Source organism: Pseudomonadales bacterium, assembly GCA_041395945.1.
Lineage (GTDB): Bacteria > Pseudomonadota > Gammaproteobacteria > Pseudomonadales > Azotimanducaceae > SZUA-309.
Genome location: JAWKZN010000001.1, coordinates 2,764,435 through 2,822,105, shown reverse-complemented (window position 1 = coordinate 2,822,105; position 57,671 = coordinate 2,764,435). Strand labels below are relative to the sequence as shown.

The window sequence follows — 57,671 nt, the reverse complement described above, 5'->3', positions numbered from 1 at the left end:
CTTCGAGCTCTTTGACGATCCGCACACTGGACGGAATGCTCGCCTGCATGAGAGATACGGCTTCGGTGATGACCTGACTGATATCGATTGGGGTGCGGACCGGGATTGCCTGCTGCTGGCGGGAGAAGGTCAGAATCTGCTGAACCACATCACGTGCCCGGCTTGCGGCATTTTCCATCGCCCGCAGCTTGTCGTGCACATCCGCCGGCAGGGACGTTTCCATGAGCATGGAGGTGTAACCGAGGATCGGGGTCAGCAGATTGTTGAAGTCGTGAGCGATTCCGCCAGCAAGCGTGCCAATGACTTCCAGCCGCTGCGAGAACTGCAGCTGCATCTGCAGACGGTATTCCTCGGTGACATCCACAGCAATGACCAGCTTGCTGTCGGCTTCCTCATAGGGCACCTGGCTGACCAGAAAGCGGCGCACGTCGCCGCGGCTGTCTGTAAACCAGGTTTCTTCCGCGTGGGTAGTGCGCTGATTGTCCGGAAACAGCAGGCCGTCCGGCTTCAGACCGGCATAGTCAGCGAAAAAGGTGTTGTCGAGCAGATGCTCGAGTGTGGTGCCATAAAGATTGGCAACTGCCTGGTTTGCGAAAACCAGCGTGCCATCTTCACGGCGGGCAAAGATCACATAAGGCACCAGATCCACGATGTTGCGCAGCAGATCCCGGGCGCTGCGCTCGGCGTTCTGGGCGGCGTTGCGCTGGATGATTTCCGATTGCAGAGTTTTCTGTGCTTCGAGCAGTGTGTCTATGACCCGGTTGAAGGCCTCGGTCAGTTTCGAGACCTCCTGCGGAGTGTCACTGAGTACCTGCAGCGCGGGGGCCTGGGGATTGAAATTGACTGCGCTGTCGGTCAGGCGGGTGATGGGCAGCAGAGCGGATCGGGCCAGCAGCCGGGCGAGCACCATCACGGCGACCAGTACCAGGATCAGGAAAATGACCGTCGGCAGAGCGAGCTGCAGCATGACGCCGATCAGTGAGCGCCGGTTGACTACGAGCTCCACCCGCAGCCTGTGATCGTCCCCGTACACTTCTGCACTGGGTCGCAGGTAGGCGAGTGTGCCGGCTGCGTTCGAAGTATCACAGTCGCGCAGACTGGTATCCGGTCGTGCCCAGCTGGCAAGCAGCGTCTGGTGTGCGTCGAAGAGGCAGGCGTTCTCGATGAGCGGGTCGAGGCCTGCCACCGACAGTACTCGGACGAGATCGGACTGGTCGGCCCGGATCACGTCAGGGAAGTTTGCCGCGAAGGTGCGGGTCAGTATGGCGGCAAAGTTCTGGAGGTCCTGATGCCGGTGCTGAAATTCGCTGAGCAGATAGAACGCCACACCGATGAGCGCCGTACCTACTCCCAGGGCGCTGGCAAGGATGAACCAGCGCTGCTGCAGCGTCGCTCTGCGGGGCATTGAGATGGACTCTGGATACTGCTGGTGTGTGCGGAAGCATCCCTCTCAGCCTTGCGACTGTCAATTCATCATTGGTCAAGCACGGTGACACGGCGGATGTTCCGATTTGTTGAGGGCCTTTACCCCATGGGCTATAGTGCGCAGGCCTCGCGCTGCTCAGCCGGCGCGTGGAAATCGGTCGCGAAGTCACGGTCAACTTCAGTTGTCCGGGTGCAGACTCTGTATACAACCCGCGATTGCCGGGATTGGTAATCGACAGCCGGAACATTCACTCCGGTACGCAGGAGAGCAGCCCGGGCCATGGGCGGTTACAGCACGCGAGAAGTCTCGGATCTCATTGGTATGAAGCCGGGCCAGGTACGCCACTTTGTGCGCTGTGCGCTGATTGATCCGGCACGCGGTCTGCGTGGCGAGTTCCAGTTCGGCTTTCAGGACGTGGTGCTGTTGCGGACAGCGAAACAGCTGATCGATGCTGACGTGTCAGCGCGTCGTGCCCATCGGGTTCTGAAGAAGCTCCAGTCTGAACTCACCGGCGGGCAGTCGCGTACGTCCCTGTCGTCTGTGCGGGTCTTCGCCGATGGGCGGGAAATTCTGGTACGCGAAGATGACATGGTTTGGAATGTGGAGTCCGGCCAGGCACGGTTGAATTTTTCCGGCCGGCCGAGAGCAGGGAACCTCGCCAGTCTCGTGTCCCGACAACCGGACTTCGCGAAGGCCGCCGACAAGCTCAGCAGTGACGAGTGGTACAACCTGGGGCTGGACCTGGAGCAGGTGGAACCGGCGAAAGCACCGGACGCTTACCGCAAATCCATCGAAGCCAATCCGAAGAATGCAGACGCCCATGTGAACCTCGGACGGCTGTTTCAGTTGAGTGGCGATCTCAGGAATGCGAAACGCCACTACGAGCTGGCGCTGGAGGCTGTGGGCACCCACCAGCTCGCGAACTACAATCTCGGTACGCTGTTTGATGAACTCGAAGAAGTCGAGCGGGCGGTCGCCTTCTACCGCCGGGCGCCTGCGGTCCCGGACTCCCACTACAATCTGGCGCGAATCTCCGAACTCAGAGGCGACGAAGTTTCAGCGCGTCGGCATATGCGCGCTTACCGCCAGCTGCTCGAAAATCAGGGCTGACAGCCGGTCGGGCGGAGAGGTCGCGCATGGCAGCTTCAGAGGCTGCGCCACCAGATCAGATACCCGCTGATCGACAGCAGAATCATCAGCAGTGTCCCGCCGTTGACCACCCATACTCCCGGAGCACCAAACGCCCGCCCGCTGTGCAGATCCTGCAGCAGCCGTTCGGTACTGAGCAGCCCGCGTCGATAATTGGTTCTGGCCTGGTCGAGGGCGGCGCCCTGCAGCGGTTCCAGCGTCGCCCAGCGGATCTCGTCGGCCGTAGCGGTGCTTTCTTCGAGATTCAGCATCGCATCGTCGAACTGCAGCAGACCTGAGCCGGTTTCGACCACCACCCCTCCCCGATAGAGTCCGATGGCCGTTCCCTGCCGGCCTATGGCCATCTGCTCCACCTCGCCCGCCGCCAGTGTTCCGATCAGCCACAGGGATGATCCGTTCAGGGCGACTTCAAACTGGGGCGTGGAAACCGCCCCGGCGAATTCCCGGCTGTCGCCGAGGAGGCGGGAGCCCAGGTAGAGGCGCTCTCCAAGATGGACCAGAGCACCGCTGCGCAAAGCAGTCTCGGGCGCTTTCAGTCCGTACCAGTCGAGTATCCAGGAGTTCGTGACAGGGCGGGTAGCCAGGTGCAGGGCTTCGGTGAACTGCAGTGGCAGTCCGGTCAGCACGAGGTGCAGAAGCACGACGCCGGCAGCCACACCCGCAGGCCGGTGCAGACGATGTCGCAGCGGCGGCTGCCTACGGATGCTGCGCGAGGGTCGTACGCTGGCTTTGTTCATGGAGCTTGAGAGCGACCCTGGCCATGCGTTCCATTGCCCGGACAGACAGAGTGGCGCCGGTGATGCCGTCGATGCGGCGATCCAGGTCACCGCGCGGGGTGAGTGCCGCGCGGCTGAACTGGCTGGTGAAGAAACTGTGCCGGATCTCCCAGCCTCTGCTCTCACGGAATACCAGGACTTCGGCCTGCTCAATGGCACCGTTCACAATGAGGAAACCTGCCGTGATCGGTTTGTCTTTGCCGACCTCATCGAGAATCCAGGCGGTGCGCTGCTCCTGGCGCCAGAATCTTACCCGCAGTCCGGGCTGCCAGCCGTAGCGATCCACCAGTTCGGCCCGCAGGGCGGGTTCGATCCAGAGTGCCTGGGCTGCCGGAACGCTACCGCCGAAGGCGGCGGCAAGAAACGCATCCGGTGCCTGATAGACCTGCTCGTCAGCACGGGCGGCGGCCGGCTGGCCGACCGTCCAGATGAGAACACAAGCGATAATAATTCTTATTATCATGTGGCTATTCTGCCCGGCCGCGCTGAAAAAGCAATTGATCTGGACCGGTGGCCCGCAAATAACTGTTCTCTAGAACTGATAACCGACGCCCAGGTCGATGCCTTTGAAATCCCGGTCCTGTGCGCTGAGGAGATCGTGGCTGCGGTCGCGATAGTCGAATTTCAGGACCACGTTGCCGGTGGGCCAGTAGTTCACCCCGACCTCCCACTGGTCGAACTGATCCTGGGCCCGGGCACCCTCGAGGTCCTGATAGCGGGAATAGACGCCCCAGTCATGGGCCGGACGGCCGAGGCGCAGGCTCGGCTCGACGTACCAGCCCGTCTGCCGGTCCGCGTCGGCGAGTTCAATGGCATCACCGTTGAAGTTCCACTGGGACCACAGGGCGCGCAGATTGAAAGGTCCACGGCTCCAGATGCCGTGCACGCTGACCAGGGTGCCGTCTTCGAGACCGTCGCCGCCGATCTGGCTGGCGTCATCCTGGTAGTTCACCGAAGCGGCGAGTTCGAGTCCGGGTACACCCGTGTACTTCAATCTGGCGGTGAGCGCCAGATTGTCGGCGCTCGCATTGGAGACCTTCTGCCGGCCGCTGCGAATACGGTAAGCGCTGCTGCCTGAGGTGGGGGTTTCCAGGCCGGAGTGCACGGCGAAATCCCAGGACAGGCCGTTGCTGTAGTGACCGCTGAGTGCCGCACCGCCTTCCCACCAGGTCGAGGGGATGATGATGCTCTCAACTTCGTTGCGCTCCACACCATAGAAGGTGTTGGGTTCATGGGTTTCATTGAGGATGCCGATCGGCAGCAGGAACAGGCCGCCTCTGGCAGTCAGGGATTCGTTCAGATCGAATTCCAGGTAGGCCTGTTCGACTTCCACTTCGCCACCGCTGGAACCGTCCGCGGTGTCCTGCACCAGTGAGTGTTCGAGCTCCACTTCGGAGAAGAAACGGATACGGTCCGTGAATTCATGGCCAACGAAGGCAACGAAGCGATGGAAGTCCACCTCCTTCAGATCCCGTGAGCTGTCCTCGGCATCGAGGTTGTTGTAGTGCATTTCGCCATATCCGCCCAGGGTGGTGCGGCTCGCCCGGCCGGAGCCACGACCCTGATCGACTTTCTCGAGGTAACCGGCAGTCAGATCCAGCTGCTCTTCCGTGATCCGCGCCCTCTGCTCGGTGTTCGCGATCTGTGCACGTGCGCCATCCAGTGCCTGGGTGAGTGTTTCGATCTGGGCCTGCTGCTGCTGGACGATCTGCCACAGAGCCTCCAGTGAGGGAGGCTCCGCTGCGCGGGCATCACCCGGGACCGAAACCCAGACGAGACAGGACAGGGAGAGAGCACAAAGATAACGCAGACCGTTCATAACGCATCCTTAAGGTGGAGTAGGGACGAAATTTTCAGATTGAGAGCGGAGGAAGAGTGTAACCAACGAGAATCTAAATGCAAATGATTCCTATTAAGATTCTATTCTGATGTGAGGGACACTGCGTAGAGGTTCCGGGTACGAATGATCCAAAGGATCATTCGTAAACAAACTAATCCAGCCGCAGCACTGGAATCAGCGGCGGGGCTTTATGCCGGCCGACCCGAACCAGCACGCTGAAGAAGCCGATGGCCAGCACGATCATGAGCAGCGACCAGCCGATCGCTCCGGTGGCGCCTCCGGGCAGCGAGCTGGCACTGCCGCTCACCAGGTGGCCGATCTGATAACAGATCACCGCGCTCGAATAGGCGAGCATCAGGGACCAGCTGGTGCTGAAGACCGCCCAGAACCCGCCGATCTCTTTGAAAATCACGCCAATGGTGGCGACACAGGGCATGTACAGAAGGATGAACAGGAGATAGGAAAATGCCCCGAGCTGGCCGTCGAAATAGCGTTGCAGAGCGCTGATTGTGGAGACCGAGACCGCCTGATCCGTCGCCGCCTCACTGAGGTCCTGATAGTCCTCGACCTGGATGCCGAGCGGGTCGAGCAGGGTGTCGCCGAGTGCGGCCAGGTTTGCCGGCACGCTGGCTGCTGCGTCGCGCAGCAGATCGGTCAGGGACTCGGTACTGGCTGTGGGAGTTGGGGAATACAGCGCATCCAGGGTGCCGACCACGACTTCCTTGGCGAAAATCCCGGTGAAGATTCCGACTGTGGCCGCCCAGTTCTCATCGGTCAGACCCATGGGGTGGAAGGCCGGTGTGATCGTGCGGCCAATTTCCGAGAGCATCGATCGATCCGAGTCCTGATTGCCGAAGGATCCATCGGTGCCGACTGAACTCACCAGGTTGAGTATGACCACTACCGCGACGATGGCCTTGCCGGCCCGCACCACAAAGCCCTTCAGGCGCTGCCACGTCTGCAGCATCAGGCCTTTGAGGGTGGGCAAATGGTAGGCGGGCAGCTCGAGCACGAACTGGCTCTGGGGGGTACGGACCAGATAGCGGCGCACGGCCATGGCACTGAGTCCTGCAGCGACGATGCCGAACAGGTACAGGGCAAAGACCACATTCTGACCGTTGCTCGGGAAGAAAGCGGAAGCAAACAGGGCATACACCGTGAGCCTGGCGCCGCAGGACATGTAGGGGGCCATGAGGGTGGTGAGAATGCGGTCCGGGGTGTTATCGAGGGTGCGTGTGGCCATCACGGCGGGCACGTTGCAGCCGAAGCCGACGATGAGGGGCACAAAGGCTTTTCCCGGAAGGCCGACCCGGCGCAACAGCCGGTCGACTATGAAGGCGACCCGACCCATGTAACCCGTGTCTTCGAGGAAGGTGAGCGCCAGGAACAGGCAGCCGATCACCGGGATGAAGGTCCCTACCAGTTGCAGGCCTCCCCCGAGTCCGTCCGCGAGCAGCACCACCAGCCATTCGGGCAGACCCAGCGCATCGAGACCGCGGCGCGGCCCCTCGACGAACAGCACATGGCCCACGCCGTCGAAAAAGTCGATGAAGGCCGAGCCGATGTTGATCGCGAACATGAAGGTCAGATACATCACCAGCAGGAATACCGGAAACGCCAGAAACCGGTTGAGTACCAGTGCGTCAATCCGGTCCGTGAGGGTGCGGCGAATGGGTGTGGTCTGCATGGCCTCAGCCAGTACCGCATCGATGAAGTGGTAGCGGGCGGTGGTGTCTTCGAGGGCGGGCAACAGGGCACTGGCTGCGGATGCGTTGAAAATGGCATCTTTCAGCGCCGCCACACCATCCCCACGACTGGCGATGATGGGCAGGACAGGACAGCCGAGTTGCCGGGCCAGGGAAAAGGTATCGATGTGCTGGCCGTGGCGGTCCGCCACATCGATCATGTTCAAGGCGACCACCATCGGTCTGCCGAGCTCCAGGAGTTCGGTGGTGAGAAATAACCCCCGGGCCAGACTTGAGGCATCCACCACATTCACGATCACATCGAGCGTCCCGGCCTCCTGCACATAGTCCCGGGCGATACGTTCGTCTATGGCGTCCCCCGCCGGCCGGAGGCTGTAGGTGCCCGGCAGGTCGACCACATGCACCGTTTCATCGCCGTGACGGAATTCGCCCGTCTTGCGTTCCACGGTGACTCCGGGCCAGTTACCGACCCGCTGGCGGGTGCCGGTGAGGGCATTGAACAGGGTCGTTTTCCCGCAGTTGGGGTTGCCGACCAGGGCGATGGTGGTCACTCGGACTCCAGCAGCAGGCTGCCTGCCTCGGCTGGCCGCAGTACCAGGGAATAGCCGCGGAAGCGAATTTCGACCGGATCGCCCAGGGGGGCTCGTCGTTGCAGAGTCAGGCGCGTGCCCGGAATCAGGCCGAGCCGCAGCAGCCTGTCGGTGTACGGGCTGCAATCGGTGTACTCGCGGACTCTGGCGGACTCACCTACAGCCAGATCGGCGATGTGCCGGGGCGGATCAATGGACATCTGCTGCTGACTGCCGGGCCTGACGGCTGAAGTCTGTCGAGGCGATATTTAAATAGAAATAATTCTCATTTGCAATAGGGGTCGAAGGCGGAAGACGGTAACTGAGGAGTGGTGTGGCGGGTGCAGCAGGGTCCTTTGTCGGCCCTGAATGCCGGTCAGGCGTCTTTCTTGGATTTTTCAGAACGTTTGCGCACGTAGAGCACCAGTTCGTGGTCCACCAGTTCATAGCCGTGTTCCGTGGCGATTTCGTGCTGGAGAGCTTCGATGCGTTCGTTGACGAACTCGATGACCTGGCCGCTGTTCACATCGACCATATGATCGTGATGGTCGTCGCTGGCCAGTTCGAACACGGAATGGCCGTCATCGAAATTGTGTCGGGCCACGATACCCGCGGACTCAAACTGGGTCAGTACCCGGTACACGGTAGCAAGGCCCACGGAATCCGCAGAATCCATGAGGCTTTTGTAGACATCCTCGGCACTCAGGTGCAGCGATGAGTCGGCTTTCTCGAGAACTTCGAGCACCTTGAGTCGCGGTAAGGTCACCTTCAGTCCGGCGCGTTTGATGTCGGATGCAGGCATCGTCTCTCCTTGCGGGCAAACGGCAAGTTAGCCGATGGCGCGCGTGCGGTCCAGCGGCAGCGGGAGGCAGTGAACCCGGAGATGGCCCAGTTGACCACAGTTGGACTGGCTGCAGGTCAGGATCAGCTGAATCAGTCATTTTGCCCCTTGCGCCAATTCATTCATTGCCTCGATTGCCTGATCGCGCAGAGTGGACTGCCAGATTGGGCACTCACAATCCAGCGTGCCCTGGAAGGCCAGCTTCAGGTGAGTGGTCGCAATCGACTCCTCACGATTGCTGGCCCTGCGGATCCCTTCATACAGATTGCCAGCCAGTGAATCCGGAACCAGTGTGAGTACTTCACTCAGCAGTTTCGCAGCGCGCTTGTCGTTTCCAAAGGAGATCGGCCAGGGTGGAACGGTCGCGTAGAGGCGTGCGAGAAAGGCTTTTGCGTAACCTCCCCGCCAGGAAGGTTCTCGCGAAATCGACCTCTCCAATTCATCGCGCGCGCGCTTGAGTTCAGCCAGTCCTCCAATTCCGAGTGTCTTGGCATACGCCGCTCTGATCACGCCTGAAGTCAGCAGGGAGTCCGCTGAATCGTCAGAAAAGGTGCCTTGGATAGTCGCGCGATCCAGAAAGCCGGCGATCGTTTCTTTATCGGTTTTACCCGTTGACTCCACGCTACGGTAGTACTCTTCCAGAAGTGGCTCTGCATGGGCGATGGGACAAGTCAGGAGAAATAGGAGCAGGATCGTGCGTCTCATCTACTTCTGCCCGCACAATAATGAGCAGTTTCCAAGAATGTGCTTGCCCAGCAGTAAGGGTGCTGCTTGCAGAAGCGCTCGGGTATCAACTAAGGACACCCGGGTGATGCCCCATGATCTCAACAGGTGCTCCAGCTCCCCGACGTTTCCATAGAGGCGTTCATCCAAAAACATATCGTGAAAAGAAAAGTACCCTCCTGGTTTCAGGACACGCAGCGCCTCCTTGATAACCATACGCTTGTCTCTGGCGACTGAAACTTCGTGAAATACAAAGTGGCTCACGACATTGTCGAATTGACCATCGGTAAACTCCAAGGCATCCGCAGATCCATGCTCGAAAACAACCCGCTCGCAAACGCAGCCAGCTCGGGCATTGCCAATACAATCTAGCTTTGAATACTCCCAATCGGAATTCCACAGATCGACACCCGTCACCTTCAGTTGCTCGTTTTCCATCGCCAGTATGATCGCGAGGGCGCCGTTGCCAGTTCCGATATCTAGTGCGCTACCACGGCGATCGCCCTGAAGATGATCGATTGTCATTCGCCAGAGTTGTCTCTGAATACCTCCACCATGGTCATCGAACTGGTAGTACAGATAGGTCAACAGTAAAACCGTACCGATAGCAGCCACTCCGAGAGAAGCCGGAAGGAGATGCCACCAGGTCGGCAACATTGCGCTGGCTGCGAGTAGAACTGCGCCACAGATCGCTAATCCAGCGATTCGCCGAAGACGGATCCAGTTGCCGAAATCAGGCTGCCTTGGCATCGGATCGCCCCCAGAAGACAACCGCAACGCCCATCAGCAGCATGAATGGCATGTAGACAAGGACGGGTCCAAGAAACGTTGGCTCTTCAAAAAAATTAAGCGCCATGACCAGTGCCAGATTGACATTCTGTATGCCGATCTCCAGAACAAGCGTGCGCTCTTCGCGGCGCGAAATTCGAAGTTGCCGCGATATGAACACCGTGACCAGTAGGCTCCCCCCCAGGAGCAGCAGGACGGCCAGTGAGGATCGGGCGAAAATCCCCGTCAGATCCGGTTGTACTTGCGATAAGTTCACGAACAGAAAGACGATCAGAAGAACGAGAATGGCTGAGGAGAAGGCCAGCAACTTCCCTCGAACCCAAGCAGACCTCCCCGGAAACAGCCAATACAGCACCATACCCGTGCACATGGGTAGAGCCGTAGTGGCCACGAGCGTGATGACCATCTCCGGCACTGACACCCTCAGAACGTTTTCGCTGGCGGCGAACAGCGAAAGACCAACGCCCACAATCAGTGGCACGGTGAGCGGCGCAGCAACGCCCGAAGCGGCGGTCAGGGAGACGGATAGTGCGACATCACCCTGTGCGTAGCGCGAGAACATATTGGACGTGGCGCCGCCGGGGCAGGCCGCAAGCAGAATGAGACCAATCGCGACGGATGTACCCAGTGGAATGGTCGTCGCAATCAATACTGCCACCGATGGCATTAGGACAAGCTGACCTGCGATACCCATACAGATCGCGCGTGGCGCACTAAACAGCCGAAGAAAGTGCTCGAACTTCAGTTCCATGCCCAGAGCCAGCATCATCAACGCCAGAGTCAATGTGGGCACGAGAGAAAAATTGGAACTCACTGAAGCAGCGACGTGAAAGGAAGTACCGAGCGGTTCTCAGCCACCTTGTAGCTTCCCGCGAATCAGTCCGGCACTCAGTAGCCCCCAGGCAAGGACAAACTCCACCATGAGTTTGGAGCTTTGTGTCACCAGCAGGTTGTGCGGGATGGGTGCTGCGGCTTCGTCCGGGTGCAGCATTCTGCCCGTTGAGCCCAGACCACAGACTTCCCAGGTCGCGAAAGCGAAAAATATCAGTGCCGCCAGAAACAGTGTTCGAGTGACTCGATCGTTGTAGGCGGCGACCTTAGCGGCGAAAACGACACCGATGCTGATCAGCAGAATACTGCCAAAGACGATGTAAAAGATCGGGCCAGGGGCGGGTAGAGAGGGCCATGACCAGAGACCAAGCCAGATAAAGCAACCGAGTGCCAGAGCGCGTGTCAGGAGATGATTTTTGCGTGCATGGTGGAGTGCGAGACAGAGCACCCCGAGCTGGAATGAGTACATCCACAGGATTGTTTTAGTTGCGCCGATCAGCACCGCGAAATCGAACTCATTACCCGCCGACGATGTGCCGCCTCGCTCCAGAAACCGCAGGTACCCTGGTAGTGCGACATAATTTCCCAGCAATGCGTAGCCCAGAAATGCGCCACCGAGAATCAGCAGCAATCTCTGGCTACCGTCCGCCCACTCCATGCCTTCACTCTGATCTCTGCTCACCCGTCATTCTCCTTTACAGAATTTGCCTGATAGCCCGCGTGGTGACTGATGGAAGATGTATGTTAATCTACACAATGTGTAAAAGTATACTCAGTGTACAAAAATTGTCATGCCCAGTTTGAGAGCCCGGAAGAAGGAACAGACGCATCAGAAGATTCTGCGGTGCTGCGAACGTCTGTTTCGCACACAGGGCTACGATGAGACGACGATTGAGCAGATTGTTGAATCTGCGCAGGTGAGCCGGAAGACCTTCTTCAACTATTTTTCGACAAAAGATGCAGCGCTGGCCGAGCTGGGCATCGAGTGGCTGACACAGCAGGGAGCCAGGGCCCGGGAGGGTGTGCAGGAGCATCCGCCCACCTCTCTGATCGACGGTCTCAAGCGATTCCAGCGGAATCAGTTTGAAGCAATCGAGCAGGACCGGGAGTTCATGAAACTCGTGTTCACCCGATCGGCCGTGTTCTTTCCCCACGGTGATTTCGTGGGAACCGATTCAGACCAGACGCGTCTTGCTGGCACGAAGGCTTTTTTCGGCAACCTCGCGTTGTTGTTCCGAACCGCGCAGTTGGCGGGTCAAGTGCGTTCGGATGTGACCGCTGAACAGATTGCGGAGATATACGTGGGTGCAATGCTGGTCACGGTTCGTCTATGGCTGACCGACTACTGGACAGATGACGCCAGTCTGGTAGATCGTGGTATGCAGGCTATAGAGCTGCTCGAAAAGGGATTCTCCAGTCGCTGAAGCGGGGGCCCCGTTGATGCGGTGATCCGCGGAAGGAAATCGGTAACAGGTCGTCCGCGAAAGGTAGAAAAATGATCGAAGAAGAGATTGACATCCACACCACCGACGGCGCGATGAACACATTCATCACGCATCCCGAAGAAGGAGGACCGTTTCCTCCCATCCTCTTTTTTATGGATGCGCCCGGCAAGCGGGAAGAACTGCACGATATGGCAAGACGGCTCGGCACCGCAGGCTACTACGTGATGCTGCCGAATCTCTATTACCGGCGTGTCCGGGAGTTTGTCATGACGGCGGACGCCCGCGCGCAGATGTTCGAACACATGAATTCGTTGTCGAATGCGCTGGTCTGTGCGGACACCCAGGCTCTGCTCGATCACCTTGACGAGGACGCCGCAGCCCGGGGTGGACCGGTCGGTGTGGTGGGCTACTGCATGAGCGGTCCCTTTGCGTTTGCCGCGGCTGCCGCCTTCCCCGATCGAGTCGCCGCCGCCGCATCCCTGCACGGTGTCAGACTCTGTACCGAGGCGGAGGATTCGCCGCATCTCGATGCCGCGAAGGTGAAAGGGGAGCTCTATTTCGGCTGTGCCCAGACCGATGAGTGGGCGCCGCCGGAAATGATTGCCGCGCTGGAAACGCACCTCGCACAGGTGGGTGTACGCCACCGGGTGGAGTGGTACCCGGACACCAGCCATGGATTCGTCTTCCCCCAGCGCCCGGCTGTGTATCACAAGGCGGCCGCAGAGCGGCACTGGGAGCGACTCTTTGCGCTGTTCGGACGAAACCTCAAGCCGCTGGGATAAGGGCCTGGATTTTGCTGTCGCTGAGTCCGGCGGCCTGGGCGGCCTGCAACAGGGATGACCAGGAGTTGTCGTCGATGGGCACCCCTTCGGCGATGCGCGCAGCCAGAGCTTCCTGTTCCGGTTCGCCGGGGATACGCACGCGATCATTGCCTCTGGCGGGCTGGGAACTGTGCAGGTAGTCGACCATGGCCTTCACTTCGGAGCGAAAATTTTCCAGACCACCGAAGGCGGCAGGGTCGAGCACGAACATGAGCATGTGATTGACGATCGTATTGTCCCGGGGGTTGCCCGGCTGAGCCGTCCACTCGCCAGCGAGGGCGCCGCCGAGCAGTTCACACATGACTGCGAGGCCGTAGCCTTTGTGTGCACCAAAGGGTCCGAGGGCACCGAAAGGTTCCTGGTACATCACCGCAGGATCCGTAGTTGCGAGGCCTTCGTGATCGACCAGGGCGCCATCGGGCACCCGCTCTCCCTTCATGTGGGCCACGCGCACTTTGCCCATGGCGACTGCGCTTGTTGCCATGTCCAGTACGATGGGTTTGTCATCGGCGCGTGGAATCACACAACAGAAAGGGTTGGTCGTCATGCGCCGTTCGCGGCCACCGAATGCGGTCACCAGCGGTGCGTGACCCACCACGTTGACGAAGTGCACGGAGATCATGCCGGCCTCACCGCACTGCTCGCCGTAGCTGCCGATGCGTCCTAAGTGGTGACAATTGCGCACACCGGCGCAGACGATGCCCGTTTCCCGTGCCCGGGCGATGGCCTGGGTCGTGGCCTCGGCGCCAACCACCTGGCCAAATCCGAAACCACCATCGAACAGCATCACAGCGCCCTGGTCCCGGGTCAGCGTCGCCCGGGCGGCCGGTTGCAGGTGCCCGGCACGCAGATTGCCGATGTAGGCCGGGACCATGCCGACTCCGTGTGAATCGTGACCTTTGAGATTGGCCTCGACCAGGTGCGCGGCCACCTGATCCGCGGCTGCACTCTCCGCTCCGGCTGTGGTGAATATTGCACTCACGAAACGCTCGAGTGTTTTTGATTCGATCAGCATGGAAACTGCTCCCCCGGCCTGTTCGTGTTGAAACCGCAGCATCGCGCCCGACCCACCACTGCTGCGCAGGGGTAGTGTTGCCTCTTTCCGAAGCCTGTGACAAGGTCTGAACCCCGACGGGGGCAGCAGTATCAGGGGGGCAGGTGCAGGAATTGACACGCGGATACGGGCTCATTGAAGGCCCGGTGTGGGATCCACAACGGGGTCTCATCTTCAGCGATGTGCTCGGGGGCGGCGTCTACTGCATCGAGAGTGACGGTCGGGTCAGCACGCTGTTCGAACACCGCCGTGGCATCGGCGGCATGGCACTTCATGCGGCGGGCGGTCTGGTGGTCAGCGGTCGCAACGTCGCCTTCAAACCTTTTGATGGGGGCGCCACGGTCACCCTGCTCGATCGGGATGAAGCGGCCGGCAACGTAGGCTACAACGATCTCACTACGGATGCCGCCGGACGCATCTACGTCGGCTCACTCGGCTCCAGTCCGGTATTCGACGATGGCCGGTCACCGGCTGCCGGTGATCTCTATCTCATCGATCTGGATGGCAGCAGCCGGGTTGTTGGCGAGGATGTCCGCCTGACCAACGGCCTGGGCTTCTCACCAGACGGCAGAATCCTCTATCACTCGGATTCCCGTCGCGGCACGGTGTTCTGTTACAGCGTCGAAGCGTCCGGTGGACTGGGGGAAAAGCGGCCTTTCGTGACATTGCAGAAAGGTGTGCCCGACGGACTGGTGGTTTCCGAAGACGGTGCGGTCTGGGTAGCCCTGGCTGGGGGTGGTTCCGGAGTAGCAGTGTTCGAATCCGACGGCCGCCTGCGCGAACACATCGCCATACCCGACCCGATGTGCACCAGTGTCTGTTTCGGCGGTGAGGACCGACGCGATTTGTATATTGTTTCCGGCTCGGAAGGCAATCCCGAACCCAACAGTGGTGCCATCTACCTGCACCGTTGCGCAGTCCCTGGGGTGGCCGTTGCTGTTGCCGGAACCGCACTGCCGGGAGGCTGAATGCCTGTCACCCGGGCCATCGGGAACTGGGACTGAATTTCTTTGATTGAAAGGGGGGCGACATGGCTAAAACACAACTGGATACCGGTACTCAGGATCTGCTGGCTCACGAGGAAGACGGGGTGGCGGTCATCACACTGAATCGACCACAGGCGCGTAACGCGATGTCGGGTGAGATGAACGCCGCACTGGCGCAGATGCTCGACTACGCTGAACAGACGGCGTCTGTGCGCTGCGTGGTGATCACCGGTGCGGGCGGCGCCTTCTGTGCCGGTGGCGATGTGAAAAGCATGGCAGCCGGCGGTGCGGGTGGTGGTCCCAGCCTCGATGAGCGAATTCACGCCCAGCGTCTCAATCAGCGCAATACGGCTGGCCGCATGTATCTGATGCCGAAGCCGGTGATCGCAAGTATTCCAGGGCCGGCAGCAGGTGCCGGGTTGTCCCTGGCGCTGTCAGCCGATCTGCGGGTAATGGCGGATACCGCCTTCATCACCTCGGCCTTTGCCAGGGTGGGGTTCTCGGGTGATTACGGCGGCAGTTTCTTTCTCTCCCATCTGGTGGGCAGCGGTAAAGCCAAAGAACTCTACTTCCTCTCGGATCGGATCAGTGCCGAAGAGTGCCTGCGCCTGGGCATCGCTAATCAGGTGGTGCCGGCGGCGGAGCTTGAAACGGCCACCATGGCGCTGGCGCGGCGACTCGCCACCGGCCCTTCCGCCGCCTATCGATACATGAAGGAAAACTTCAACCGGGCCGCCATGGGTGCGGATGTGATCGAATGCCTCGACCTGGAGGCTACCCACCATGTACACACCGGGCTGACCGAAGACCACCGCAATGCGGCGAAGGCGTTTGTGGAAAAGCGTCAGCCGGAATTCAAAGGGCGCTGAACCGCGGGTATCCGCAGGCCTTTCTCTTCGAGGAAGGCCGGGTTAAAGAGTCGTGACTGGTACTTGTGTCCCGTGTCACAGAGCACGGTCACGATGGTGTGACCGGGCCCCATCCGGCGGGCGGTTTCCACCGCCCCGCACAGGTTGATGCCCGTGCTCGAACCGAAGAACCAGCCCTGGGTCCGCATCTCCTCATACACCATATCCACCATGTCCTGATCGGTAACCTGAACAGCATCGTCCACCTGGGTGTCTTCGAGATTCACGGTGACCCGGCTGTTGCCGATGCCTTCGGTGATTGAAGGCCCCTTGCTCATCTGCGGATCGCCACTCTTTACCCAGCTGTACAGCGCGCTGCCCATGGGATCTGCCAGCACGATGCGGGTGTCGCGGTGGACTTCCTTGAGGTAGCGGCTGACACCGGCCAGGGTGCCACCGGTGCCTGTCGCAGCGACGAAGGCATCCACATGACCTTCGGTCTGGGCCCAGATCTCCGGGCCGGTGGAGTCATAGTGAGCCTGCCGGTTGGCGGTATTGTCGAACTGGTTTGCCCAGACAGCACCTGGCAGACTTTCCGCAAAGCGTCCGGCCTGCTTCTGGTAGTTCATCGGATCCCTGTAGGGGACTGCGGGGACTTCCCGCACATCGGCGCCCAGGGTGCGCAGCAGTTCGACTTTCTCTGGCGATTGGGTGTCCGGCATGTAGATGATGCAGCGGTAGCCGCGTGCGTTGCAGATATGGGTGAGGCCGATGCCGGTGTTACCGGCGGTACCTTCCACCACGATTCCGCCGGGCTGGAGTGCGCCGGATTTCTCGTGTTCCCGGATGATCCACAGGGCGGCACGATCCTTCACCGAACCGCCCGGATTCAGAAACTCCGCTTTGCCGAGGATCTCGCAACCTGTCTGTTCGGACAGCCTTGACAGGCGGACCAACGGAGTGTTGCCGATGGCGTCTTCGAAGCGGCTGGGTATGTTCATGGCACTTATCCGTCTGTGGAGGGTCGATTCTACGGGTTCGAAGATTGCGGGTGGTAGCCATGATCGGTAATCATCCGGAATACAGACAGCGGAGGTGGTTATGAGCAGTGTCGAGATCGCAGGTATCGAAGCGGTCGGGCTGGATCCGGCGCGGGTGGAGGCCCTGCGGGTCAGAGCCCGGCGGGAAGTTGAAGAGGGTCTGCTGCCTGCAGTACAGATTGCAGTGGCGCGCAATGGTCGGCTGGCGATGTTTGAGAGTTTCGGTACTGCGGACAGCACCAGCCTCTTCTGTCTGTTTTCCGCAACCAAGGCCATCACATCGGCGGCAATCTGGCTGCTCATGCAGGACGGGCGCCTGTCTGTGGACGAAAAGGTTGCGGATGTGATCCCGGCCTTCGGCAGCAATGGTAAGGAATCGATCACCGTGGAACAGCTGCTGCTGCACACGGCGGGATTTCCGGCTGCACCATTCAAATCTCTCGACTGGATCAATCCGACCCGGCGCTGGGAGCGCTTCTCCCAGTGGCGGCTGAGCTGGCCACCCGGATCACGTTTCGAGTATCACCCCACTTCCACCATGTGGGCGCTTGCCGAGATCATCGAGCAGCGCAGTGGCATCGCCTTCCAGCAGTTCATCCGTGAGCGCATATGCCAGCCGCTGGATCTTCTCGACCTGTTCGTCGGTCTGCCGGAGCGGGAGAACCACCGGGTCGTTCCCTGTGCCATGGTGGGCGAGCCGCTGACACCGGCCGATTACCAGCGGCTCGGTGTGCCAGCTCCACCGGTAACAGAAGTCACTGAAGACGCCATCCTCAGCTTCAATGATCCGGCGATCCGTGCGGTAGGTGTGCCCGGTGGTGGTGGGATCACCAGCGCCGCCCAACTGGCCCTGTTCTATCAGGCGCTGCTCCACGGAGGGCTCGACGACAGCGCCGCAGTCTGGTCCCGGGAAACCCTTACCAGCGCCCGCAGAGTGCGCACGGGTGAACTCAGAGACCCGCTGTTTCATAAGCTCGTGAACCGCGGGCTGGGCATAGTGATCGCCGGGGATGAGAGCCGCAGCTATCGGGGCTTCGGTAAAACGAACTCCCCGGAAGCCTTTGGTCACAACGGCGCTGGCGGCCAGCTCGCCTGGGTGGATCCCGCCAGCGGCATTTCGCTGGCGTATCTCACCAGCGGCCATGACCGCAATGAAATACGCCAGGCTCGCCGGGGTGTTGCCATCAGCAGTCTTGCAGCAGTCTGCGCAGGCGAACAGGTATGAGTCGATGGCTGCTGTGCCTGCTGCTGTGCCTGTCCACCATGAGCCGGGCGGACTGGTTCGAACGGCGTGAGTCGATCATGGGCACCGCTATCCATGCGGAGGTCTGGTCGGATAGCGCGGAAACCGCGGAACAGGTCCTCGACTCTGTAATGGACGAGATGCGTCGAATCGACACGACCTACAGTCCGTACATCGAGACCAGCGCGCTGTCCGAGCTGAATCGGCTGGCGCCTGTCGGCTGGGTGTCTGTTGCAGCGGAGATGATCGACCTGCTGACTCGCAGCGCCCGGGTATCCGAGCTCACCGAAGGAGCATTTGATATCACCTATGCATCGATCGGCAGGTATTACGACTACCGGGAGGGCGTGCGCCCGGACAGCGCTCAGATAGAAGAAGGCCTGGCTGCTATCGACTACCGGTATGTTGAAATCGACGTCGAAAAGGGACGGGTTCGCTACGCGCACCCCCATGTCTATGTGGATCTTGGTGGTATCGCCAAAGGTTACGCGGTGGATCGCAGCATCGACATCCTGCGTGCGGCCGGCATCGAGCAGGCATCGGTGTCCGCGGGTGGAGACAGCCGTATAATCGGCGATCGTGGTGGCCACCCCTGGACCGTCGGCGTGCGGGACCCCCGTGACGCAAACCGGATGGTCGTACTGCTGCCGCTGGAGGACACGGCGGTTTCCACATCCGGCGACTATGAGCGTTTCTTCGACGAGGCGGGTGTGCGCTATCACCACATTCTCGATCCCGCTACCGGCGATTCGGCCAGACACAGCATGAGCGTGACTGTGCTCGGACCGGATGCCACGCTCACCGATGCCCTCTCCACCAGTGTGTTTGTGCTCGGTGCCGAAAGAGGTCTCGCCCTGATCGACCGCCTGCCGGGCATAGATGCCATAATCATCGACGCACAGGGCCGGCTGCACTATTCGGCCGATCTCTCCGAACTGGTGGACCCGTCGCAGGCCCGGTCTTCCGGAGACGGCGCGCCCCGTTGATTCGGTTCTCAATTCCCTCACTGGCGGGACCAGGTCCTCGCGAACTGTGAATCCCGGCACACTTTCAAAACCTGCCCTCAACTAACGTGCGTAAACGACAGGCTGCCTGGAAAGAGCAGCCGAACACGCAGACATGGATAGCTGCCGGTCAGTTACACCGGAATCCGCTGTCGGTTTGAAGACAGCGTGTTTTCGAATCGTGCAGTCGGCGGATTCCGGTTTCTTCTCGACTGCCTGTCGTAACGGGCGCGGCTATGGATGGTCCAATCGCGAAATCGGTACACAGGGAAGGCACCTGATGCAGCAGCCCGAAACGTCGGTGAGGCCGGCAGTTCGAAGGATCCAGCGTGACGATTCACGCTCGATGCGACAGGGAAAGGCGACTGGGTGAAAGCCCCGGTGCAGCAGACGCCACAGGGCATGTGCTGCACCCGGGAAGCAGTATTCGCCAGATCTTTCGACGGCCCACTGTCTTTATGATGTTTGGAGGTAGACAGATGAAACGATGCATGAGATGGACTAAGACGGTCGCACTGACAGTCATCGCACTGGCTGCCGCCAATGTCGGTGCGGTCACGCTGCAGCAGGACGCTCCGGATTTCACACTGAAAAGCCTGGAAGGCAGCAACCTGCGCCTCAACGAATACCGCGGGCAGGTGGTGCTCATCAATTTCTGGGCGAGCTGGTGCGGACCCTGTCGCCAGGAAATGCCGCTGCTGGATCGACTCCACAGCCGTTATGAAGACACCGGTTTTGCGGTGCTGGGTGTGAATGTCGAAGGCGTCGTCGAGCCCGCGATGGAAATCGTACAGAAGACCAATGTGACCTTTCCGATCCTTATCGATGATGGCCAGCGTGTCTCGGAACTGTACAACCTGCAGGCCATGCCGAGCACCGTGGTCGTCGATCGTGACGGTGTCGTCCGCTACATCCACCTTGGCTACAAACCGGGTGACGAAGCGAAGTATGTGGAAGTGGTCAAGCAACTGATCCGCGAATAACCCGCACGGGCAGGTTCGCGACGGAACAGGCAGACACAGGCGCACAACGAACAGGACACGAACGATGCGAAGGACAGCAATCGCTACACTACTGACACTCATGACGTCTGTCGCTGTCGCGACAGACGCAGTTGCGTCGGAGGCACCGGCAACAGACGCTTCAGCCATGGACCCGACAGCGACGACCGCACCGGTTGTCAAAGCGGTCGTGGCTCCGGCTGGCTCCCCGGCCGTCCCGAATCAGCCGCTCGGTGATGATCTCGAAGGGGTCAAGCAGGCGCTGCTCAAGCTCAAACGGGATCTGGTGATCCTCGAAGAGGATCTGCTTTTTCCGGCCAGCACTCAGGTGGCCGTATTCCTCTCCATGGACATCGGCGAGCTGTTTCAGCTCGACTCTGTGACGCTGAAACTGAACGGCCGGGAAGTCGCCCACCACCTGTATACCGATAAACAGACGGACGCGCTGTACCGCGGTGGTATCCAGAAACTTTATGTGGGCAATGCCAAACAGGGTTCGAATGAACTGACCGCCTTCTTCACAGGCCGGGGCCCGGGTGGCCGGGATTATCGGCGCGCCACCAGTGTGGCCTTCGAGAAATCCTTCGAACCCACCTTTATCGAGCTGGCCATCGCCGATTCCACGGCCGACTACCAGCCCGAGTTCCGTTCCGCGGTCTCCGACTAGAGCGCGGGACAGCGGGCATGAAAGCGTTCCTGTGCGAGCTGATCTTAAGCTGTGTGCTGGCTGCTCCCGGTGCCAAGCCGGTTGAGGAGCTCACCTACGGCACACTGTTGTACAGCTACTACCAGGATGACTACGCCCAGGCGCTGCTCGAAGCTGAAGTTGCGAAGGCCCAGGGGAGGCGCGGGACGGATCCGGTTCGATTTGATCTCGCTACCGGCAGTTTCGCTTTCAGCGAAGGCATGTACGGTATGGCCCGGGACACCTTCGAGTCTGTGGCGGCTTCGGAGCTGACCGAACTCGATCGGATGCGACTGGCCTTTCATCTCGCGCGCGAATACCACCGCCGCGGCGACTGGAATGCACTCGCGCTGGAACTGGACAAGATTGATCTCGGTAAGTCCTGGCGTGGCCGGGAAAAAATTCATCCGGAAGTTGAATTCATGCGTGCTGAACTGGCCGTGCAGCGCGGTCAGCTGGCCCTCGCGGAAAGCGCGCTGGAAAAGCTCGAGTCCGATGATCCGCTGAAAGCCTATGGCCTGTTCAATCTCGGTGTTGCTTACCGAGCGGGCGGCGATCTGGACAGCGCCAATCGCACTTTCGTGCGGGTGGCGGAGGGGGAACCCCGGGATGCGGAATCCCTCGACCTGATTCAGAGGGCGAAGCTGGCGCAGGCCTATGTAGCCAGGCAACAGCATGCCGCCGCAGATGCGGAAACCGTGCTCGGCGGGTTGCCCGGCCAGGGTCGCTACCGGGACATCGCCCTGGCCTCTTACGGCGGGCTGGCGATGGAGAATCAGGACTATGCGCTGGCCGCGAGAATCTGGCTCACCCTCCAGAATCAGGATTACTGGACTTCCAGTACAGCCCAGGCCCGGATCGGATTTCCGCTCAGCCTCGAACGGCTCGCGTCCCAGGACCAGGCCCTGGCCCAGTATCGAAGTGCCGAGCAGGATTTTGAGAATCGACTGGCGGTAATTGGAGGATTGCGTCGACAGGCGCAGGACCCGGTCTGGGTACAGAGTCTGCTGCAGGTGTTCTCGGCCCCGGAGCGGGATGAGTCTCAGATGTCGGCGCTGGTTGATCGCTGGCAGTCGGAGCTCGGCCACACCGACTGGCTGGAGTGGCTGGCCACCGAAGACACACACAAAGTACTGCTTGAATGGCGCGAACTGCTGGAGATGCAGAACTGGCTCGACGAGCTGCCGGCAGATCTGGCCGCCTATGAGTCACTCGCGGCAGAACGCCGCCGGCGTTCTGCCGCGGCGAGAGAACTGCTTCATGACAACGAGCTTCTGCACCAGAAGGACGTGCTCGCAGCACAGATCGAGGCGCAATCCCGGCAGTACCAGGTTCTGACACTCGCAACAGCCGAGCGCACGCCCGAGTGGATGCGCGGCTTCGCTGACGCGACTGAGCGCGGGCGAATCGATCAGCTCGAGAATATGCGGGAGCTCATACGTAAAGGGATGAGTGCACGGGAATCGACCCGCTGGTTGCAGCGCATCGATCGACTCGAAGGCATTCTCTACTGGGAGCTGGTGGAGCAGCGCGAGGTGCGTCTGCGGGATCTGCGCAAACAGCTCACGGAGAACGAGCAGCTGCTCGCCGCTGTGAATGAACGTATCGACAGGGTGCAGAGCGCGGAAGCGGAATTCGCCGCCGGTGTGGAAACCGATTTTCTGATGTTCGCCGATCGTGCCCGGGAACTGCGTCGGGATGTGGATCGCGCGCGCAATGCCCGGGAAATCGCGCTGGCCGATCAGCTTCATCAGGGGCTGGCGAAGGAACAGGAACGCCTTGAGCGGTACCTGCTCATCACCCGTATCGGGATCGCCCGGGCTACCGACCAGCTCGCGCTGGCTGCGGACCTCGGAGGTGTCGAATGAGCCTTCGAATCATTCTGCTCGGCCTGATCGTGCTGCTCGGCGGTTGCAGCTGGATGCCGTTCTCTGGCGGGAACGATACCTTTGTCGATCGCTCACCGCGTCTGTCGGAAGTGGTCGCCGACCTGCCCGAGCTGGACCTCAGGCGTCAGGCAGCCGCCCGGCCGAGCCGCGAAGAGGTTGTCGCCGCCTATGAGCGCGTATACGGCCTCCTCGCGGATCGCAGAGAGAATCATGCGGTCGGCAAGCGTCTCGCTGACCTGAAAATGAGCCTCGGCGAAGACCTGGACATTGCCGGTGCCGAAGCGCCTTACGCGGGAGCGGTCTCCCTGTACGAATCTCTGCTGGAAAACTCGGAAGGCGAAGGTAAGGACGAAATTCTCTATCAGCTGGCCCGGGCGAGTGATGTCACCGGAGACACCGCCGCAGCCGTGTCCTATCTCGATCGCCTGATCGCCGGCTACCCGGACAGCCGCTACATTGTCGAAGCCCGGTTCCGCCGGGCGGAGATCGCTTTTTCCGAAAACCGTTACCAGGAGGCCGAGGGTGATTACGGTTTCGTGGTGAGCCTCGGTGATACCACAGCCTACTGGCGGAATTCGGTCTACATGCGCGGCTGGTCCCAGTTCAAGCTCGGTGATCTCGAAGCCGGACTCACGAGCTTCTTCCAGGTGATCGATTCGGTGCTGACCGATCCCGATGCCGGAACACTGCCAACGACCGAGCAGGAACTGCTCAGCGACAGCATGCGGGTGGTGACGCTGACACTCGGCTACCTGGAGGGTGCAGCATCTCTGGCCGCGCACATGAACGATCTGGATCGACCGCACTGGCAGTATCTGGTTTACGAAGCGCTGGCCAGCGACTACCTCGACAAGGAACGCTATCTCGACAGCGTGGCCACCTGGCAGATGTTCGTTGATGAAAATGGCCTCGACGCCCGGGCACCGAGCGCCCACATCGGCATGATCGAGACCCTGATCAAGGCAGATTTCCCGAGCGAGATCCATCCGAAGAAGGTTGAGTTTGTGAACCGCTATGGCGTGTTCAGCCAGTTCTGGGCTGTGCACGATGCTGCCGTTCGGGACGGCTATCTGGACAAACTTCATGAATATCTGGGGGAACTGTCCAAGCAGGCTCACGCGGAGGCGCAGAGCAGCGGAAAGCGTGACGACTATCTGCTGGCTGCAGAATGGTACGAACAGATGGTCGCGACCTTCCCCCTCGATCCTGCCACCGCCGAGTACCACTTTCTGCTCGGTGAGGTGTACACGGAAGCGGAAGAACACGGTCGCGCAGTGGCGGCCTTCCAGCGGGTGGTTCACGAGTTCATCGACTATCAGCGCGCGGACGAAGCGGGCTATGCGGCGATTCTCGGTCTGAGCAGGCTCGCCGAGAGTGCGCCGGTTGAAGAACAGGAGCTCTGGCAGCGCCTGAAGATCGATGCCCAGATCGAATTTGCGCTGCTGTTTTCAGCAGACGAACGGGCTGCCGCCGTGCAGGGTGCGGCCGCGGACAGCCTGTTTGCGCTGGGTGAATTCGCCCAGGCCGTCGAGCTTGCCCAGAATCTGCTCAATACCTGGCCGGAGGCGGAGCCCGCGCTGCGGGAATCCGCGCTGCTGATTGCCGGCCACGGCCGCTTCGAACTCGGCGATTTCGTCGGTGCAGAGAATGCCTATCAGCGATTGCTTGCCATGAATCTCGATGCAGCAGAGCGTTCGGACGTACAGCAGCGACTGCTTGCCACGGTCTATAAACAGGGTGAGGCCAGCGAAGCCGCCGGAGAAACCGACGCCGCTGTCGCCCATTACCTGCGTCTGCAGGAAATCGATCCGACGGCTGAGCTCGCCGTGCAGGGCCAGTTTGATGCGGTGGCTGTGATTGAAAGTACCGGCGACCTGACCGGTGCTGCCGTATTGCTCACGGATTTCCGGCAGCGCTATCCGGACCACGAACTCGGTAACGGCATCGACGCCCGCCTCGCGGCGATGTACGAACAGACGGGCGATGTAGCCGGAGCCGCAGCCGAATATGTGAACCTCTCGGTCAGCGCCGACGATGTGGAGGTGCGGCGGCAGAGTCTGTACCGGGCAGCCGAACTCTATCTGCAGCTGGATGATGCCAACACGGCCCTCGTCCACTTCCGGGACTACGCAAACACCTATCCGCAGCCTGCCGATCTGCGTCTGGAAGCCATCCATCATCTGGACCTGCTGTATCAGCGCTTCGACGACGGCGCCAGTCGCCGCTTCTGGCTGGCGAAGAAGATCGAGCTGTATACGGACATGGGGCGCGCTCCGACCGAACGGGCCACCTATCTGGCCGCGGAAGCGCAGCTGGTGTTTGCCGAAGACGAACGCGCGCAGTTTGACCTCGTCCGCATCACACATCCGCTGCAGAAGAGCCTCAAGCGCAAACAGCAGGCATTGAAGAAGACCGTCGCCGCCTTCGAAGCGGTTGCGGACTACCAGGTGGCCGAGTTCGCAACCGCCTCCACATTCCAGATTGCCGACCTCTACTCCGAGCTTTCCAGGGCCATCATGAACTCGGACAGACCCGGCGGACTCTCGGAGCTGGAGCTGGAACAGTACGAGATTCTGCTGGAGGAGCAGGCGTTTCCCTTCGAGGAACAGGCCATCACGCTGCACGAGATCAACATGCGTCGCAGCTGGGATGGTGTCTACGACGACTGGGTGAAGAAAAGTTTTGATGAACTGCGACGGCTGATGCCGGCACGGTTCGACAAGCAGGAAGTCGAGGTGGCTTATGTCGAAACGATTTACTGATCATTGGTTTTCCGGTGCCGGCATGCGTACCGCCATCCGCTTCGGATGGCTGCTGGCACTGGCCGGTTGTGTCTCGCTGGAAAGCAGCCAGACGTCCACTGTGTCATCGGAGCACGCGCGCCCGAGTGACCAGCAGGTGGATATGGCTGTCAACAGCGAGATCACTCCTTTCAGCGCGGCGGATGCGCCGGATGCGCCACCACCGCCTGAGGTCCGCAAGGCCAATCAGCAGATCTTCGATCAGGCCGTGGCGGCGATGCGGGCGGGCAGGCTCAGGGAAGCGGAAGTCCTGTTTCTCGAGATCACTGCGGATCAGCCTGAGCTGGCGGGCCCCTGGATCAATCTGGGGCAGATCTATACCCGGACCGAACAGGTTGAGGCAGCCCGGCAGGCCTTTGAACGGGCGGTCAGTTCCAATCCCTGGAACTGTGCTGCACACAATCAGCTTGGTGTGCTGTCGCGCCAGCACGGCGATTTCGGCGCGGCCGAGCACCATTACCTTGCCTGCCTGAAGAGGGTCCCGGACTTTCAGGATGCCTATCTCAATCTCGGCATCCTTTATGAACTCTACCTGGGTCGACTCGACGATGCGCTCAACTACTACCGCTACTACCAGGCTCTGCTCGATGAACCGGACCCCCGGGTGCAGGGGTGGGTGCTCGATCTGCAGCGGAGGCTCGGCGTATGAGCAAAAAACAGAATCTGATTTTCTGCGGACTCGCCCTGGTGACCGCACTGGGAGCGCAAAGTGTCCGTGCAGCGGAGCCTGCATCGTCCGGGAGCGCCCCGGCAGCACCGCAGGGAGTCATCCGTCTTGACGAAACCGTGATCTCCGGCAACCAAGAACTGCCGAAAGTTCTGTATATCTTGCCCTGGCGTGAACCCGGTGGGTTGCCGGATATAGAGCTTGAGTCGGATTTCACGGAGATGGACGTGTTTCGAAGGCTCTATCCCCCCGCTTACCGGCGGGAACTGTCGTACTACAAGTCGTTGGAAGCAACGAAGTCGGAGGAGTAAAAAATGGATTTCTACACAACCGTGGTGAGTTTCTTCCAGCAGGGCGGACCTTTCATGTATCCCATCGCCATAGTGCTCGGGGTCGGACTGGCCATCGCACTGGAGCGATACTTCTACCTGATTCACCAGACCCACGTGAATCGCCGGGACTACGAGAAGATACTGCCGCTGCTGAAAGCCAAAAGGCAGCGTGAAATCGCGGAGGTGACCCGGGTATCGAAATCGGCCATGGCGCGGATCATTGCCGACGGCATGAATCGGCGCACCAGTTCCCGCCGCCGCTCGGACATCGAATACGCGATGGAAGAAGGGCTGCTCGAAATTCTGCCGAACATCGAACGCCGCACCCCGTATCTCGCGACATTCGCAAACATTGCGACACTGCTCGGACTGCTGGGCACCATCATCGGTCTGATCGCAGCATTCACCGCGGTGGCCAACGCGGATCCGGCTGAGAAAGCGACACTGCTTTCCCAGAGTATATCCATCGCAATGAACACGACCGCCTTCGGCCTGATGGTGGCCATCCCGCTGCTGCTGGTGCACTCGGTGCTGCAGAGCAAGACCAGCGCCATCGTCGAAAGCCTGGAAATCGCGGTGGTGAAATTTCTGAACCTGATGGATGGCGAAACCGCCGGAGCTGTCGCAACTGCCGCAGCGGCTGCAGCGCCTGCTGCCAGGGCCGGCAAAGCCTGAGGCAGCTGTCGACCGGTTCCTTACACCCGCCATCAGTAAAAGAAAACGGAGCGCCATCGCATGGATCGCGTAAAACACCGGAAATACAAACACCAGGAAGCCGCGGACCTGGATGTCACGCCGTTCATGAACCTGATGATCGTGCTGGTGCCCGTGCTGCTGCTCTCCATGGTGTTTACCCACACCACGGTAATAGACCTGAATTTCCCGACGGGTGAGGGTTCCGCCGAATCGTTCGATCCGGAGGCCGTGCACCTGGAAGTGGTCGTAAAAGGTGAGACCCTGGTTGTCGCCGATGGTCGGGGTGGTGTGATCAGAACGATTCCCAAGGTCGAGGGTGTCTACGATTTTGCCCAGCTCACCCTGGTGATGCAGGAGCTCAAGCGGCGGATGCCGGAGAAGCAGGACATCACCGTGCTGCTGGCTCAGGAAACCGACTACCAGACCCTGGTCACGATCATGGACCGGGTGCGCTCCTATCCCACCGTGCAGAACCTCGAGGTGGTGCACGCGGAACTGTTCCCGGTGATTTCGCTCGGTGACGCACCTCCGCTGGAAAAACAGCTGCAGGTGGGGAGCGCATCGTGAGCAAGATCCGCCATCAGCAGCGGCGCACGTCGCAGAAAAAGCACGGACGCGCGGCGAGCCTGAACCTGGTGTCCCTCATGGACATCTTCACGATCCTGGTGTTCTTCCTGATGGTGAACTCATCGGAAGTGGAAGTGCTGCAGACCAGCTCCAAGATCAAGCTGCCGGACTCGACTTCTGAACAGCGTCCGGAAAACAAGCTGGTGATCTCGATCAGTGAAGACGATCTGGTGCTCCAGGGCAGACCCGTAGCCAGCGTATCCGCGATCAGTGACCCGTCTGTCACCGTGATTGCTGGTCTGAAAACCGAGCTCGAATATCAGGCGTCCCGGAAGACCGTGATGCCGGAAGGCGGGTTCGAGGTCACCATCATGGGTGATCGGGAACTGCCTTACTGGCTGCTCAAGAAGGTGATGCTCACCTGCCAGACCACCGACTTTGCACGCATTTCGCTGGCAGTGAACAAGATCGAAGGTGCCGCACCCGCTCCTGTGGATGGCGCGGCGATGCCGGAAACGGCGGCACTTGAAGCCGTACCCGTAACCATCGGAGGTGCCTCGTGACCACCATGGTGTATCGACCCGAATTCACCCTGCCCTGGGATCTGGGCCGGGAAGACATCCGCAAGTTCCGGCGCTGGCTGCTGATGATGCTGCTGGCCATAGGCGTCGGCGGTGCTCTGATCCCCTTTCTGCCGGTACCGGAGGTGAATCGTGAGGAGCTCGAAGAGCTGCCGCCGCAACTCGCGCGGATTCTTCTCGAAAAGAAGGAGCCCGTGATTCCGCCCCCGCCGCCCCCGCCGAAAGTGGAAGAAAAACCCCAGGAAGTGAAGCCGGAGCCTGAGAAAATTCCTGAGCCCAGGGTGGAAACCACAGCGAAACCGGAACCCACAGTTGCCGATGCCCGTGAGAAAGCGGCTCTGTCGGGTCTGCTGCAGTTCAAGGACGCCTTCGCCGACATGCGCGATGCGGTGGACATGAACAAACTGAAGGATACCGGTGCTATTCAGCAGGGTGCGGGTACCGCGGCCAGTATCGACCGGTCCCTGCTCACCTCGAAACATGGCACGCGCAGTGCTGGTGTGAACGTTTCAGAGTTGTCCCGGGACACGGGCGGAATCGCGCTGGCCGGTCGTCAGACCACCAAGGTTGAGGTGCCGGAAGGCAGCAAAGGCGAGGGCGGTGTGAAGAAGCCGCGTGAACTCGATGCGCGGCAGCGCAGTATCGAAGAAATCCGTCGTGTGTTCGACAGTAACAAGGGCGCCATATTTGCGATCTACAATCGCGCTCTGCGTACCGACCCGACGCTGCAGGGTCAGGTGGTGCTGGAACTGGTGATCGATGCGACCGGCCAGGTGGTCGAGTGCCGCGTGGTGGATTCGGAAATCACCGACGAAGCCATGGTCGCCAAGATCATCAGTCGTATCCGCCTCTTCGACTTCGGCAAAAGGGATGTGGGCACCACCAGGATCAACTATCCGGTGCACTTCCTCCCCACCTGATCATCGGGAACATCTTCTGTTCTCTGCTCAGTTGGTGATCGGGTAGGACTCCCGGTCCTCCAGACGCCAGATGCGGTCGATGGGACACTTCAGGCCGTCTGCACGGATGGTATCGAAACCCGCCCAGATGGTGTTGTTGGACATCGACACCGAGACATTCTGTGCCCAGGAGAGACCATGGCACTGGTGTTTGAGGGTGAGCAGATAGCTGTTCTGGGTGTCGTTGACCAGTACCCGCTGACCATCCAGAAAGGTCCAGTCGACGATGCGGTCTGCCTGAGGAATGCTCTGTACCGGTTCGCCCGGTGACTCGGGAGAGATGGCCCAGCTACCTGTTGCGGCAAGCAGCAGAAGGGCGACCAGAAAGGAATTCTTCACGTCAAACTCTCCTGTATCTGATTCTGGATGCGTGGAGTGAGGTTAGTGCCCGCATTGTGAACGCAATGTGAACGTCGCGCACCTGTCTGTTACAGAAAGTAACAAATTTGCTGTGTACCCTTCATGACGTTCCCGAGTCGCCATCCGCATTGCCATAGCCGCTGCTACCCGGCACAGTTGCCAGGCGCATCAAGCTGAAATCCAGGACGGCCAATGCAAAACAGAAGGTACGGAGGCAGGTCATGAGGCTCGGTCTGCTGCATCCCGGGGCCATGGGTGTGACTGTTGGCGCCGCCGCTCAGGCGGCGGGTCACGAAGTGTTGTGGTTATCGACAGGCCGCAGTGCACAGACCTGCGCGCGGGCCGAAAAGGCCGGCCTTCAGGTCTGTACCGATCTGCCCACCCTGGTGGGGTCGGTGGCAGGGATGCTGTCCGTGTGCCCCCCGGAAGCGGCGCTCTCGGTCGCGGGCGAGGTGATGGCAGCGGGCTTCACAGGCATCTACCTGGATGCCAATGCGGTGGCACCCGCCACCAGTCGAAGAATTCAGAGCCTGGTGGAATCAGCACCGGGCCCTGCCGGCGGCGCCGTCTATGTCGACGGCGGCCTCATCGGGCCGCCCGCGCTGCAACCCGGCACGACCCGGTTGTATCTGTCCGGCGCAGCGGCAGCCGAGGTCAGTGCCTGGTTTACCGGCAGCGCGCTGGATGCGCGCCTGGTCGAGGGTCCGGCTGGTTCGGCCTCGGCCCTGAAGATGTGTTATGCCGCCTATACCAAGGGCGCCAGTGCCCTGCTGCTGGGCGTACGCGCACTTGCCGAAGCGGAAGGGGTCTCGGCCGCGCTGCTGTCCGAGTGGGCCCTGTCCCAGCCTGATCTGGGCAGACGTTCGGAAGCCACTGCCCGGGGCACAGCACCAAAAGCCTGGCGCTTCGTCGCCGAGATGGAGGAGATCGCCAGGAGCTTCGAAGACAGACGGCTGCCCGGTGGTTTCCACCATGCTGCAGCACAGATTTACAGCCTGATGAGTGAACTCAAGGACAGGGATGCAGTGACCCTGGCGGTGGTGCTGGAGGCTCTGTCCCGCGGCGCTGACGACGTCCGAGGCTGAGGCTTCGGTGTCCGAGGCTGAGGCCTCGGCGTCCGGAGCTGAATCGCCTCAGGGTCTGAACCAGAACCGGGGGGCTTCTGCCCTCGAACCCTTGCGGGCCAGCTTGGCCCAGCGGCACAGCAACCCTCGGGTGTCCCGCGGGTCGATGATCTCTTCGATTTCAAAGTACTCCGCGGTGCGGAAGGGCGAGCGCACCTGGTTGAGGCGCGCCTTGATCCGGGCCAGATGAGCGTCCCGGTCGTCACTCGCCTCCAGTTCGGCCTTGTAGGCGACTTCGATGCCCCCCTCAATGGGCAGTGAACCCCAGTCACCCGAGGGCCAGGCTACCCGGATGTGGTGACTGCCGGGTTTGTGATTCGCCCCGCCGGCGACACCAAAGGCCTTGCGCACCACAACGCAGCAGAAAGGGACATTCGACTGACCCAGTGCGGCCAGCGCCTGGGAACCGAAGCGGATGGTTGCGTTTTCCTCGGACTGCTTGCCGATCAGAAAGCCGGGGCAGTCTTCGAGGTGAATCAGCGGCAGGTGGAAGGTCGAGGCGAGGTCGATGAGCCGGATGAGTTTGCGGCAGGCGTCCGCGGTCCAGGCGCCGCCGTAGACCATGGGATTTTCGGCGAACAGCGCCACCGGAATACCATCGAGACGACCGAGTCCGGTAATGATCGATTTCCCCCAGTTCCGGCCGATTTCGAAGAACGAATCCTGGTCGAGCACGGCATCGATGATCCGATGCATGCTGTAAACCTTGCGCGGGTCCCGGGGCACGATGTCGATAAGGGCGGCTTCGCGGCGATCGGCCGGATCTTCGCAGGTCTGTACAGGGGGCAGTTCGTCACTCGAACTCGGCAGATAGGACAGGAAACGCGTCGCCCGCTCGAAAGCTTCCGCCTCGCTCAGCACCTCGTCGTCGATGGCACCGTTGCGGGTGTGGATCCGGGAAGCGCCGAGTTCTTCCTTGCTGACATCGCCCAGACTCGCCCAGTCCACCAGCGCAGGACCCGCGATCATCATCTGAGCGCTGTCCTTCACGATGACTGAGTAGTGGCTGGTGGAGACGCGCGCGGCACCGATACCGGCAACCGAGCCCAGCGCCAGTGAAACCGACGGGGCCACACCGAGATGGCGCACCACGGTTTCCCAGCCCCGCAGTTCGGGGATATAGGTGCGACCGGCGCGTTCTATGGTTTTGACAGAGCCGCCACCGCCCATGCCATCGACCAGGCGGATGTGGGGCAGGCGTAGCTCCAGGGCGAGACCTTCGGCCTGGGTCCGTTTGCCGGAAATCGACGCATCGGCGGAACCGCCGCGCACGGTGAAGTCGTCACCCGAAAGGATCACCGGGCGGCCGTCGATTTCGGCGGTACCGAAGACGAAGTTCGAAGGGGTGAAAGCGGTCAGATTGCCGTCGGCGTCGTATTCGCCGACACCGGCCAGCATGCCGATTTCATGAAAAGAACCGGCGTCCGCGATGGCGTCGATCCGTTCCCGGATCGTCTGTTTGTTGAAGTGGTGCTGGCGGGCGACCTTTTCAGGACCGCCCATCGCAAGCGCCAGCTCCTGGCGCCTGCGCAGCTCGCCGATTTCCTCTTCCCAGCTCATGCGCCCGGGAAGAGTCGATCAGGCACGGGTTCCGGTGAAACTGGCGTTGCCGAAGGCGCCCAGTTTGACGTTGCCGTTGATGTTGTCGCCTTCGACCTTGGCACTGAATTCCAGTGTCATGGCCATCGGTGAGGTGATGCTCGCCTTCCAGCTGACGTTGTCGCCGTCGACCTTGCCATCCTGCAGCTCGAGCTCGCCCTGGGGGCCGCTCAGTTTGCCGGTCAGGGTCGAGCCGCTGCTGGCCAGCGTCAGGGTGCCCTTCTGGGCGCCCATGGGGGTGTTCATCGTGGTGTTCCAGGTACCGTCTGCGCTCACTGTATGGTCTCCCTTTCGTTGCGCGATCTTCTCCCTGCGGAGTTCGCGATTCTGTTTCAAATGTTCCCGACGGCGGGAGCCGCGGGGGGTGGGAAGTATGCCTAATCGGCAATGCAACGTCATCCGCGCGCCACCCGCACCCACAGGGATGTGTTCACGCTGTCTCGCCACCAGGGGGGCTGGAGAGCGTGTCAGACTCAACGGAAGTCTGGAGACCGGGTCGGACCTTGATGGGGCGCCGGTGAGCCGGCTTCATTGCAGGTGTGCAAGGGGTGGCCTAAGATTTCCGCCGGCCGCGGGTGACCGCGCGAACAGTCACGCGCGAAAACCCGCAGGCGCAAATCCAGAGGAATGGTAGGTATGACGGGTCTGGTGGTGCTGGGAGTCATTCTGCTCGCGATCGCGGCGGCCGGGCTGCTGTTCTGGCAGCGGGTGCGCACGATGACTGCCAAAGAGAAAAAGGCGCTGGTAAAAACCACGCTGAACAGTGTGTTCGTCTGGTGCGAAAACAGGGGACTGCTGCGACGCACGCCGGCTTTCGATCATGACTACCTGCAGTCTTACCCGGGCATGAAAATCTTCGAAGATCACTACGAAGACATACGTGAGGAGTGCATGACCCTGTTGGGTATGCGCGACAAGCTCGTGGACATTTCTGCCATGGGCGGCGCCTATACGCAGGCAGGCATCCACACAATCAAGTGGAAAACGGTAATGTTCAAAGCAGGAGATTTTGTCGAAGAAAACTGCGCCCGGTGTCCGAAGACTGCAGCGCTGCTGCGGCAGCGGCCGGAGGTGTTCACTGCGTTTTTTTCCGTACTGGAAGGCAATCAGTACATCACCCCGCATTGGGGCTACTACAAAGGCTTTGTGCGCTATCACCTCGGGGTAGTGATTCCGGAGAACAATTCCCATCAGTTGTGCTGGCTGCGGGTCAATGGCGACAGAGAAGACAACGCCCGGCGGGATACCAGCCTGATCGAGCGGGGAGAGGTCTATCACTGGAAAAACGGCAGGGGCATCGTGTTCAACGACAATTATCTGCACGACGCGGCAAATCATTGCGATGAGCCGAGAGCGGTGATGTGGCTCGATGTGCGGCGGAAAATGCCCTGGTATCTCGACCTCTATAACCGCATCTGTCTGGGTCTCATGCGCCGGGATGAGTCGATCAAGAAAATTCAGCGCAACGCGGTCATCGCGGCCTAGGGAGCCCTTGACCGACTCCTCACCCCAGATCGGTATCCTCAATGAGGGCCCGCTCCATGAAGCGCTCAAAGCACTTTATGTGGAGGAGCAGATGGCGCGCACGTCTGCTGCGGATACTGAGGTTCCCGTTGGCAACTATGTCGCCGATGTGCGCGCCGGTGACGATGTCATCTACGAAATTCAGACGGGTGGCTTCGGGCCGCTGAAGCGAAAACTCACCAGTCTGCTGCAGGCGCATCGGGTGGTCCTCGTTTACCCCGTCGCCCAGGTGCGTTATATCCTGAAAATCTCCGAAGACCCTGACACCGAGCCGAACCGGCGCCGGTCGCCGAAACGGGGTTCAATTGCCAACGTGGTGGAAGCGCTGGTGAGTATTCCCGCACTGCTCAACCATCCGAACTTCGAACTCGAAGTGGTGATGATCTCCGAAGAAGAGGTCCGGGTATTCGACCCCGGCCGGGTTCGCAGACGCAATGGCTGGCGGGTGGTGAATCGCAGGCTGGTCGAAGTGCTCGAACGTCACAGATTCCGCAGCGGGGAAGATCTGCTGCGCCTGGCGCCTGGTGTCCTGCCCGATGTATTCACTACCGCGGATCTGGCCACGGCGATGGATCGGCCGCGCTGGCTGGCGCAGAAGCTGGCATTCTGTCTGCGGGAGAGTCAGGTCGTGGAGATCTGCGGCAAGGCGGGGAATGCCCTGTGTTACCGGCGTACCGGCGGATGAGATCATCACGCCCTGTGTCGATGGCCGGGAATCCCGGCATCAGTTGAAGGTGGCTGCAAACACCTCGGAAAGACTTTCCACCAGAGTAATATCGAGCTCTGCCCGCACGGCGGCCGGGAGCTTCACCAGCTCTGCCGCGCTGTCCTTCGGCATGATGATCCGTCGCATGCCGGCCCGATGAGCAGCAAGCAGTTTTTCTTTGATACCGCCCACGGGCAGCACGAGGCCGGACAGGGTGAGTTCACCCGTCATCGCCAGATCGGGGGGGACGGGTTTGCCGGTGTAGGCCGAATAAAGGGCAGTGGCAATGGTGATGCCGGCCGAGGGGCCGTCCTTCGGCACCGCACCCGCGGGCACGTGGACATGGACACCTGTGCTTTCGATTTTTTCCCGATTCAGACCCAGTTCGTCCGCCACCGACCAGAGATGGCTGCGGGCGGCCCGTGCGGATTCCTGCATGACCTGGCCGAGATGTCCGGTCAGCGTGATTTTTTCATCCTTCTGGGTGAGGCTCGCTTCGACGTAGAGCACGTCGCCGCCGGATTCGGTCCAGGCCAGACCGGCAGCGACCCCCGGGGTCAGTGAGCTGCGCCCCTGTTCGGATTTGAATTTCTCCGGTCCGAGCAGTTCATCGAGACTGTCGACATCGATTGGATCCTCCATCACACCGATTTCCGCACCGGTGTCTGCAGCATCCACCACCTGCCGGGCCCTCTTGCGGGCAATGCGGCCGATCACCCGCTCGAGCTCCCGCACCCCGGCTTCCCGCGTATAGCGGCGGATGGTGCGTGTCAGGGCGGCGTCCGTGATATTCAGCTGCTCCGCTTCGAGACCGGCTTCGTCCCGGCGCCGGGGAATCAGGTACTGGCGTGCGATGGCCTGTTTTTCAAAATCACTGTACCCGGAGAGTTCGAGAACCTCCATGCGATCGAGCAGTGGTCGCGGAATGCCTTCCAGCGTATTGGCTGTGGTGATGAACAGCACATTCGACAGATCGAAGGGCAGATTCAGATAATTATCCCGGAACTCCCGATTCTGAGCAGGATCGAGAATCTCCATCAGTGCGGCTGCCGGATCGCCGCGGAAGTCCCGGCCCAGCTTGTCGATCTCATCGAGCATGAGGATCGGGTTGATTACCGCAGTGCGGCGGATGGCCTGGAGGATGCGTCCCGGCATCGCGCCGATGTAGGTGCGGCGGTGTCCGCGCAGCTCGGCTTCGTCGTGCAGTCCGCCGAGGCTCAGGCGTTCGAATTTGCGGCCCATGGCCCGGGCGATCGACTGACCGAGGGACGTCTTACCTACGCCGGGTGGTCCGACAAAACACAGGATCGGCGCTTTGGCATCCGGATTGAGCTGCATGACCGCCAGCGACTCGAGGATGCGCTCTTTTACATCCTCGAGACCGTAGTGGTCCTCGTCGAGCACTTTTCGTGCATGAGCCAGGTCGAGGCGGTCTTCGGTCCGGCTGTGCCACGGCAGTTCCGCAACGAGTTCCAGATAGGAGCGCGACACCTGATAGTCGGAGGCATTGGCCGACATGCGCTTCAGACGGGTCAGTTCCCGGTCGACCTCTTTACGTACCGCGTCGGGCAGCTCAGCCGCATCGAGCTGTGCCTTGAGTTCGGCGATGTCCTCGTCATCATCACCTTCTCCCAGAGCACTCTCGATGGCGCGCTTCTGCTGTCGCAGCATGTGTTCGCGCTGCTGGGCTTCAATGTCGTCTCTGGCCTGCTCGGCGATCTGGCGGCGCAGCTCGGTGACCTGCAGTTCATGGCGGAGGATGTCGTGGAGCACGTTGAGCAGAGTCATGGTGTCCGAAGCATCCAGTACCTGCTGCTGCTTCTCGATCGGCAGATTGGCAAGAGACGCGATGCGGTACATCTGGGTGATCGGGTTGGCGATGGCGCCGATGAGCTGCTGATAGATCTGCGCGCCATTTTCCTGATCCAGCTGCAGTGCGATTTTCTGTGCCAGCTGAAGATTCTCCCGCAGCACCGCATCTGCGGCCGGTGGCTGGTCAGAAGCCGGGTCGAACTGGATTTCAGGGAGTTCGGTAAAGGCGGCAGACAGATAGTCCGGATTGCGACCGTCCTCTCCCAGGCGCACCCGTCGCACGCCCTGCACGATCACCTGGGCACCGTTTTCCTGCTTTTCGATGCGGTTGATCCTGACGATGGTGCCGATGGCATGCAGATCTTCGAAGCCAGGGTCTTCGACACCGCTGACCCGCTGGGCGACGGCGATGAACTCCCGGTGGTGTTCGGTGGCCGCTGCCAGGGCCGCCAGGGAGCGCAGGCGACCGACAGCCAGGTGCTGGACGATCTGCGGGAACACCACGACGTTTTTCAACGGCAGTATCGGATAGATCTGTGTTGCGTCGGAGTCCTTCAAGTTCTGATTCCCACTGCTGTCCCTGTTTGACGTCTTGCCTTCACCTTAATTCACTGCTCTCGATTCACCGCACTTTCAATCATCTGCGCCCGGGCCCCGGTCAGGCCACCAGCTGCTGCGCCCGTGCTGCTTCCTCGCGTACCAGCTCCGGGGCGCCGAGCAGCTGCCGGTTCCAGCCGATGCGCTTGAACCAGTAGTGCAGGCCGAGCAGATCGGTGAAGCCCATGCCGCCGTGAACCTCTGTCGCCGTACGGGCGACAAAGGTGCCGACTTCCGCGAGGTGTGCCTTGGCGTGGCACGCCATCAGCGTGGCCTCTTCCGGCACCTGGTCCTGGCTGTGTGCTGCGTACCAGACCAGGGCGCGGCAGGGTTCGAGGCTTGCTGCCATTTCCGCGCACATGTGCTTCACCGCCTGGAAGGAGCCGATCGGGCGATTGAACTGCTCCCTCTGTTTTGCGTACTCCACTGCCTGATCGAGCATGTTCTGGGCGGCACCCAGGGTATCGGCAGCGAGCATCACACGACCGGAATTCAGCACCTGCTGAAAAACGGCAGGGTCTTCAGTGAGCTTAAGTGCGGGCGTCTTTGCGAATTTCAACTCTGTTGTGGGTCGTGTCCGGTCGATGGTGGTGAGCGCACGCTGGGTTAATCCCTGAGCATCTGCATCCACAAGAAACAGACTGCGACTCTGGTCCGCAACCAGGTAGTGACTGGCGCCGGAATCGATCACGAACAGCGCAGTGCCGCTGAGGCAGCCGTCCTGACTGATCACCCCCGCACCCGCCCGGGCAGCAATGGCCTCACCGAACGCGATGCCGACGGTGGCGCTTCCACTCACCAGCTGACTCAGCAGATCCTCCGGATTGCTGCCCGACAGTCGCAGGGCGAGAGGCGCCATCACAGCGGAGCCCAGAAAGGGTGAGGGCGCGGTATGACTGCCGAGGGCTTCCGCGACCAGTGCGGCATCGAGGCAGCTGAGTCCGAGACCGCCTGCCGCTTCATCCACCAGGATGCCGGGCACCCCGAGTTCGACCAGCCCGGGCCAGACATCCTGTTCCGGGTTTTCGACGAACCGGCGTACTGCGTCGAGACTGCTGGCGTCATTCAGGTACCGGTTGACCGTATCCTGGAGTTGCGTCTGCTCTTCCGAAAGTCCGAATTCCATAAATGCTGTTCCTTATTCTGCTTTAACCGGCCTTCGCAATCTTAGGTTCGCGAGGCAGTCCCAGACCCCGTTCGCTGATGATGTTCTTCTGAATCTGGGAAGTACCGCCGCCGATGATCAGGCCGAGGAAGTACATGTACTGGGATTGCCAGCTGCCATGGTCACGCAGATGCGGATTGTCACCGTAGGCCAGACCGATTTCGCCCATTGCATCGATCGCCAGCTGTTCCAGTTCGTGGCGCAGCTCCGTGCCCTGAAGCTTCGAGATCATTCGGGCGAGTCCGGTATCCGTGTTGCCGTTCACCTTGGATGACAGTACCCGCAGGTCGTTGCAGCGCAGCGCCATCACCCGACCCTGGATGCTCATGAGACGGTCCCGGTAAACCGGATTGTTCAGCACCGGTTCGCCGTTGATGGTTTCCTGCTTCATGAGATCGATCAGGCTGTTGAGCCGGCTCAAGGTAACGTCCGGATTGGCGAGGGAATCCCGCTCGTGTCCCAGGATGGCGTTGGCCACCTGCCAGCCCTGACCACGCGCACCGACGATCTGATCTTTCGGCACCCGCACATCGGTGAAAAAGGTCTCGTTGAAATTGGCAACACCGGTCATGTCCACCAGGGGACGGATTTCTATGCCCGGGGTATCCATGCGGAACAGCAGAAACGAGATGCCCTGGTGTTTGGGCGCATCCGGTTCGGTGCGTACCAGGCAGAATATCCAGTCGGCAATGTGCGCGGTGCTGGTCCAGATCTTCTGACCGTTGACCACCCACTCGTCGCCATCGAGTACGGCGGAAGTGCGCAGACTGGCCAGATCGCTGCCCGCCCCGGGCTCCGAGTAGCCCTGGCACCAGATCATTTCACCGCGCAGGGTGGGGGGAATGAAGGTGCGTTTCTGGGCTTCGCTGCCGACTTCGAGCAGGGTCGGCACCAGCATGGAGATGCCCTGTCCGCCGAGGCCCTGACTGACCTTGGCCTTCGCGAATTCCTCGCCGATGATGCGTGATTTCAGAATGTCCGGTTCGGCACCGTAGCCACCATATTCTTTGGGGATGGTCCGGGCCGTGTAACCTCTCTCGATGAGCAGCTTCTGCCAGTCGAGGCTCGCCCTGGCGCGCTGACCCTCACCCCGGGGGGCGCGGTCGGCGTGGGTGCGCAGGAATTCCTGAACTTCGTGGCGGAAGGCCTCGTACTCCGGCCCGTAGGAAAGGTCCATCTGCTGTCTCCGCTTGGTATGTGAGCGGGATTCTACGCGAGTCGCACCAGGTGTTCGCGTCGGACCAGGTGCTTCAGGGCGACCCCCCGGGTGAATCGTTCCACTTCGGCGACCAGGTAATCGGCCAGGCGCTGGGTCTCGGCGCCGAGGGAGCCGGCGATATGGGGGGTGAGGAAGACGTTGGGGAGTCGATAGAGGGGTGAGTCCGAAGGCAGGATGTCCGGTTCGGTGGTGTCGAGTATGGCGAACAGGCGACCTTTCAGCAGCTCCTGCTCCAGCGCCCGGGGCTCGATGATTGCCCCCCGCGCGGTATTGATCAGAGTGGCGCCGTCGCGCATCAGCGAAAGCTCCCGTGCGCCGATCTGATGCAGGGTGTCTTTGTTCAGCGGCGCATGCAGGCTGACCACGTCCGCAGTCGCGAGCAGTTCCGAGAGTCCGACTTTGGTCGCGCCCAGATCCCGGACCGCCAGCGGTGTGAAATAGGGATCGCAGACGAGAATGCGCATATCGAAACGGCGCAGGTGCTCGATCACCAGGCGGCCGACATGGGAGGCGCCGACGATGCCGACGGTTTTGCGGTAATTGCCCACATCCGGTGCTTCCCGGGTCCAGGGTGCGCGGTTTTCGTGTTCGGTGGTGTAGATACGGTTGAGCTGGAAGACTTTCTTGTTGGCAAACAGGATCGCCGCAAGGGTGTATTCCGCGACCGGTACGGCGTTGGCGGCCACTGCGTTGGTCACCAGGATGCCGCGACGCCAGACGACGTCGTCGAGGAAACCCTTCACACTGCCGGCCATGTGTGCGATCAGTTTCAGCCGCGGCATGCGATCGATGATTTCCTGGTCGATGCGCTGGCAGCCCCAGCTGGTGACGAGCACTTCGATGCTGGAAAGCTGAGTGCCAATTTCGTCGACACTGCGAAAAGGCACATCGTTCACCAGGCGCGTTGCTGCACTGAGACGCTGAATATGGTCCGCTCTCATGAGCTCGTCGCAGACGACGGGATGCATCACGAGTGCTGTTGTGTAAGCTTTGGCCATGGCGGAGAGATTACCCCATAATCCGGCGCCGCATAGAACTGGAGGACCCTTGGCAGCAGACACACAGCAGACCCGCCGCAGCCATATGCTGCTCACCATGGCGCAGATGCAGGAGGCGCACAATCGGCTGGTGCATCCGGACTGGCGGACTCAGGGCTATGAGTACTACCGCGCGATCTGGGTAGAGTGCGCCGAGCTCCTCGACCATTTCGGCTGGAAATGGTGGAAGCAGCAGCACGCCGATACGGATCAGGTGAAACTCGAAATCGTGGACATCTGGCACTTCGGTCTGAGCGATCTCATTCGCGCAGGCTCACTCGATGCGGACATGCTCGACCCGGTCTCCTTCGATCCGGTCGCTGATCCCGGTGGCAGACGGTTTCGCGACTCGGTGGAGACTCTGGCTCAGATCACACTCATGAAAAGAGCCTTTGACCTGAAAACTTTTGTGAAAGTCATGCAGTCGCTGCCGATGGGCTTCGAGGAACTGTTTCACATGTACGTGGGCAAGAACGTGCTCAATACGTTCCGCCAGGACAATGGTTACAAATCCGGAACTTATCGGAAGCTGTGGGAGGACCGGGAAGACAACGAACATCTGGTGGAAGTGCTCGGGGTGCTGGAGTGCGACCCTGAGGATATCCCGACTCGCCTCTATCAGGCCCTCGAGCAGCGTTACCGGGCGAGTGAACCCCGATAGTCGTGCGCTGAAGCAGCTCGATGCCCGGCTGTGCGACTGGCAGCCGGACTTCGTGGGCACCCTGGCCTTCATCGTGTCCGGCGACTCGGTACTGCTGATCCGGAAGAAGCGCGGACACGGTGCGGGCAAGCTGAACGGCCCCGGCGGGAAAGTCGAGGCGGGAGAGACGCCGCTGGCGGGTGTGATCCGGGAAACGGAAGAGGAGGTGGGTGTCCGTCTGATCCGGCCCGAACTGCTCGGCCGCTTCCGTTTCGTGGATCTGCGGGCATCCCAGTGGCTGGGGTTCGCATTTCTTGCAAGGACCTGGGAGGGGACACCGGTAGAGACCGACGAAGCGCGACCGCACTGGTTCGATAAGCGCCGCCTGCCTTTCGATGAAATGTGGGAAGACGACCGTTACTGGCTGCCGCGACTGCTCAATGGAGAATCTCTGACCGGTGATTTCCTGTTCGACGACGGGCGGCTGCTGGTGCACCGCCTGTTCACCGATTTGGACGGGTAACCCTGGGGCAGCCGATACTGGAGTGGCATAAGGAGGCCTGATCATGCGAATCGGTATTTCGATTTCTTCGAGCTATCCGGGTGCGGCACCCCGGGAAGGTGCCGCCTGGATGGTCGATCGCGCGCGCGCCGCCTGGCAGGCCGGGCTGGACAGCCTTTTTGTGGGTGACCACCATGTCACGTCCTCACCCTACTACCAGAACACGCCGATGATCGGTCGCATGCTGGCACAGTGGGGCGATCGCCCGGTCGGTGCGCTCTATCTGCTGCCGCTGTGGCACCCGGTCCTGCTGGCCGAACAGGTGGCGACCCTCGCCTGCCTGGCCGAAGGGCGCTTCATTCTCCAGTGCGGTCTGGGCGGTGACCCTCGGCAGAGTGCCGGCATGGGCACCCGTCTGGCAGACCGGGTGAGCGCGTTCGAAGCCGGTCTGGATACGCTGCGGCGCTTATGGGCCGGGGAGCGGGTGTCGATGAGCGCACCCTGGAACTTCGAAGCGGCCAGAATTTCCCCCCTGCCGCCGGAACCGATCGAAGTCTGGATTGGAGCCCAGGCACCGCAGGCGCTGCAGCGTGCGGCGCGGATGGGCGAAGGCTGGCTGGCATCACCCGGCCTGACCCTCGACGCCGCGGCGCGGGATCTGAACCGGTACCGACAGAGTTGCGCTGAGTTTGGCCGCTCTCCCACAACGGTGGCTATCCGTCGGGATATTTACATCGGCCGCAGCGCGCAGGAAGCGCGGGAGGTAATGCGTCCCTATATCGAGGCCGGCTACCGCGGATTTCCCGATGCTGCCTTGATGTATGGCAGCGTGGAGGAAGTCACAGAGCAGATGCGTGCTCTGGAAAAACTGGGTTACACGGATGTGATCGTGCGCAACATTGTCAGCGATCAGACCCGGGCGCTCGCAACCATAGAGCGTCTTGCTGAGGTCAGATCCCTGCTGGTCTGATCCCGGGAGTCAGTCCGCAGACGGCGCGTTCGTCGTTTCGGCTACTCCGCGCGGCTGTGCACCAGCGGCCTCCCGGTAGCGCTGGATGGCCATGAACTCTTCGATGTCCAGACCGCCGTCGCCGTTGCTGTCCACTGTGCTGAATCCCTGCACGAGCTGTTTCTTCATCCGTACAGGCAGTTCACTCCAGGTGACCTTCCCATCCATGTTGCGATCGATGAAGCCGACCATCCGGGTTGCCTGGGCGCGCTGTCTGTCATGGATGGGGTGTTCGGTTGTCTCATTCACCCAGCTGTAGCTGACAGCGCCATAGAGCATTTCGTCCCAGCTCTGCAGGCCCCAGCCCACTTCCCGGTCCGCGTCAGGGTTGGCCGGATTGCGTGTGGAGTTGTCATACCGGGTGCGATGTATCAGCCGCGATCCGGCAGGAAGATTCAACGGTGCGACCGGGTTGTAGCCGCGCTGCCAGTTGAAGTCGTAGTTCGGTACGGACAGCAGGGTTTCCAGTCGGCCATCCGGATAGCGGACCTCGAAGGTCGAGGAGCGGCCCCGGTAGTGTGCGTGGGGAAACAGGGTGTGAATCACCACGTCGCCATTGAATTCGTAGTAGGCCGCTTCGGCGTGGTCGGGGGCATTCGGTGGAATGCTGATCAGCGGACTCACGATGACCGTATTGCGCAGATAGTTGCGGGGGGGTTGCTCACTCAGGTAGAGGCCCATTTTCGACTCGTCCACCACCGCTCTGCCATTGGGGGTGTAGTGCAGTTGGAACGAGAAAAATCCGCCGGGAGCGATATAGACACCGGTACCTTCGGGCATCACATAGGTATCCGCGCCAGGCGCGTAGCCCATGATGTAGTTGTCCATCACACTGTCTTCGTCCCCGGGGGGTATATCGCCTTCGATGGAACCGGCGAGCACATGGTGCACGACGCTGCGTTCACCCGGCAGCACGGTGGCTGCTCTGATCCAGACTCCCTTTTCGAGGGTGTTTTTCACATAGGGGAACTGGTAGTCGACGACGCCGCTCGCCGGCACTTCGAATCCCGGAATCTCAACCACCAGATCGGGTTTGCCCAGGGGCCAGGCGTCGTTGAGCGGGGCCAGCCCCTCCAGCGGGTCCGGGCCTTCGCCCCGGGGCGCACCGGCATCTATCCAGTGCACCAGGGTGCGGGTTTCCTCCGCTGTCAGACTCCGGTCACCCTGCCATTGACCGATATGCGGATCGGCGTGCCAGGGCGGCATGCGCCGGGTCCGGATCACTTCCCGGATCATCGGTGCGAAGCCGCGCACCATGGTGTAACCGGTCATTGCCCAGGGTGCGATGCCACCTTCGACATGGCAGTACGCGCAGTTTTCTTTGAGCAGGGGTGCGATGGTGGTGCTGTAGCTGACTTCTGCACCCGCTGCCGGTGACCGGTAGGCAATCGGACAGCCTGCCACGGACAGTTCGATCGGCTTATCGGTGGCGCCTGCCGGCCGGGCATCCGCGAGCAGGGTTTCGAGACTGGCCGTGCTCTGATCCAGCGGTCCCCGGTAGACGAGGGACCAGTCGGCAGTGTCGACGATGACGGTTTCGCCCGCCTGTTTGAAATCGAGACCGCGGGCGATGATCTGGGCGTCGTCCTCGAGGATGGGGATCGACGAATCCCCGGCGGCATTGGTCAGTACCGCGCGATTGTCAGCCGGGTCGGCATTGAGCATGAAAAAGCGCACACTGCGGTCTGCCCAGTCCGCTGCCAGCCGCTGATAGGCCGAGCTGTCTGCGGCGGCACAGCGACTGCTGTGGGCCATGATCATGACCGCTGCGACGTCGGTCTGGTAGTAGAGCTCCTGGGCATTTCCCCTGTGGTCGAGCAGCAGGAAGTTATCCACTCTCGGCGCTGCGAGGCCGGGGTCCGACAGCATCATGCACACAGCGGTGCTGAGTCCGAGTGCGAGCCAGCGCAGTTCCGGGCGGGAGGGCAGACCCGGTTCGAAGGCGTGAGGCGGCATGAGGCTGGCTCCTGGGTCGGTTCGCGAACGCTTCACTCTACTCAGATTCGGGTGGGTCGGGTATCGGCGCGGGACGGGTGGCGGATCTGTGGTCTGCTCATTCTCCTGTTATAGGAGTGCTTGGGGTCCGGTGACGTCTTCCAGTGCCTGAGGCGTTGATACTTAATCAGAGGTTCCCTTAGAGTGGTCGCTTTTTTGACAGGACCCGCACATGCTGCCCTTTCGCGACGAAATCGAAGCCTTACAGCAGAACGGCATCACGAAAGTGGCTTTCAGGCGGATGGGCGATCCTGCGGTCATTCCGCTGTGGTTTGGTGAAGGCGACAGCCCTACCCCCGTGTTCGTTCGCGAGGCGGCCAAGGCTGCGCTGGACGCCGGGCAGACTTTTTACAGCCACACCCGGGGCCGACCCGAGCTGCGCCGCGCACTGCGGACCTATCTGCAGAATCTCTATGGCATCGAGCTGGACGAACGGCGCATTACCGTACCCGGTTCGGCCATGCTCGGTGTCACTATAGCCGCCCAGACTGCGCTGACCACAGGCAGTCATGGTCTCATTGTGGGTCCGGTGTGGCCCAACATCGATGCCGTGTTCCGCATCACGGGTGCCGAAGTCTCCTATGTGCGCCAGCGCCTGACCGGCAACGGCTGGCAGCTCTCGGTGCGCGAAATCATCGACGCAGTACGCCCCAACACCCGGGCAATCTTCGTGAACTCCCCCTGTAATCCCACCGGGTGGGTAATGGCTGCGGACGCCCAGGCGGAGCTGCTTGCCTACGCACGGGAGCGGAAGGTGCTGATCATCGCGGATGAGGTCTACCACCGCACCGTGTTCGATACTGTGCATGCACCTTCCTTCCTGCAGAGCGCGCGTGACGATGATCCACTGGTGGTGGTCAACGGTTTCTCGAAAGCCTGGGCCATGACGGGCTGGCGTATTGGCTGGGTGGTGACCCCCTTACGCCACGAAATTCTCTGGACTGCGCTGTCCGAGTGTTTCAATACCACCACCAATGTCTTCGCTCAGCTCGGTGCGGTAGCGGCGCTTGAACAGGGGGAAGCTTTTGTCGCGGAACAGCAGCAGCAGTTCAAGCAGGGACGCGATCTTGTCGATGCGGCACTGGGCAGTCACCCGCTCTTCGACCACGTCTCACCCGAAGGTGCGTTCTATGCTTTTCCCAGGGTTCGTGGTCTCACCGACAGTCTGGAATTCGTGGAAGCTATGCTGGAGGCCGAAGACGTCGGTGTTGCACCCGGCTACACTTTCGGTCCGGGCAACGACGCCCACTTCCGCATCTGTTTTGCCCAGAGTCCTGTGCGTCTGCAGGATGGACTGAACCGCATCGTGAGATTCACGGAGCAGCGCTTCGGTTGAGGTGCAACCGTCCGCTCCAACGCCGCCGCCGAGCGAGGCCCGGGGTAACGGGTCCTCGCCCGCGCCTTGATAAATCTATTTCCGATTTCCTGGCCCGGGCTCCTGGCCCGAACCTGCGCTGTTCATTTCGCACAGCAGCACGGTCCCCCCGGCCACAGCCACGGGGATGAGCAGAAAATTCAGCAGCGGAATGGCCAGTGCAACAGACGTGCAGAAACCGAATGCCAAGGCCGCCATCCGGTTGGCGTTGAGGAGCTGCAGAGTATCCGAAAAGGGGCGGGCACGGTTCTCGGTGGGGTAGTCACAGAACTGCACAGCCATTGTCCAGGCGCCGAACAGCAGCCACAGTACGGGTGCTGCGACGTTCACTGCGGGAATCAGGGAAAACAGGAACACGGCGAGCAGGCGGGGCAGGTGATAGAGAAGCTTGCGTGCTTCCCTGCCGAAACTGCTCACAACATCCTGCCAGAGCCGGTTACCTGATTCCGGAGCGCGTCCTCTGACATGACGCTCCACGGCTGCGGAAAGCGTACCGAGAAAAGGGCTGGCGACGATTACCGCGAGCAGGGCGAAAAGCCAGGTACCGATCAGTACACCGAGCACGTAGAGCAGGGGTACGAGGACTACATCGAGGAAACCCAGCCAGTCGGGCAGCCAGGCAACGATGCTGGCACTGATTTCCGAGAGGTAATCCCAGGCCCAGTAGCCAGCGGAGACGATCACCAGCAGGCTCGCCAGGGCAGGTGCGAAAACATAGCGACGCAAACCCGGGCGGAGAATGAGCCGCGCGCCTTCGGCGAAGGCGCTGATACCGGAGCCGGCCGTCGCACTCACAATCGGGGCTCTCGGTACGGGCGCTGCTGCTGGTAGAGGTCTAATCTGTGGCGCATGGCGGCCAGAGCCTCCGCAGCAGCGCCGAGTGCATCACGCGCGGCGTCGATGGCCTTTTTCTGTGTGGCGACCGCTGCGTCGAATTTTCCGTCAGCCGCGTAAGCAGCAGCCAGCGTGGCTTCGTAGCGCCAGCTTTCGCGGAGGAGTGCAATCGGTCTGATCAGTGCGATCGCCAGAGCAGGATCACTGAATTCTGCTTCCGCACTGGTGGCGAGAATCCAGGCCAGGTTATTTCTGGCAGCAAGGTCACCCCCTTCGCTCGCTTCCTGCAGGTAACTGATGGCGGCGCGGATATCGACAGGCACATGTCGGCCGCGCAGATAGTTTTCACCCAGCAGCGCGCTGGCCTGGGCCTGCCCTCCCTCAGCGGCCATTCTGAGCAGGTCCAGGCTGCGGTTCGGTGCGCTCTCCGTGTAGCCGAGGGCCAGTCTGAACTGGGCCTCGGCAAGACCGGCGGTTGCTGAAGCTTCAAACAGTGCCTGTGCCCTGGCGGGATCGGGCGCGGGAACGCGAAAGTCGCTGAACACGGTACCGAGGAAGAACTGGGCATAAGGGTCATTGCGCCCGGCTTCTGCTGTCAGCCAGTCGATGAGCGGTTGCGAGACTTCATCGTTGTTCCCGAGCATCAGACTGCCGGCATAGCGGGCGCCTGTCGGCAGTGTCAGCATGCCGGAACGCAGTCGATCCCCATTCCAGAAACCGCTGAGCTCGATCCCGGTACGGTCGTGTCGGGTGCCAGGTCCCAGTACCTGATCGAACTCCCAGTCGCCTTCGTGGAAGCTGCCATCGGCAAAGCTTTCCCTGCCGCGGCCATGTCTTCTGCCTTCCAGCCATTCACCTTCATAGCGGCTGCCGTCCGGGCGTGTGGCGACCCCGAAACCCTGCCTTCGCCCGTCTACCCAGGTGCCTTCGTAAACGACTTCACTGATATCCACGAACTGTCCGTAACCTGACTGGCGACCGTCCTCCCAGCCGCCGGAATAGGTACCGGATCGCAGGTCGGTCATGGTGCCGAACCCGTTGGGTTTGTCGTCGAGCCATTCTCCTTCGTAACGATTGCCCGACTTGTCCGTGTACACGCCGTGACCGGAGCGCTTGCCTTCGAACCAGTCTCCCTGATAACTGGCGCCATCCGTGCCTGTGAAACTGCCGCGTCCTTCCGGGACATCTGCATGCCAGCCGCCGCGATAGGTGCCGTCACTGGAGATCTCAACACCGCTGCCCTGCCGGAGATCGTGGACAAAATCTCCTACATAGCGGCTGCCATCGGCGCGCTTGAGTTCGCCGTGGCCGTGGCGGCGGCCACCATGCCACGCACCCCGATAGTGCTCGCCATCCGGCAGGGTCTCATTACCCTGCCCTTCCGGAAGACCCTGCACCCACTGCCCCCGATAAAGGCGTCCGTCAGGCCACTGATAGGTGGCGGTGCCGGAGTAGGCCAGATCCCGGGGGTACACTGGGTAGGAGCGTCCGGAACTGAGCGTGAGCACACCGGCGCCGGGATCATCGGCGGGAGCCGTTGGACCGCCGATACGGGAGGACACGCAGCCGCTCAACAGCAGCAACAGGCACAGCAGGATTTCTGGAGAGGCAAGTCGTTTCAATGCATATCCTTCGCAGGGCGCAGGGTAAAGCACTCCGATGACAAACTTCAAAGACTTTGGTTACTCTGTCTGCTGCAACCAGGTCCGCAGGAGAATCAGAGATGGCAGAAGTCGAGGGCATTGCTCTGGAGAGGGTGACACGGTGGCTGTCTGAGCGTATCGCCGATCTCTCGCCGCCGCTTGAATTCAAGCTGATCGCTGGCGGGCATTCCAATCTCACATACCGCTTTGTGGATTCGGGCGGCCGGGCCTTCGTGTTGAGGCGGCCGCCACTGGGGCATGTGCTGGAAAGTGCACACGACATGTCCCGGGAGCATCGAATCGTTTCAGCCCTGCAGGGCGGACCCGTTCCCGTGGCACCGACCTTCGGCCTGTGCGAAGACCGGGACGTGAACGGCGCCCCGTTTTACATCATGGGTTTTGTCGAAGGCGTGGTGCTTCACGACGCGGAGGCCGCGTCGCATCTGAGCGTATCCGAACGGCTGAGCGTGGGTGAACATGTCATCGATATACTCTGCCGCCTGCATGCAATCGACCCTGATACCGTGGGTCTCGGCCAGCTCGGACGCAAGGAGGCCTACCTGGAACGTCAGCTCAATCGCTGGGGGAAGCAGTGGCTGGCATCGAAAACACATGAGATACCCGCGATGGAGGAAACCGCCCGCCTGCTGCAGGAACGCCTTCCCCAACAGATCGGTGCCAGCATCGTGCACGGTGATTATCGTCTCGGCAATATGATCGTGGCCGAAGGCAGAATCCAGGCCGTGCTCGACTGGGAGCTTTGCACACTGGGTGACCCGCTCGCCGACGTGGGCTACCTGCTCAACTCCTGGGCACAGCCGGGTGAAACCGAGGTGGGTCTGGTGCCGACGGAGGCCGGCGGCTTTCCCGATCGCGAGGCGCTGTGTGCGCGTTACGAAAAGGCGACTGGCCGCGACCTGAGCGGGATCAACTACTACCGCGCGTTCTCACACTGGCGACTTGCGGCCATTGGCCAGGGTGTCTACAAGCGTTATCTGGTCGGTGCCATGGGTGCGAACCGGGAGATGGATCTCGACGCCTATCGCGACAGCGTGCATGTGCGTGCGGAGGCAGCCCTCGCCCTGCTCAGCTAGGCCGCGGGTCCGCGGACGGGCCGCGGGTCCGTGAGGTCGCCGCACCGTGATCACGCGTGATGTGCGATCAGGCGCGAACTGCGATCAGGCGCGATCTGCGATCACACGCGATCAGAGCTGCACTTCGCCGAGCAGTTCATCGTTCTGATCGCGAGCCACGATACGGGTGTAGGTACCGGACTCCAGACCGATCACCAGGCAGGGGAAGGTGATGATCTGGGCAAGCGCACTGTCCGCAGCCGGCTGCTGCCAGTGCACCAGCAGGGTCGCCGTCTGCTCATCGAGCAGAGCGTCCCGCAACTCGAAATGGTAACCGGCCGTCGGCTGCTGGCCTTTCGACAGGGACAGCAGCAGCAGGTCGGATTCTTTATCCTCTGCTGCCACGGTCATACCCAGCAGTGTGGAACCGCGCATTGCGGCGACTTCGCTGTAGCTCACCAGCTGGAGACCATCCTCAGCACCTTTGCAGTTGGCTTCGTTGAGAACCTCAGTAGCAGCGAGTTCAACGGGTCGGGAGCAGCCGGTGAGCAGCAGCAGACCGGTCAGAAGCCAGGGCAGACTTCTGTAGCTGACTGAACTGCGTGGTGCGATTGCACAACATGTCACCGTTCGATCTCCTTCAATTCCAGCGGCTGTGTCGCGACCGGCTTGATTATCCGGATGCCCTGTTCGTCCGTTGATACAGTCCCCGAACGTCCGTTCGCCAGCTGGCCGCTGGCTGAGAACACGGAGCGGAATTCGACAACGAAATCCAGATCGGTGAGCAGCGGGGCGACTCTGCCGTCGACGTCGATCAGCGCCGGTGTCTCCAGGGTGCGATAGGCGCCGCAGGATTCGGCACCATCACAGAGAAAGTCATCATCGTCCATATCGGATCCTGCAAACAGACGATAGCGGCCTGGTGGAAGGTCATCGAGGCTGTAGGTGTAGACGCCGTTGCTCACCGACACGATGGCCGTGTTACCCACCGTGGCTCCTGTATCATTCACTGCGATCACATAGTGCAGTCCGGCATTGGCCACGGGATTGATGTCTGCCACCTGCAGGGTGACGTTGACGCGCACCGGGTTCACTCCCGGATCCTGAGGGGTGAAGAGCAGGCTCGCAGCGTACGCGCCGGTCTGCAGTCCGCTGCGATCGACTTCGAGCAGGTACTCGCCGAGTCCGTTGCCGTCCGTGTTGGCGGTGGTCGCAGCGGTCAGCCAGGCCGCGCTGCTGACGACGCTGCTGATGACGATGCTGCCGGTGCCGACGTTGCGCAGGATCAGCGGTAACTGGCTGGCGAGCACGCCGAAGCTTGCGCTGTTGGTTGAAGCGCTCAGTACCGGTCCCGGATCGGATCCGCCGCCACTGGCCAGGGAAAGGGCGGCGAGCAGGGATTTCTGGGCATTCAGGCGGCCGAAGCCATAGCTGGCATCCTGCCCCGGCGGTCCCAGGTCGTCGGTGAGGTCTCCGGCGACCAGCGCGGCATCGAATTCAAAGGGTGTCAGGCCCGGGTGCAGGGCTTTCATCAGTGCAGCGACACCGGCTACGTGGGGTGCCGCCATCGAGGTACCGGAGAGGGTGCCGTAGCCCAGCAGCAGAGGGCCTGGATTGCTGTCATCTCCCAGTGCACTGATGACACCGTCGCCGATACCATCGCCATTCTGATCGGTGGCGTTGTAGCCGCCGGGTGCGGCCAGGTCGATCGTTGCGCCGAAATTCGAATAGGGAGCAAGGCTGTCATCGATGGTGGTGGCGCTGACGGAAACCACGCCATCGAAGGCGGCAGGGTAGCTCGGGTTGCCACTGGCATCGTTGCCTGCGCTGGCAATCACGATCACGCCCGCGGCCCGGGCGTCGCTGATTGCGAGAGCCATGGTCTGGGATGCGGTGTCTGTGCCGAGACTGAGGTTGATCACATCCGCGCGCCGCAGTGGCAGAGTGCCGGAGCTGTTGGACAGGCCCGCCGCAAAGCGGATGGCCTGGCTGATGTCGAAGCTGGTACCACCATCCACACCGAGCACCCGCAGCGGCATGATGCGGGCCTGCCAGGACACCCCGGCAACGCCGATGGCATTATCGCTGTCGGCGGCAACCGTGCCGGCGACGTGGCTGCCATGGAAGCTGCTCGACGCGCCGTACGCCAGGTCGCCTTCGTCGGTCGGGTCGGCGTCGATACCGTTGCCGTCTCTTGCCCTGCCCGGCGAAGAGATAAAGTCATAACCTGCCACCAGCTGATTGGTGAGATCCGGGTGCTGGGGCAGGATGCCGGTGTCCAGCACGGCGACAATCACCGGCTCAGCTGCCCCGCCTGTGCTGAGATCCCAGGCGCCGGGCAGGCTGATCACCGGGTAGTGCCACTGCAGGTTGTAGAACGGATCGTTCGGTGTCAGCAGTGGATGGGCGAGGGCGTTTGCTTCAGCGTGCGCGACCTCCGGGTCCGCGGAGAGGCGTTTGAGGGACAGCAGGGTCGCGTACTTCTCGAGCCGCTCACCGCTCAGGCCAGCGGGAAGGCCAGTCTGCAGTTCGCTGTGGCTGTCGCTGCGCAACCGGGTGCGCAGCGTCCGACCGGATCGCTCAGCCGGCTCGAGTCGGTGTCTGGCCTGAAGTCGCGACTGCCCGGTGTTGTCTGTGTGCAGCTGCATATCGTTGCGTGCAGGTTCGAGCAGGATTTCACCTGGCACGAACCGGTCGCTGAGGCGTTGTGTGGTGCGGAGCAGACCGCTGGCCGCAGCACTGAGGTCCTGGCCGATGCCGAGGACATAGTTGCTTGCACCGGCGATGTTGGTGGGGCCATCGAAGGCGAGCACCTCGACAAAATAGGCGCCCGGACCGGGCACGCCAAGGGATTCGCTGGCGCCGCTGCCCAGCGATGCGTCCACGAGATCGTGTGCGGAATCCCACAGGCGCAGATCCAGGTCCGCCGCTGCATCTCCGGCAGTGAGCACGATGAGTTCGTTGCCCGTCAGACTCACCGCATAGAAATCGCTGCTGTCTCCGCTGCTGAAGAGCCCGCCGGTTGAACTGCCGCGCCCCGGGAGATTGAGATAGCCGCCCAGACGTACCGGGTTGGGCAGAGCCTGGGCGGTGGCGAAGCTGTTGTTGGCTATCGGGGTCGTGAGTCGATCGTTGACGTCCGAGTCCACCGCGCTGATGGGCAGAATCGACAGCGTACCCGTGAGCCGGGCACCGCGCGCGCGGACAGTGGAAAACGCAGTGGCGGTGCGTCCTTCGTTGTCCGTTACGGTCAGGCCGACGCTGTAGGTGCCGGGGTCAGCGAACAGATGGGTGGTCGAGACGCCGCTGGCAGGGATCGAGCCATCCCCGAAATCCCAGCTGTAACCCGTAATCGTGCCGTCCGGGTCCCGCGAACTGCTGGCATCGAACTGCACGCTGAGCGGGGCGAAACCGCTGCCTGCCGACAGGCTGAAGACAGCGACCGGCGGCTGATTGGCGGCAGGCGTCGTCGCGGCAGGCGCGCTGCCGCCGCCCCCGCCCCCGCCACAGGCGCCGAGAAGGGTCAGAAGACTGATGAAGGCCGCGTGCGGAACGGTGCGGCGCCGGCGACTCCGATGGCTCATGAGCCGGATGATCCCATACTCGGTCTGCGGTCAGTGTGAAGTGGGTCAGGGCCCGCGCACTGCGCCCGGTCTGCGCGGAACGCGCTGAAAATCATAGATATTTCAGGGTTTTCCAGGAGCCAGAAACGAGTCAGGGGCCTCGCGGCCCCTGCTGGTTGAGCGTGGATCGCTCCATGTAAAAAAGGCGTGTCAGTGGTGAGAACCTCTGAAAGCAACTTCTTCTTCTGGGGGAAGGACACTTGAAAGGGAGGACTGTGTGAAGTTGCTGTTCACGCCTGAAACCTTAATCTGGCGCCCATTATGTACAGTACAAAATCGATGTCAATAGATATTTTCGAATTTTGTACAGATTTTGTTTACCTGATCCGGCTGCGCGCTGTGCGGCCGTTATCTGGCTGCGATCAGGCCTTCCGCGATGGCCAGTGCCTCCAGGGCGATTTCCAGACGGCCGCGGGCTTCGATGGTTTCTTCCGCTATGCGACCGAACAGGCCGGGCGCCTCCGCCTCTTTCGCGCATTCAGCGACATAGTCCGCAAACGCATTGAGCTGGCTGATCAGTTCCACCAGATGTTGCGGACAGGCTGAACTGTCATCCAGGGCGCTGGCGGCTATGGCAATCAGCTCCTCATCGCTGAAGCGCCGGCCGGACAGACCGGGTCGTCGCCGTCGCGGAAAGCTGGCCGCGGCAAGCTCGATGTCCCGCCACACCGCCGGCCACTTCAGGGTCGGCAGGCCGCGCTCCTCAACGCGGCTGATCTGTCCTGGCGTGGCGAACTGATAGAGCGCCACCAGGTGCGTTTCTGGACATATTTTTTCAATTTTATCAATGAGTTGAGGGTTAAGAACCGGCAGTTGTACAACGATGACGTCGAGCGCTCCGGCACTGCTCTGCTCCGCTTCGAAAGCGGCCATGTTGGCCCAGCGGGCGCAGACTTCGAGGCGCTGGGATTCACTCTGCTGCTGTTCGAGCACCAGCAGATTCGGTCCGATCAGGCCTGCCCGCACCGGATCCGCGTGGGGGCTTTCATGGGTTTCGAGTCGAGCATCGAGTTGTGCACCGCTGAGTTCGGCAAGGGACCCGATGGGGTGGCCGTTGTCGATGAGGCGCCGGATCTTGATCAGGTGATCGACCTGCGACCGGGTATAGAAGCGGGTTTTACCTGCCCTGTGGGCGGGTTCGAGACCGTAACGGCGTTCCCAGGCTCGCAGGCGCTCGACCGAGATGTCGGTGAGCTGGGCCACAGTGCCGATGCGGTAGAGGTCATCGTCGGTCGGGGATTCCCCGGTGCGATCCCGGAACGGGCCCTCAGCGGCCGCTCGGGAGGCGATGTCCAGGTCGTCGGGGTGCCCGCTCACAGTCACATCCATACAAAAGCTGTACGGATTCTACACCAGCATCCGGGTCTGTCCAGATTGAGTCTGCTCGAAATGTGCAGTTCTGATGGCCTGGGGAGAACGGCGGCGGGGCGAAAATAGCGGGCGTGGCGAAATTAGGAGGCGTGGCGACAGCACATTGAGGCACTGTCTTCGCGGTCAGGGAGGAAGGGGAGAGAGACACCGCGCCACGCCTTTTCTTGTCCGGTAGCCGGTTCAGGCGTCCCGGAAAGAAGTCGCGCATTCTACGGAAAAGCACTTTGAGAGCAAGGCGCCCACCGGGCAATCAGTGTGCTTTTTTGTAACCAATGGTTACAGCAGCGGGAAGCCATTGATTTCAGACGCACTTTCGCTGCTGTACGGCATTTCCTGCGTGTGCCGCGCACCACGCGGGTACCGCGCGGTGTCTGACCAGCGCAGTGATGCACGGACGGTCACAGGAGGCCCGGAGGACAGTAGACTCTGGGGCTTCGATGCAGGAGGTAAGGAATGGAAAACAATCTGGGACTGTTTCTGGCGAAGCGGGCATTTCTGAGCCCGGACCGGGAGGCTTATGTGGACAGTCACTCGGATCTGCGGCTCACCTATCGCGCACTCAATGCCCGCTGCAACCGTCTGGCCAACGCGTTGCGGGCCGATGGGCTGCGCGAAGGTGAGCGGGTCGGCCTGCTGCTGATGAACAGTGCGGAGTTCATGGAAGCCTACTTTGCGCTGGCGAAGATCGGTGCGGTGGTGGTCCCCCTGAACTGGCGGCTGGTTCCTGATGAACTGGAGTTCATCCTTAAAGACAGCGGCACCAGCAGGCTGATTTTTGATGCGGAATTTCTCGACACGGTGGCACAACTGCAGGCCCGGGGTCAGAAAACCGACGTGAAGCAGTGGCTGCAGGTGTCTGCGGCCGGGGAGAGTGCCCATTTTGCGGTGAACTACGCGGCATTCAGAGATGCCGCCGATGACGCTGAACCGGCGTGTACTGCGGCGGACGAAGACATGCTCTACATCATGTACACCTCGGGTACGACGGGTCTGCCGAAAGGGGTGGTGCACACCCACACGTCCGCCATCTGGGCGATCCTGACGATTTCGGTAAACGCGGATTATCGCGACGGCGATCGTTACCTCGGTGCACTGCCGATGTTCCATGTCGGTGCGCTTACGCCACTGGCCGTGAACGTCTATCGGGGTGCGACTTCGATCGTCATGCGCAGTTTTGATCCGGTGCTGGCATGGCAGCTGATCGAGCGCGAGGCCATCACGACCGGTCTGGCGGTGCCCGCGATGCTCAACTTCATGGTGCAGGTCGAGGGTTTTCAGGAGCGCTTCGATTATTCGACCCTGCGCTGGATGATGACAGGAGCCGCACCGGTACCGGTTGCTCTTACCCGCAAATACGCCGATCTGGGCATAGGCATGCTGCAGGTCTACGGCCTGACCGAGAGCTGTGGCCCGGCCTGTCTGATGGATGCGGAAAACGCATTGCGCAAGCCCGGGTCCACCGGCAAGGCGTTCTTCCACACCGAGGTGAAACTGGTCAACGAAAAAGGTGAAGACTGTGCCCCGGGTGAGGCTGGCGAACTCCTTGTGCGGGGTCGACACATCATGCGCGAGTACTGGCATCGCCCCGAAGCCACGGCGGAAACGATCCGGGATGGCTGGCTGTACACGGGCGACATCGCGGTGATGGATGACGAAGGTTTTGTATCCATACAGGATCGCATCAAGGACATGATCATCTCGGGTGGTGAGAACGTCTATCCCGCTGAGATCGAAGGGGTGCTCATGGGCCATCCGGACATCGTCGAAGCGGCCGTGATCGGACAGAGCTCGGAACGCTGGGGAGAGAGTCCGCTCGCCATCGTGGTGCGGCGGACGGAAACGCTGAGTGAAGCAGATGTGCTGAATTTCTGTAAGGGCAAACTCGCTGGATACAAACGTCCGCGTGCGGTTGTGTTCGTGTCGCAGATCCCGAGAAATCCGAGCGGGAAAATCCTCAAGCGTGTGCTTCGAGAGCAGTTCCCGGATCCGGCGCCGCAATGAGGTCCTGGATGCCGAAACGATCCGGAAGCCTGCGCAGCCCCTGAAGGCTTCAGCCGGTGAGGCGATGCATGAGAATGAGGAACCAGGTGCCCAGGGCCATGATGAGGCTGAGCATGACTGCCGCACTGCCCATGTCCTTGGCCCGTCCGGCCAGATCGTGGTGTTCGGGGCCGACACGATCCACCACAGCCTCGATTGCCGAGTTGAGCAGTTCGATGATGAGGACCAGGAAGCACACCGCGATCAGGACCGTAGCCTCAACCCAGTTCTGAGCGAGCCAGAAGGCCAGCGGCAGCAGCGCCAGACCCAGGATGCACTCCTGGCGGAAGGCGGACTCATTGATCCAGGCTGCCTTCAGACCCTGCATCGAGTAGCGGGTGGCTTTCCAGATTCTCGTCGCGCCTGTATCCCGGGGCTTGATCATCAGTGGTCTGGACAGTGGCCGTGCTCGACCTGAATGGTCGAATGGGTGATACCGAATTCGGTGTCGAGCACCTGCTTCATGTGTTCAACCACCTCGCCGAGATCGTTGGACTCGGCCACCCTGGCATGCAGGGTCAGCAGTGGCCGCTCGGCGGTTAACGCCCATGCGTGAAGATGGTGCACTTCCGACACACCGGGTACGCGCCGGGTCAGGGTTGCAGCGATCGCATCGAGATTAACACCGTCCGGCACGCCTTCAAGCAGGATATGTGCAGATTTCCGCAGCACCCGCCAGGCACCGCGACCGAGGATGGCGGCGACCACCAGCGCCAGCAGCGGATCTGCGTAGGGCCAGCCGGTGAACATCACCACCAGGGCGGCGGTGATGGCGGAAATGGATCCCAGAATATCGCCGAGCACATGCAGAGCGGCACTTTCCACCGCCGTGTTGTCGTGTCCGGCATGCAGCCATCGATAGGCGATCAGGTTCACCACCAGTCCCACGCTTGCCACGATCAGTGCAGGGGTCGGCAGCATGGTCTGAGGAACCTGCAGGCGTTCGTAAGCCTCCACAAGTACCCAGACGACCAGCCCCATGAGCGTCAGCCCGTTGATAAAGGCGGCCAGAACCTGCCAGCGGTGGTAACCATAGCTGAGCCGTTCATCCTGCAGTCGTTGCGACAGCCTGAGCGCGTACCAGGAAAAGCCCAGTGCGCTCGCATCCAGAAACATGTGTCCGGCATCAGCGAGCAGGGTAAGGGAATTGGCCA

At 61.3% G+C, this 57,671-nt stretch carries 54 protein-coding genes (2 of these 54 only partly in view); 26 read left to right on the top strand and 28 right to left on the bottom strand.

The features are described from left to right. A protein-coding gene (locus R3E82_12900) for an ATP-binding protein (protein MEZ5551784.1) crosses the window boundary here: on the bottom strand, window positions 1-1,405 show its 5' portion. It extends 782 nt beyond the left edge of the window; 1,405 of the gene's 2,187 nt are visible here — the first part of the coding sequence; the start codon lies at window positions 1,403-1,405; its stop codon lies off the left edge, out of view. A 300-nt stretch (window positions 1,406-1,705) separates the two neighbouring features. Here R3E82_12900 and R3E82_12895 point away from each other — a divergent pair, with 300 nt between their 5' ends. Further along, window positions 1,706-2,536 (top strand): tetratricopeptide repeat protein, encoded by an 831-nt coding sequence (locus R3E82_12895; protein MEZ5551783.1) that lies wholly within the window; start codon window positions 1,706-1,708, stop codon window positions 2,534-2,536. Between the two features lie 35 nt (window positions 2,537-2,571). On the opposite strand, the gene R3E82_12890 is transcribed toward R3E82_12895, so the two are convergent. From R3E82_12890 to R3E82_12845, 10 genes are all read right to left on the bottom strand, one after another. After that, the gene (locus R3E82_12890) at window positions 2,572-3,312 is read right to left on the bottom strand and encodes a PepSY domain-containing protein (GenBank protein MEZ5551782.1); all 741 of its coding nucleotides are present in this window, start codon (window positions 3,310-3,312) and stop codon (window positions 2,572-2,574) included. After that, the gene (locus R3E82_12885) at window positions 3,272-3,814 is read right to left on the bottom strand and encodes an FMN-binding protein (protein MEZ5551781.1); all 543 of its coding nucleotides are present in this window, start codon (window positions 3,812-3,814) and stop codon (window positions 3,272-3,274) included. The genes R3E82_12890 and R3E82_12885 overlap by 41 nt, the downstream gene beginning before the upstream one ends. A 69-nt stretch (window positions 3,815-3,883) precedes the next feature. Further along, window positions 3,884-5,170 carry a porin gene (locus R3E82_12880; GenBank protein ID MEZ5551780.1) on the bottom strand — a complete coding sequence of 429 codons (1,287 nt, stop codon included), beginning with the start codon at window positions 5,168-5,170 and terminating at the stop codon, window positions 3,884-3,886. 172 nt (window positions 5,171-5,342) lie between these two features. Then, window positions 5,343-7,448 carry a ferrous iron transport protein B gene (gene feoB, locus R3E82_12875; protein ID MEZ5551779.1) on the bottom strand — a complete coding sequence of 702 codons (2,106 nt, stop codon included), beginning with the start codon at window positions 7,446-7,448 and terminating at the stop codon, window positions 5,343-5,345. Further along, window positions 7,445-7,687 carry a FeoA family protein gene (locus tag R3E82_12870; GenBank protein MEZ5551778.1) on the bottom strand — a complete coding sequence of 81 codons (243 nt, stop codon included), beginning with the start codon at window positions 7,685-7,687 and terminating at the stop codon, window positions 7,445-7,447. The genes feoB and R3E82_12870 overlap by 4 nt, the downstream gene beginning before the upstream one ends. 155 nt (window positions 7,688-7,842) lie before the next feature. After that, a complete protein-coding gene (gene fur / locus R3E82_12865; GenBank protein ID MEZ5551777.1) occupies window positions 7,843-8,268 on the bottom strand; it encodes a ferric iron uptake transcriptional regulator in 426 nt (141 codons plus the stop codon). A gap of 135 nt (window positions 8,269-8,403) precedes the next feature. Next, window positions 8,404-9,012: a hypothetical protein gene (locus R3E82_12860; GenBank protein ID MEZ5551776.1), complete on the bottom strand. Its 609-nt coding sequence runs from the start codon at window positions 9,010-9,012 to the stop codon at window positions 8,404-8,406. Continuing rightward, entirely contained in the window at window positions 9,013-9,687 is a 675-nt protein-coding gene (locus R3E82_12855; protein MEZ5551775.1) for a class I SAM-dependent methyltransferase, read from the bottom strand. Between the two features lie 76 nt (window positions 9,688-9,763). Then, the gene (locus R3E82_12850) at window positions 9,764-10,633 is read right to left on the bottom strand and encodes a bile acid:sodium symporter (protein MEZ5551774.1); all 870 of its coding nucleotides are present in this window, start codon (window positions 10,631-10,633) and stop codon (window positions 9,764-9,766) included. A gap of 36 nt (window positions 10,634-10,669) precedes the next feature. Beyond that, window positions 10,670-11,332 carry a hypothetical protein gene (locus R3E82_12845; protein MEZ5551773.1) on the bottom strand — a complete coding sequence of 221 codons (663 nt, stop codon included), beginning with the start codon at window positions 11,330-11,332 and terminating at the stop codon, window positions 10,670-10,672. Window positions 11,333-11,441: 109 nt separating this feature from the next. Between R3E82_12845 and R3E82_12840 the strand changes: the two genes are divergently transcribed. Together R3E82_12840 and R3E82_12835 are read left to right on the top strand one after the other, a co-directional pair. Further along, window positions 11,442-12,074, top strand: coding sequence for a TetR/AcrR family transcriptional regulator (locus R3E82_12840; GenBank protein MEZ5551772.1), 633 nt, complete (start codon window positions 11,442-11,444; stop codon window positions 12,072-12,074). Between the two features lie 71 nt (window positions 12,075-12,145). Then, complete coding sequence (locus tag R3E82_12835; GenBank protein ID MEZ5551771.1) at window positions 12,146-12,877, top strand: dienelactone hydrolase family protein; 732 nt, start codon at window positions 12,146-12,148, stop codon at window positions 12,875-12,877. Here the strand turns inward: R3E82_12835 and R3E82_12830 are convergent. Beyond that, entirely contained in the window at window positions 12,861-13,931 is a 1,071-nt protein-coding gene (locus R3E82_12830) for a malate/lactate/ureidoglycolate dehydrogenase (GenBank protein MEZ5551770.1), read from the bottom strand. The genes R3E82_12835 and R3E82_12830 overlap by 17 nt on opposite strands. 143 nt (window positions 13,932-14,074) lie before the next feature. Between R3E82_12830 and R3E82_12825 the strand changes: the two genes are divergently transcribed. Further along, on the top strand, window positions 14,075-14,938 hold the full coding sequence (locus R3E82_12825; protein ID MEZ5551769.1) for an SMP-30/gluconolactonase/LRE family protein: 864 nt from the start codon (window positions 14,075-14,077) through the stop codon (window positions 14,936-14,938). Between the two features lie 62 nt (window positions 14,939-15,000). Next, entirely contained in the window at window positions 15,001-15,825 is an 825-nt protein-coding gene (locus tag R3E82_12820) for an enoyl-CoA hydratase (protein ID MEZ5551768.1), read from the top strand. On the opposite strand, the gene R3E82_12815 is transcribed toward R3E82_12820, so the two are convergent. Then, window positions 15,801-16,805 carry a cysteine synthase A gene (locus R3E82_12815; protein ID MEZ5551767.1) on the bottom strand — a complete coding sequence of 335 codons (1,005 nt, stop codon included), beginning with the start codon at window positions 16,803-16,805 and terminating at the stop codon, window positions 15,801-15,803. The genes R3E82_12820 and R3E82_12815 overlap by 25 nt on opposite strands. A 100-nt stretch (window positions 16,806-16,905) precedes the next feature. Here R3E82_12815 and R3E82_12810 point away from each other — a divergent pair, with 100 nt between their 5' ends. The 12 genes from R3E82_12810 (at window position 16,906) to R3E82_12755 (ending at window position 29,230) form a co-directional block, all read left to right on the top strand. Further along, window positions 16,906-18,069, top strand: a complete 1,164-nt coding sequence (locus R3E82_12810) for a serine hydrolase domain-containing protein (GenBank protein ID MEZ5551766.1) — start codon at window positions 16,906-16,908, stop codon at window positions 18,067-18,069. Continuing rightward, entirely contained in the window at window positions 18,066-19,073 is a 1,008-nt protein-coding gene (locus R3E82_12805; GenBank protein MEZ5551765.1) for an FAD:protein FMN transferase, read from the top strand. Before R3E82_12810 ends, R3E82_12805 begins: the two co-directional genes overlap by 4 nt. A 509-nt stretch (window positions 19,074-19,582) precedes the next feature. Next, complete coding sequence (locus R3E82_12800; protein ID MEZ5551764.1) at window positions 19,583-20,074, top strand: TlpA disulfide reductase family protein; 492 nt, start codon at window positions 19,583-19,585, stop codon at window positions 20,072-20,074. A gap of 64 nt (window positions 20,075-20,138) precedes the next feature. Then, on the top strand, window positions 20,139-20,759 hold the full coding sequence (locus R3E82_12795) for an AraC family transcriptional regulator (protein MEZ5551763.1): 621 nt from the start codon (window positions 20,139-20,141) through the stop codon (window positions 20,757-20,759). 17 nt (window positions 20,760-20,776) lie between these two features. After that, window positions 20,777-22,645 carry a hypothetical protein gene (locus tag R3E82_12790; protein MEZ5551762.1) on the top strand — a complete coding sequence of 623 codons (1,869 nt, stop codon included), beginning with the start codon at window positions 20,777-20,779 and terminating at the stop codon, window positions 22,643-22,645. Beyond that, window positions 22,642-25,428 carry a tetratricopeptide repeat protein gene (locus R3E82_12785; GenBank protein MEZ5551761.1) on the top strand — a complete coding sequence of 929 codons (2,787 nt, stop codon included), beginning with the start codon at window positions 22,642-22,644 and terminating at the stop codon, window positions 25,426-25,428. The genes R3E82_12790 and R3E82_12785 overlap by 4 nt, the downstream gene beginning before the upstream one ends. After that, window positions 25,409-26,116 (top strand): tetratricopeptide repeat protein, encoded by a 708-nt coding sequence (locus tag R3E82_12780; GenBank protein MEZ5551760.1) that lies wholly within the window; start codon window positions 25,409-25,411, stop codon window positions 26,114-26,116. Before R3E82_12785 ends, R3E82_12780 begins: the two co-directional genes overlap by 20 nt. Continuing rightward, window positions 26,113-26,445, top strand: coding sequence for a hypothetical protein (locus R3E82_12775; protein MEZ5551759.1), 333 nt, complete (start codon window positions 26,113-26,115; stop codon window positions 26,443-26,445). The genes R3E82_12780 and R3E82_12775 overlap by 4 nt, the downstream gene beginning before the upstream one ends. Window positions 26,446-26,448: 3 nt before the next feature. After that, a complete protein-coding gene (locus tag R3E82_12770) occupies window positions 26,449-27,141 on the top strand; it encodes a MotA/TolQ/ExbB proton channel family protein (protein ID MEZ5551758.1) in 693 nt (230 codons plus the stop codon). A gap of 60 nt (window positions 27,142-27,201) precedes the next feature. Beyond that, window positions 27,202-27,729 carry a biopolymer transporter ExbD gene (locus R3E82_12765; GenBank protein MEZ5551757.1) on the top strand — a complete coding sequence of 176 codons (528 nt, stop codon included), beginning with the start codon at window positions 27,202-27,204 and terminating at the stop codon, window positions 27,727-27,729. Further along, window positions 27,726-28,292 (top strand): biopolymer transporter ExbD, encoded by a 567-nt coding sequence (locus R3E82_12760; protein MEZ5551756.1) that lies wholly within the window; start codon window positions 27,726-27,728, stop codon window positions 28,290-28,292. Before R3E82_12765 ends, R3E82_12760 begins: the two co-directional genes overlap by 4 nt. Window positions 28,293-28,297: 5 nt before the next feature. Next, window positions 28,298-29,230, top strand: a complete 933-nt coding sequence (locus tag R3E82_12755; GenBank protein MEZ5551755.1) for an AgmX/PglI C-terminal domain-containing protein — start codon at window positions 28,298-28,300, stop codon at window positions 29,228-29,230. Between the two features lie 27 nt (window positions 29,231-29,257). Here R3E82_12755 and R3E82_12750 read toward each other — a convergent pair whose 3' ends face one another. Continuing rightward, on the bottom strand, window positions 29,258-29,608 hold the full coding sequence (locus R3E82_12750; protein MEZ5551754.1) for a DUF6491 family protein: 351 nt from the start codon (window positions 29,606-29,608) through the stop codon (window positions 29,258-29,260). Between the two features lie 242 nt (window positions 29,609-29,850). On the opposite strand from R3E82_12750, the gene R3E82_12745 reads away from it, so the two are divergent. Next, entirely contained in the window at window positions 29,851-30,714 is an 864-nt protein-coding gene (locus tag R3E82_12745) for a DUF1932 domain-containing protein (protein ID MEZ5551753.1), read from the top strand. A gap of 48 nt (window positions 30,715-30,762) precedes the next feature. Here the strand turns inward: R3E82_12745 and R3E82_12740 are convergent, their stop codons facing one another. After that, a complete protein-coding gene (locus R3E82_12740; protein ID MEZ5551752.1) occupies window positions 30,763-32,313 on the bottom strand; it encodes a carboxyl transferase domain-containing protein in 1,551 nt (516 codons plus the stop codon). A gap of 18 nt (window positions 32,314-32,331) precedes the next feature. Beyond that, window positions 32,332-32,628: a hypothetical protein gene (locus R3E82_12735; protein ID MEZ5551751.1), complete on the bottom strand. Its 297-nt coding sequence runs from the start codon at window positions 32,626-32,628 to the stop codon at window positions 32,332-32,334. Window positions 32,629-32,988: 360 nt separating this feature from the next. Between R3E82_12735 and R3E82_12730 the strand changes: the two genes are divergently transcribed. Further along, window positions 32,989-33,837, top strand: a complete 849-nt coding sequence (locus R3E82_12730; protein MEZ5551750.1) for an aspartyl/asparaginyl beta-hydroxylase domain-containing protein — start codon at window positions 32,989-32,991, stop codon at window positions 33,835-33,837. Between the two features lie 7 nt (window positions 33,838-33,844). Next, complete coding sequence (locus R3E82_12725; protein ID MEZ5551749.1) at window positions 33,845-34,561, top strand: hypothetical protein; 717 nt, start codon at window positions 33,845-33,847, stop codon at window positions 34,559-34,561. 39 nt (window positions 34,562-34,600) lie between these two features. Here R3E82_12725 and lon read toward each other — a convergent pair whose 3' ends face one another. The 4 genes from lon to R3E82_12705 all read right to left on the bottom strand — a co-directional run bounded on the left by lon (window position 34,601) and on the right by R3E82_12705 (window position 40,373). Beyond that, the gene (gene lon, locus R3E82_12720) at window positions 34,601-36,952 is read right to left on the bottom strand and encodes an endopeptidase La (GenBank protein ID MEZ5551748.1); all 2,352 of its coding nucleotides are present in this window, start codon (window positions 36,950-36,952) and stop codon (window positions 34,601-34,603) included. A gap of 100 nt (window positions 36,953-37,052) precedes the next feature. Next, a complete protein-coding gene (locus R3E82_12715; GenBank protein MEZ5551747.1) occupies window positions 37,053-38,117 on the bottom strand; it encodes an acyl-CoA dehydrogenase family protein in 1,065 nt (354 codons plus the stop codon). 22 nt (window positions 38,118-38,139) lie between these two features. Further along, window positions 38,140-39,333: an acyl-CoA dehydrogenase family protein gene (locus tag R3E82_12710; protein ID MEZ5551746.1), complete on the bottom strand. Its 1,194-nt coding sequence runs from the start codon at window positions 39,331-39,333 to the stop codon at window positions 38,140-38,142. 32 nt (window positions 39,334-39,365) lie between these two features. Beyond that, window positions 39,366-40,373 carry a hydroxyacid dehydrogenase gene (locus tag R3E82_12705; GenBank protein ID MEZ5551745.1) on the bottom strand — a complete coding sequence of 336 codons (1,008 nt, stop codon included), beginning with the start codon at window positions 40,371-40,373 and terminating at the stop codon, window positions 39,366-39,368. Window positions 40,374-40,422: 49 nt separating this feature from the next. Here R3E82_12705 and R3E82_12700 point away from each other — a divergent pair, with 49 nt between their 5' ends. From R3E82_12700 to R3E82_12690, 3 genes are read left to right on the top strand one after another with little or no spacing between them, the layout of a single operon-like run. Beyond that, the gene (locus R3E82_12700; protein ID MEZ5551744.1) at window positions 40,423-41,073 is read left to right on the top strand and encodes a dUTP diphosphatase; all 651 of its coding nucleotides are present in this window, start codon (window positions 40,423-40,425) and stop codon (window positions 41,071-41,073) included. Beyond that, window positions 41,060-41,575: an 8-oxo-dGTP diphosphatase gene (locus tag R3E82_12695; GenBank protein ID MEZ5551743.1), complete on the top strand. Its 516-nt coding sequence runs from the start codon at window positions 41,060-41,062 to the stop codon at window positions 41,573-41,575. The genes R3E82_12700 and R3E82_12695 overlap by 14 nt, the downstream gene beginning before the upstream one ends. 43 nt (window positions 41,576-41,618) lie before the next feature. Beyond that, window positions 41,619-42,524 carry an LLM class flavin-dependent oxidoreductase gene (locus R3E82_12690; GenBank protein ID MEZ5551742.1) on the top strand — a complete coding sequence of 302 codons (906 nt, stop codon included), beginning with the start codon at window positions 41,619-41,621 and terminating at the stop codon, window positions 42,522-42,524. A 9-nt stretch (window positions 42,525-42,533) separates the two neighbouring features. On the opposite strand, the gene R3E82_12685 is transcribed toward R3E82_12690, so the two are convergent. Then, on the bottom strand, window positions 42,534-44,519 hold the full coding sequence (locus R3E82_12685; GenBank protein ID MEZ5551741.1) for a hypothetical protein: 1,986 nt from the start codon (window positions 44,517-44,519) through the stop codon (window positions 42,534-42,536). A gap of 211 nt (window positions 44,520-44,730) precedes the next feature. On the opposite strand from R3E82_12685, the gene R3E82_12680 reads away from it, so the two are divergent. After that, entirely contained in the window at window positions 44,731-45,894 is a 1,164-nt protein-coding gene (locus R3E82_12680) for an aminotransferase class I/II-fold pyridoxal phosphate-dependent enzyme (GenBank protein MEZ5551740.1), read from the top strand. A gap of 75 nt (window positions 45,895-45,969) precedes the next feature. Here R3E82_12680 and cysZ read toward each other — a convergent pair whose 3' ends face one another. Both cysZ and R3E82_12670 read right to left on the bottom strand, forming a co-directional pair. After that, the gene (gene cysZ / locus R3E82_12675; protein ID MEZ5551739.1) at window positions 45,970-46,728 is read right to left on the bottom strand and encodes a sulfate transporter CysZ; all 759 of its coding nucleotides are present in this window, start codon (window positions 46,726-46,728) and stop codon (window positions 45,970-45,972) included. Next, window positions 46,725-48,389 (bottom strand): hypothetical protein, encoded by a 1,665-nt coding sequence (locus tag R3E82_12670; protein ID MEZ5551738.1) that lies wholly within the window; start codon window positions 48,387-48,389, stop codon window positions 46,725-46,727. The genes cysZ and R3E82_12670 overlap by 4 nt, the downstream gene beginning before the upstream one ends. A gap of 101 nt (window positions 48,390-48,490) precedes the next feature. Between R3E82_12670 and R3E82_12665 the strand changes: the two genes are divergently transcribed. Next, entirely contained in the window at window positions 48,491-49,504 is a 1,014-nt protein-coding gene (locus R3E82_12665) for a phosphotransferase family protein (protein ID MEZ5551737.1), read from the top strand. A gap of 111 nt (window positions 49,505-49,615) precedes the next feature. On the opposite strand, the gene R3E82_12660 is transcribed toward R3E82_12665, so the two are convergent. From R3E82_12660 to R3E82_12650, 3 genes are all read right to left on the bottom strand, one after another. Next, window positions 49,616-50,110: a protease complex subunit PrcB family protein gene (locus R3E82_12660; GenBank protein MEZ5551736.1), complete on the bottom strand. Its 495-nt coding sequence runs from the start codon at window positions 50,108-50,110 to the stop codon at window positions 49,616-49,618. Beyond that, entirely contained in the window at window positions 50,107-53,067 is a 2,961-nt protein-coding gene (locus tag R3E82_12655) for a S8 family serine peptidase (protein MEZ5551735.1), read from the bottom strand. The genes R3E82_12660 and R3E82_12655 overlap by 4 nt, the downstream gene beginning before the upstream one ends. 387 nt (window positions 53,068-53,454) lie before the next feature. Further along, window positions 53,455-54,423 carry a MerR family transcriptional regulator gene (locus tag R3E82_12650; GenBank protein ID MEZ5551734.1) on the bottom strand — a complete coding sequence of 323 codons (969 nt, stop codon included), beginning with the start codon at window positions 54,421-54,423 and terminating at the stop codon, window positions 53,455-53,457. A 507-nt stretch (window positions 54,424-54,930) separates the two neighbouring features. On the opposite strand from R3E82_12650, the gene R3E82_12645 reads away from it, so the two are divergent. Next, the gene (locus R3E82_12645; GenBank protein MEZ5551733.1) at window positions 54,931-56,478 is read left to right on the top strand and encodes a long-chain fatty acid--CoA ligase; all 1,548 of its coding nucleotides are present in this window, start codon (window positions 54,931-54,933) and stop codon (window positions 56,476-56,478) included. Window positions 56,479-56,527: 49 nt separating this feature from the next. Here R3E82_12645 and R3E82_12640 read toward each other — a convergent pair whose 3' ends face one another. Both R3E82_12640 and R3E82_12635 read right to left on the bottom strand, forming a co-directional pair. Next, window positions 56,528-56,902 (bottom strand): diacylglycerol kinase, encoded by a 375-nt coding sequence (locus R3E82_12640; protein ID MEZ5551732.1) that lies wholly within the window; start codon window positions 56,900-56,902, stop codon window positions 56,528-56,530. Next, window positions 56,902-57,671, bottom strand: the 3' portion of a protein-coding gene (locus tag R3E82_12635; GenBank protein ID MEZ5551731.1) for a cation diffusion facilitator family transporter. It continues 100 nt past the right edge of the window; the window shows 770 of its 870 coding nt (coding positions 101-870); the start codon falls outside the window, past its right edge — the gene reads right to left on this strand; it ends in the stop codon at window positions 56,902-56,904. The genes R3E82_12640 and R3E82_12635 overlap by 1 nt, the downstream gene beginning before the upstream one ends.

Coding starts and splice junctions, on each gene's coding strand:
- R3E82_12895 (MEZ5551783.1), top strand. CDS start 1,706: ATGGGCGGTTACAGCACGCGAGAAGTCTCGGATCTCATTGGTATGAAG.
- R3E82_12890 (MEZ5551782.1), bottom strand. CDS start 3,312: ATGAACAAAGCCAGCGTACGACCCTCGCGCAGCATCCGTAGGCAGCCG.
- R3E82_12885 (MEZ5551781.1), bottom strand. CDS start 3,814: ATGATAATAAGAATTATTATCGCTTGTGTTCTCATCTGGACGGTCGGC.
- R3E82_12880 (MEZ5551780.1), bottom strand. CDS start 5,170: ATGAACGGTCTGCGTTATCTTTGTGCTCTCTCCCTGTCCTGTCTCGTC.
- R3E82_12870 (MEZ5551778.1), bottom strand. CDS start 7,687: ATGTCCATTGATCCGCCCCGGCACATCGCCGATCTGGCTGTAGGTGAG.
- fur (MEZ5551777.1), bottom strand. CDS start 8,268: ATGCCTGCATCCGACATCAAACGCGCCGGACTGAAGGTGACCTTACCG.
- R3E82_12860 (MEZ5551776.1), bottom strand. CDS start 9,012: ATGAGACGCACGATCCTGCTCCTATTTCTCCTGACTTGTCCCATCGCC.
- R3E82_12855 (MEZ5551775.1), bottom strand. CDS start 9,687: ATGTTGCCGACCTGGTGGCATCTCCTTCCGGCTTCTCTCGGAGTGGCT.
- R3E82_12840 (MEZ5551772.1), top strand. CDS start 11,442: ATGCCCAGTTTGAGAGCCCGGAAGAAGGAACAGACGCATCAGAAGATT.
- R3E82_12835 (MEZ5551771.1), top strand. CDS start 12,146: ATGATCGAAGAAGAGATTGACATCCACACCACCGACGGCGCGATGAAC.
- R3E82_12830 (MEZ5551770.1), bottom strand. CDS start 13,931: ATGCTGATCGAATCAAAAACACTCGAGCGTTTCGTGAGTGCAATATTC.
- R3E82_12820 (MEZ5551768.1), top strand. CDS start 15,001: ATGGCTAAAACACAACTGGATACCGGTACTCAGGATCTGCTGGCTCAC.
- R3E82_12815 (MEZ5551767.1), bottom strand. CDS start 16,805: ATGAACATACCCAGCCGCTTCGAAGACGCCATCGGCAACACTCCGTTG.
- R3E82_12810 (MEZ5551766.1), top strand. CDS start 16,906: ATGAGCAGTGTCGAGATCGCAGGTATCGAAGCGGTCGGGCTGGATCCG.
- R3E82_12805 (MEZ5551765.1), top strand. CDS start 18,066: ATGAGTCGATGGCTGCTGTGCCTGCTGCTGTGCCTGTCCACCATGAGC.
- R3E82_12800 (MEZ5551764.1), top strand. CDS start 19,583: ATGAGATGGACTAAGACGGTCGCACTGACAGTCATCGCACTGGCTGCC.
- R3E82_12795 (MEZ5551763.1), top strand. CDS start 20,139: ATGCGAAGGACAGCAATCGCTACACTACTGACACTCATGACGTCTGTC.
- R3E82_12790 (MEZ5551762.1), top strand. CDS start 20,777: ATGAAAGCGTTCCTGTGCGAGCTGATCTTAAGCTGTGTGCTGGCTGCT.
- R3E82_12785 (MEZ5551761.1), top strand. CDS start 22,642: ATGAGCCTTCGAATCATTCTGCTCGGCCTGATCGTGCTGCTCGGCGGT.
- R3E82_12780 (MEZ5551760.1), top strand. CDS start 25,409: ATGTCGAAACGATTTACTGATCATTGGTTTTCCGGTGCCGGCATGCGT.
- R3E82_12775 (MEZ5551759.1), top strand. CDS start 26,113: ATGAGCAAAAAACAGAATCTGATTTTCTGCGGACTCGCCCTGGTGACC.
- R3E82_12770 (MEZ5551758.1), top strand. CDS start 26,449: ATGGATTTCTACACAACCGTGGTGAGTTTCTTCCAGCAGGGCGGACCT.
- R3E82_12765 (MEZ5551757.1), top strand. CDS start 27,202: ATGGATCGCGTAAAACACCGGAAATACAAACACCAGGAAGCCGCGGAC.
- R3E82_12755 (MEZ5551755.1), top strand. CDS start 28,298: ATGGTGTATCGACCCGAATTCACCCTGCCCTGGGATCTGGGCCGGGAA.
- R3E82_12745 (MEZ5551753.1), top strand. CDS start 29,851: ATGAGGCTCGGTCTGCTGCATCCCGGGGCCATGGGTGTGACTGTTGGC.
- R3E82_12740 (MEZ5551752.1), bottom strand. CDS start 32,313: ATGAGCTGGGAAGAGGAAATCGGCGAGCTGCGCAGGCGCCAGGAGCTG.
- R3E82_12730 (MEZ5551750.1), top strand. CDS start 32,989: ATGACGGGTCTGGTGGTGCTGGGAGTCATTCTGCTCGCGATCGCGGCG.
- R3E82_12715 (MEZ5551747.1), bottom strand. CDS start 38,117: ATGGAATTCGGACTTTCGGAAGAGCAGACGCAACTCCAGGATACGGTC.
- R3E82_12710 (MEZ5551746.1), bottom strand. CDS start 39,333: ATGGACCTTTCCTACGGGCCGGAGTACGAGGCCTTCCGCCACGAAGTT.
- R3E82_12705 (MEZ5551745.1), bottom strand. CDS start 40,373: ATGGCCAAAGCTTACACAACAGCACTCGTGATGCATCCCGTCGTCTGC.
- R3E82_12690 (MEZ5551742.1), top strand. CDS start 41,619: ATGCGAATCGGTATTTCGATTTCTTCGAGCTATCCGGGTGCGGCACCC.
- R3E82_12685 (MEZ5551741.1), bottom strand. CDS start 44,519: ATGCCGCCTCACGCCTTCGAACCGGGTCTGCCCTCCCGCCCGGAACTG.
- R3E82_12680 (MEZ5551740.1), top strand. CDS start 44,731: ATGCTGCCCTTTCGCGACGAAATCGAAGCCTTACAGCAGAACGGCATC.
- R3E82_12665 (MEZ5551737.1), top strand. CDS start 48,491: ATGGCAGAAGTCGAGGGCATTGCTCTGGAGAGGGTGACACGGTGGCTG.
- R3E82_12655 (MEZ5551735.1), bottom strand. CDS start 53,067: ATGAGCCATCGGAGTCGCCGGCGCCGCACCGTTCCGCACGCGGCCTTC.
- R3E82_12645 (MEZ5551733.1), top strand. CDS start 54,931: ATGGAAAACAATCTGGGACTGTTTCTGGCGAAGCGGGCATTTCTGAGC.
- R3E82_12640 (MEZ5551732.1), bottom strand. CDS start 56,902: ATGATCAAGCCCCGGGATACAGGCGCGACGAGAATCTGGAAAGCCACC.